Raw genomic sequence first — 57,671 nt, 5'->3', positions numbered from 1 at the left:
TCGAGCTTCTCGCGCTCCACCCGCTCCTGCGCGACCTTCAGCATGTCGGTGGACAGGTCGATGCCGACGACGCGGTTATCCTTGCGGTAGTCGGAAAGCGACAGGCCGGTGCCGACGCCGACCTCCAGGATCCGCAGGTTCCCGCGCCGGTTCAGCCACTCCACCGCCGCATGCCGGCCGGACGCCAGAAGCACCCCGAATACCTTGTCGTAGAAACCCGCATAGCGGCGGTAGGCGGCACGAATGGAATCGGCGTCCATGATCCTGTTTCCCCTCTCTCGATCCCGATGCCGGGTAATTTTCAAAGGTCAAGCCCAAGCCGGCAGGAGCGCACCATAGCCGTGTTTGGAGCTTCATGAAAGTGACGCAAACAACAAAACCAGCTCAATGTCGCCACGCGACGGCCCATTCATTTGGCCTATCCATTTGGTCGATTGCTCTTGCCGTTTTTGATTGATCGTTCATTCAAGGAAAATCGCCCGATTGCTCGAAGGCAATTCTCCTGCTCCCAGTGTTCCTTCCCGACGGGAAACGGCACTGGATAGCATCGCCTCTGCAGTCCCCTAGACGGAGGATGGCCGCCACCGTCTCCACCTGTCCGCTGCGCCGCCGCAGGCTGGCGTTTCTCGTCGCGGCACTGGCTGCGGTCACGGCATTGGCTTGTTGGGGCGCTTACCGCCGGGGCGGCGGCGCTCCATGTGGTGGACCGCAAGGGGTTGGCGCCGGCGGCGAGCGGAAGGTCGCTTTTTCCCCCTCACCCCAACCCCTCTCCCTCGAGAGGAGAGGGGCTATTCTCAGCGGCAAGATGCGCAATCTCCGCCAGAGACCAAGGGTTGTGCCAACTTTCGCGACGGGCGAGCAGAAGCGAAAACCAGTGCAAGCACGAGCAGAGCATCTCTACAAATCGAATCAAATACCTGAAATTCGATGTTGCCTGCGTACCATATCCCTATGCGACACCGTATCGCGGCCCCTCGATAAGCATTCCGTTCAATATTCAGGCAACAATTTCCCGAACGACACTCTGCACGACAAGGCGACTGCAATACGCCGAAAGGTGGTGGTCAATGACCAAATCTTCTCTTTCCATCCGCGCGAAGCTGCTGATGCTGGTGGCAACTGCCAGCCTCGCCTGCATGGCGATCGCGGGCGCCGGACTTTATCTCAGCTACAACCGCATGTATCAGGACCGCGTGGAAGCCCTGCGTTTCATGGTCGAGGCGGGACACAGCATGGCGGCCCGCTTCGAAGGCGACGTCGTGGCCGGACGCCTGTCCCGCGACGAGGCGCAGGCCCGCTTCAAGGATGCCTTCCTCGCCATCCGCTACAGCGGGGAGGAGTATCTTTTCGCGCACAACTACGACAATGTCGGCTTCGCCCATGTCAACAAGGCCCTGATGGGCAAGGATGTCTCCGGCATCAAGGATGCGGCCGGGGTGCCGGTCATCCCGGCGCTGATCGGCATCGTCAAGACCAGGGGCGAAGGGACCTACGCCTATGATTGGCCGCGCACGGTCGGCGGCACCGAGACGGCGGTGAAGCTGGCCTATGTGAAGGGGTTCGAACCCTGGCGGATCTTCATCGGCACCGGCGTCTTCATCGACGATCTGTGGACCGCGTTCCTGTCGCAGCTCTGGACACTGCTCGGCGTCATCGCAGGCCTCGCCCTGCCGGCCATCGTGCTGCTGGCACTGGTCGGGCACAACATCAGCACCACCATCCGCTCGCTGGCCGACCGCATGCATGCCATGGCCGATGGCGACCTGACCGTCGCCTTCCCCGAAACCAGCCGCGGCGACGAGCTTGGCGACATGAGCCGCGCCACGCAGGTGTTCAAGGAGAATGCCCTGGCCAAGCAGCGGCTCGAATCCGAACAGGCCGAGCAGGCCCGCCGCGCAGAAGCCGACAAGCAGCGGGCCGTCGCCGAACTGGCCGACCGGTTCGAACAGGCGGTGGGCGGCGTCATCCATGCGGTGGTCGAGGAAGCCGCCGGGATGGAAAGCCGCGCCAGCGCCGTGACACAGGCGGCGGATCAGACCGGCCGGCTGGCCAGCGACGTCGCCGTGACGACGGAACAGACCTCCGCCAATGTCCAGACCGTCGCCGCCGCGACGGAGGAACTGACCAGTTCGATCGGCGAGATCAGCCGGCAGGTCGGCCAATCCTCGGAAATCGCCCGCGAGGCCGTCGGTATCGCGGAGCGCGCCAACGGCAAGGTCGATGGGCTGGCCCAGGCGGTGCAGCGAATCGGCGCAGTGGTGGAACTGATCAACTCCATCGCCAGCCAGACCAACCTGCTGGCACTCAACGCCACCATCGAAGCCGCGCGTGCCGGGGAGGCCGGCAAGGGCTTCGCCGTGGTCGCCAGCGAGGTGAAGGCGCTCGCCAACCAGACGGCGAAGGCGACCGACGACATCGCGGTCCAGGTCGCCGACATCCAGTCGATGACCGGCGAGGCGGTGGGAGAGTTGCAGGAGGTGGTCCGCGTCATCGGCCACATCAACGAGGTCGCCACCTCCATCGCGTCGGCGGTCGAGGAACAGGGGGCCGCGACCCGCGAGATCAGCCGCAACATCCAGCAGGCAGCCCAGGGCACGCAGACCGTTTCCGACAGCATCGGCGGCGTCAACCAGGCCGCCAGCCAGAGCGGCAAGGTCGCCTACGAAGTCCTGACCTCCGTCCGCCAGCTGTCCAGCCACACGGACACGCTGAGCCACGAGGTGGACCGCTTCCTGACCCAGGTCCGCGCCGGGTGACGATCCCGCTCGCCTAAAGCGCGCTTTAGTTCATTGACGTTGACTTCCCCCTGCGCCCGTGGCGAAATCCGCTGGCGCGGGGGATTGTCAATGTCCGAACGGGATCGGGTTTACGGCGTGACGGAACTGGCGGCGGAGTTCGATCTCACGCCGCAGGCGTTGCGCTTTTACGAGGAAAAGGGGCTGCTGACGCCGCAGCGGGCGGGGGGACGCCGTGTCTTCACCTACCGCGACCGCGCGCGGCTGATCCTGATCCTGAAGTTCCGGCGGGTGGGATTCTCGCTGGAGCAGATCGCCGATTATCTCGCCCATTACCGCTCGGGGCGGCCCAGTGCCGGGCAGTATCGCGACGGGTTGCGGAAGATCCGCACCCGGTTGGCCGAGCTTGAACGGATGCAGTCGGAAATCGCCGAGGTGATCGTCGAACTGAAGGCGATGGAGGCCGACGCCGAGGGGCGGCTCGCCACCTGCATGCCTGACGAAGACCCGATGCAGAATATGCCCACACAGAAGAGAAACGAACCGGGAGTGAAACGATGCTGCGTGGAATGATGATGAACGAGCCGCTGCTGGTGACCTCGATCCTGCGTCATGCGGCGCTCTACCACGCCGACACCGAGATCGTGTCGCGCACCACCGAGGGGCCGATCCACCGCTACACCTATGCCGACGCCTGGGTCCGCGCGCAGAAGCTGGCGAACGCCCTGGCGGCGCTGGGGATGAAGCCGGGCGACCGCATCGGCACGCTGGCCTGGAACGGCTACCGCCATCTGGAATGCTATTACGGCATCGGCGGCTCGGGCATGGTCTGCCACACCATCAACCCGCGCCTGTTCCCGGAGCAGATCGCCTACATCGTCAACCACGCCGAAGACCGGCTGCTTTTCACCGACCTGACCTTCGTGCCGCTGCTGGAGGGCATCGCCCATGAGTTGAGCGGGCTGAAGGGCATCGTCGTGATGACCGACCGGGCCAACATGCCGACCTCCAGCCTGCCCAACCTGCTGTGCTACGAGGATCTGCTGGCCGACCAGCCCGGCAGCTTCGACTGGCCGGAGCTGGACGAGAACACCGCCTGCGGCATGTGCTACACCTCCGGCACCACCGGCAACCCGAAGGGCGTGCTGTACAGCCACCGCTCCTCCTACCTTCACGCGATGGCCGCCTGCATGCCCGACGTGTTCGGCCTGTCGGCGGCGGACGTGGTGCTGCCGGTGGTGCCGATGTTCCACGTCAACGCCTGGGGCGTTCCATATGCCGCGCCGATGGTCGGCGCCAAGCTGGTCTTCCCCGGCGGCAAGCTGGACGGCGCCAGCCTGTACGAGTTGTTCGAGAGCGAGAAGGTCACCAACACCGCCGGCGTGCCGACGGTCTGGCTCGCCCTGCTGAACTGGCTGGACGCCAACAAGAAGAAATTGACGACCATGCGCCGCATCGCCATCGGCGGCTCCGCCTGCCCGCCGGTGATGATCCAGCGCTTCCGCGAGATGGGGGTCGAGGTTCTGCATGCCTGGGGCATGACGGAAACCAGCCCGCTCGGCCTCGCCAACATGCCCAAGGGCAAGCATGCGGGGCTGAGCGCCGACGATGCGCTGGCGCTGGCCTCCAAGCAGGGGCGGCCGATCTGCGGCGTGCAGTTCCGCGTCGTCGACGGCTCCGGCAACGACGTGGCCCGCGACGGGACCAGCTTCGGCCGGCTGCTGGTGCGCGGCTCCACCGTCTGCTCCGGCTATTTCGGCGTGACCGAAAGCCCGGCCCACCAGATGGTTCCGGGCTGGTTCGAGACCGGCGACGTGGTGACGATGGACGCCGACGGCTATGTCCAGATCGTCGATCGAACCAAGGACGTCATCAAGTCGGGCGGCGAGTGGATCAGCTCCATCGACCTGGAGAACATCGCCGTCGGCCATGCCGGCGTTCAGGAAGCCGCCGCCGTCGCCGTTCCTGACGAGAAGTGGGGCGAGCGCCCGGTCCTGGTGGTGGTGCGCAAGCCGGACTCCGCCGTCACCCGCGAAGAACTGCTGGCGGTCTTCGATGGCAAGGTCGCGAAATGGTGCATCCCCGACGACGTCCGCTTCGTCGACAGCCTGCCCCACACCGCCACCGGCAAGCTGCTGAAGAGCGAGATCCGCCACATGCTGACCGACCCTGAAGGGGTGTGAGCCGCGAAGAAAACGGGCCGGACGGCGTGAACCGTCCGGCCCAGTGCCCCGCCGGCAAGCGGGGGGACGCACCCGAGGGAGGAGTGTGCGTCTGTTCCGTCCTCAGCGGTCCGACCGCACCCGCGCCACGGCGTCGCGCCAGCCGCCATAGAGACGGTCGCGCTTGCCCTGCTCCATGCGGGGGTCGAAGCGGCGCTCGCTGCCCCAGGCGTCGGAGACCGAATTCAGCCCGTCGAACACGCCCACCCGCAAGGCCGCGAGGCAGGCGGCGCCCAGCGCCGTGGTCTCGATCACCTTCGGGCGTTCGACCGGCATGTTCAGCAGGTCGGCCAGGAACTGGCAAAGCCAGTCGTTGGCCGCCATGCCGCCGTCGACGCGGAGCGCGTTGATGGTGCCGCCCCAGTCGCCAGCCATCGCCTCCATCAGGTCGCGGGTCTGGAAGGCGACCGCTTCCAGTGCCGCGCGGGCGATGTGGGCCGGGCCGACATCCAGCGTCATGCCGAAGATCGCGGCACGGGCATCCGAATCCCAGTGCGGCGCGCCCAACCCGACGAAGGCGGGGACGAAATAGACGCCGTGGCTATCGGGCACGCGGGTGGCCATGTCGTCGGTCTGGCTGGCATGGGTGATGATGCCGATGCCGTCGCGCAGCCATTTGATCGCGGCGCCGGCAACGAAGATCGAGCCCTCCTGCGCATAAGCGGTCTTCCCGTTCAGCCGGTAGGCGACGGTGGTCAGCAGCCGGTTCTTGGACACCACCGGCGTCTGACCGGTGTTGATCAGCGCGAAGCAGCCAGTGCCGTAGGTCGATTTCGCCATGCCCGGCGTCAGGCAGGCCTGCCCGAAGGCTGCGGCCTGCTGATCGCCCGCCACGCCGGCGATCGGGATCGGCCGGCCGAACAGTTCAGGGTCGGTCTCGCCGAAATCGTCGGAGCTGTCGAGCACCCGCGGCAGCATGGCGCGCGGCACGCGGAACAGCGCCAGCAGTTCGTCGTCCCAATCCTGGGCGTGGATGTCGAACAGCATGGTGCGCGAGGCGTTGGTCGCATCGGTCGCATGCACGCGGCGGCCGGTCAGGTGGTAGATCAGGAAACTGTCGATGGTGCCGAAGCACAGTTCGCCACGCTCGGCCCGCGCACGGGCGCCCGGAACATGGTCGAGGATCCAGGCGATCTTGGTGGCGGAGAAATAGGCGTCGATCAGCAGGCCGGTCTTGGAGCGCACCAGTTCGGCATGGCCGGCGGCCACCAGATCGTGGCAGAGCGACGCGGTGCGGCGGTCCTGCCAGACGATGGCGCGGTGGATCGGTTCGCCGGTCGCGCGGTCCCACACCACGGCGGTCTCGCGCTGGTTGGTGATGCCGATGGCGGCGATGGACGCGACATCGACCCCCGCCTTCTCCACCGCCCCGCGCGCCACCGCGCGGACGTCGCGCAGGATGTCGGCCGGGTCATGCTCCACCCAACCATCGCCGGGGTAATGCTGCGGAAACTCGCGCCGCGCCTCGGCCAGCGGAGTCCCACGGCCGTCGAACAGGATCGCCCGCGACGAGGTGGTGCCCTGGTCGATGGCGAGGATATGGCCGGCCTTGCTCATGGATGCGTTCCCTCGTGATTTCTTGTGCTTGATAAGAAAGGGGCGGCGACAGCCTTTCGAAGGAATGCCGCCGCCCCAGGGTCACCTCCGGCTCAACCAGGACGAATGCCGGGGTGAGAACCCGTCGCCGCAGCCGCTATCAGCGGGCGCGGCCTTCCTTCCAGGCCTTCAGCAGGTCGTCATAGGCAATGGTCTCGCCCTTGGGCTTCTCGTTGTCCAGCTTGGCCTTCGGAGCGCCCGGCTTGTCGAACCAGACCTTGGCGTCCTCTTCCTTGTTCAGCTGTGGGGCGCACTCGCCGCCGATCTTGGCGCGCTCCATGCGGGACAGCACCTGCTCCATCTGGCTGGCGAGGTTGTCCATCGCCTGCTGCGGGGTACGCTCACCCGTGACCGCCTCGGCGATGTTCTGCCACCACAGCGGCGCCAGCTTCGGGTAGTCCGGCACGTTGGTGCCGGTCGGCGACCACGAAACACGGGCCGGGCTGCGGTAGAACTCGACCAGGCCGCCCAGCTTCGGGGCGGCGGCGGTCATCGGCTCCGAGTTGATGTCGCTCTCGCGGATCGGCGTCAGGCCGACCAGCGTCTTCTTCAGCGACGCGGTCTTCGACACGGTGAACTGGGCATAGAGCCAGGCGGCCTTGCGGCGTTCCAGCGGGGTGGACTTCAGCAGCGTCCAGGAGCCGACGTCCTGGTAGCCCAGCTTCATGCCCTCTTCCCAGTAAGGGCCGTGCGGCGAGGGGGCCATGCGCCACTTCGGCGTGCCGTCGGCGTTGACCACCGGCAGGCCCGGCTTGGTCATGTCGGCGGTGAAGGCGGTGTACCAGAAGATCTGCTGCGCGACGTTGCCCTGGGCCGGCACCGGGCCGGATTCGGAGAAGGTCATGCCCGAGGCTTGCGGCGGCGCGTATTTCTTCAGCCAGTCGATATACTTGGTCAGGGCGTAGACCGAGGCCGGGCCGTTGGTGTCGCCGCCGCGCTTGACGGAGGCGCCGGCCGGCCGGCAGCCCTCGACGCGGAGACCCCACTCGTCCACCGGCTTGCCGTTCGGCAGGCCCTTGTCGCCGGCGCCGGCCATCGACAGCCACGCGTCGGTGAAGCGCCAGCCGAGCGACGGGTCCTTCTTGCCGTAGTCCATGTGACCGTAGACGCGGACGCCGTCGATCTCCTTCACGTCGTTGGTGAAGAACTCGGCGATGTCCTCATAGGCCGACCAGTCCAGCGGGACGCCCAGTTCGTAGCCGTACTTGGCCTTGAACTTCTCCTTCAAGTCGGGGCGGGCGAACCAGTCGGCGCGGAACCAGTAGAGGTTGGCGAACTGCTGGTCGGGCAGCTGGTAGAGCTTGCCGTCCGGACCGGTGGTGAAGCTGGTGCCGATGAAGTCCTTGAGGTCCAGCGTCGGCAGGGTGACGTCCTTGCCCTCGCCCGCCATGAAGTCGGACAGGGCGACCGCCTGGCCGTAGCGGACATGGGTGCCGATCAGGTCGCTGTCGTTGACGTAGGCGTCGTAGACGTTGCGTCCCGACTGCATCTGCGTCTGCAGCTTCTCGATGACGTCGCCTTCCTGGATCAGGTCATGCTTCAGCCGGATGCCGGTCAGCTCGCTGAACAGGCGGGCCAGCGTCTTCGATTCATATTCGTGCGTGGTGATGGTTTCGGAGACGACGTTGATCTCCATGCCCTTGAAGGGCTCGGCCGCCTTCACGAACCATTCCAGCTCCTTCATCTGCTCGTCCTTGGACAGCGTGGAGGGCTGGAGTTCCTCGATGATGCGCTTGGCGACGGTTTCCTGTTCCGGCGTCATGGCGGCGGACGGCGCGGCCGATCCCATCGCCAGCAGAACGCCGATGCCGCCGGCCATCACCGCGCCGGTCAGACGGCGCCGCAGAGTCTGGTGCTGAAGCATGGTTCCTCCCACATGATCGACTTGATGTCGGGTTGACGTTTCGTTTTGCTCTTACCCTCGCGCCCCGGCCTCAGCAGGGACGGCGGATCCCTTGAAAACCCTGTTCCCTCAGCCGAAGCGGATCACGATTGCGATCCACGCGAGCGAGACGGCGAAGGCTCCCCACAGCGACACGTCGGTCGCGGCGAGCCATCCCAGATGGATGAAGGCGCTGCTGAGCAGGCCGATGAACAGGCGGTCGCCGCGGGTGGTGCGCATCGGCAGGAAGCCCTTGGCCTCCACCGTCGGCGACACCACCTCCCACACCGTCATGCCGGCCAGCATCAGGGCGATGCAGACGAAGAAGATTGCGGTCGGCGTGGTCCACGCCATCCATTCCATATCCATGACGCGGGGCCTCCCTCAGACGCGACCCAGGGCGAAGCCCTTGGCGATGTAGTTGCGGACGAACCAGATCACGAGCGCGCCCGGCAGGATGGTCAGCACGCCGGCGGCGGCCAGCAGGCCCCAGTCCATGCCCGACGCGCTGACGGTGCGGGTCATGGTGGCGGCGATCGGCTTGGCGTCGACCGAGGTCAGCGTGCGGGCCAGCAGAAGCTCGACCCAGCTGAACATGAAGCAGAAGAAGGCGGTGACGCCGACGCCGGCCCGGATCATCGGCAGGAACACCGTGCCGAAGAAACGCGGGAAGCTGTAGCCGTCGATGTAGGCCATCTCGTCGATCTCGCGCGGCACGCCTGACATGAAGCCTTCCAGGATCCAGACCGCCAGCGGCACGTTGAACAGGCAGTGGGCCAGCGCCACCGCGATGTGCGTGTCGAACAGCCCGACCGTCTGGTAGAGCTGGAAGAAGGGCAGCAGGAACACGGCCGGCGGCGCCATCTTGTTGGTCAGCAGCCAGAAGAAGACGTGCTTGTCGCCGATGAAGCGGTAGCGCGAGAAGGCATAGGCCGCCGGCAGGGCCACCGTCAGCGAGATGATGGTGTTCAGCGTCACATAGTAGATCGAGTTGATGTAGCCGCTGTACCAGCTGGGATCGGTGAAGATGACGGCGTAATTGCGCAGCGTCGGGTTGTGCGGGTACAGCGTCAGCCCCGACAGGATCTCCTCGTTCGTCTTGAAGGACATGTTGACCATCCAATAGATGGGCAGCATGAGAAAGACGATGTAGCAGACGAGAATGATCGTCCTGTTCGACACCCGTGCCGAGGATCGGCGGATGTTTGCCGGCGCACTCAGCGAACCGGGAGCGAGAACCGCGGCCTTGCTCATTTCTTCTCTCCCTCGCCGGTGCGGGTGATGATGGTGTAGAAGATGAAGCTGAACAGCAGCACGATCAGGAAGTAGACGATGGAGAAGGCCGCGGCCTTGCCGATGTCGAACTGACCCACCGCCATCTGCGTCAGATACTGGCTGAGGAAGGTGGTGGAGTTGCCGGGACCGCCGCCGGTCAGCACGAAGGGCTCCGTGTAGATCATGAAGCTGTCCATGAAGCGCAGCAGCACCGCGATGATCAGGACGCCGCGCATCTTCGGCAGCTGGATGTAGCGGAACACCGCCCATTTGGAGGCGCCGTCGATCTTGGCGGCCTGATAGAAGGCCGGCGGGATCGACTGCAGGCCGGCGTAGCACAGCAGCGCCACCAGGCTGGTCCAGTGCCAGACGTCCATGACCAGCACGGTCAGCCAGGCGTGGACCGAGTTGTTGGTGTAGTTGTAGTCGATGCCGATGGCGCGGAAGGTGGCGCCCAGGAGGCCGATGTCGCCGCGGCCGAAGATCTGCCAGATGGTGCCGACCACGTTGAACGGGATCAGCAGCGGTAGGGCCAGCAGCACCAGCGTCAACGACGTCTTGGCGCTGCGACCGCCGGGCATGCCGAGCGCGATCAGGATGCCCAGCGGGATCTCGATCGCCAGCACCGCCAGCGAATAGATGATCTGGCGGATCAGCGCGTCGTGCAGCCGCTCGTCGGCCAGCACCGCGGAGAACCATTCGGTGCCGACGAAGAAGGTCTGGCCGGGGCCGAAGATCTCCTGCACCGAATAATTGACCACCGTCATCAGCGGAATCACCGCGCTGAAGGCGACGATCAGAAAGACCGGGATGATGAGGAACCAAGCCCGGTTGTCCTGGACCTTATCCATGGCTCTTGGCTCCTTAACCGACCAGATGGCTGTCGCGGTAGAGCTTGGTCCACCGGGTGGGGAAACGGATGGCGGCGTCGAGCGCCGGGATTTCCTGCTCCTCGCTCAGCCGGGCCTTCAACGTGTGGCAGCCCAGACGCACCGTCGCCAGCTTGGAGGTGCCGAGGTCGTCCACTCCGGTGACCTGCACCGGAATGGCGCCGGCGCTGCCACTGCGCGTCAACTCCAGGAATTCCGGGCGGATGCCCAGCTCGAACTTGCCGCCGACCGCCGGAACGGCACGGTCCGGCAGCGGGATGGAGATTCCATCGACCAGCGCGTGATCGTTGCCCAGTGTGCAGGGCATCAGGTTGATGCCGGGACTGCCGATGAAATAGCCGACGAAGGTGTGCAGCGGGTTCTCGAACAGCTCCTGCGGGGTGCCGAGCTGGACCATGGCGCCTTCGTACATCACCGCGACCTTGTCGGCGAAGGTCAGCGCCTCCACCTGGTCGTGGGTCACGTAGATCATGGTCAGCCGGTATTCCTCATGGATCTGGCGCAGCTTGCGCCGCAGGATCCACTTGGTGTGCGGGTCGATGACGGTCAGCGGCTCGTCGAACAGGATCGCCGCAACGTCTGAGCGTACCAGACCGCGGCCCATGGAGATCTTCTGCTTGGCGTCCGGCGTCAGGCGCTGGGCGCGTTTCTTCAGGTCGGCGGTCAGGTCCAGCGCCTCCGCCACCTGCCGAACCCGGCGGTCGACATCCGCGGCCGGAACCTTGCGGTTGCGCAGGGGGAAGGCGAGATTCTCGTACACCGTCATGGTGTCGTAGATCACCGGGAACTGGAACACCTGGGCGATGTTGCGCTCTTCGGGGGTACAGCGGGTCACGTCCAGCCCGTCGAACAGCACCCGCCCCTCGCTGGGCACCAGCAGGCCGGAGATGATGTTCAGCAGCGTGGACTTGCCGCAGCCCGACGGCCCCAGCAGCGCATAGGCCTTGCCGTCCTCCCATTCCTGCGACAGCCGGCGCAGCGCGTAGTCCTCAGGCCGGGTGGGGTGCGGGTGGTAGGAGTGGCCGAGATTGTCGAATTGGATGGTCGCCATCGCTCCCGCCTCCCTTAAGCGATGTTGCGCAGCGCGCCGCGCCGCCAGTTGGGTGCCGCCACCAGTTGCCCGGCGGTGGAGAAGACGAAGATGCGGTCGGGATCGGCATAGACCTGAATCTCGCTGCCGATGGGATGGCTGTGCACCCCGTCCTCACGCGCGATCAGCGTGGTGCCGCCATGGTGCAGGTGGATGAAGGTCTCCGACCCGCTGATCTCCGACAGTTCCACCCGCCCCTTGATCGGCACCAGCCGCTCGTTCCGGCGCAGGACCGTCAGGTGGTTGGCGCGGATGCCGACCTTGCAGGGTCCGGCCGGCAGGTTGCGGTCATGGGCCGACAGCGGCAGGCTGGTGCCGTCGGACAGCGCAACCCGGTCGTTGGTCAGGATCGCGTCCACCACGTTCATCGGCGGGTCGCTGAACACCGCGGCGCATTCCAGCGAGACGGGGGCATGGAACACGGTGCCGGTCAGCCCGGTCTGCAGCATCCGCCCCTCATGCAGGACCGTGACGCTGCCACCGAGGATCAGCGCCTCCTGCGGTTCGGTGGTGGCGTAGACCACCGTGGTCTTGCCGTCGGCGAAGATGTCCCGCAACTCGGCGCGCAGCTCCTCGCGCAGCTTGTAGTCCAGGTTGACCAGCGGTTCGTCCAGCAGAAGCAGGCCGGCGCCCTTGACCAACGCGCGGGCGATGGCGCAGCGCTGTTGCTGGCCGCCCGACAGTTCGGCCGGAAGCCGATCAAGGTAAGGGTCGATCCGCAGCATGGCGGCGGTGCCGCGCACCTTGGCGTCGATCTCCGCCTTGTCCTTGCCCTGGCGGCGCAGCGGCGAGGCGATGTTCTCGTAGACCGTCATCGCCGGGTAGTTGATGAACTGCTGATAGACCATCGCCACGTCGCGATGGCGCACCGACGCGCCGGTCACGTCCTTGCCGTTCTCCAGCACGCGCCCGGCGGTCGGCTTGTCCAGCCCGGCCATCAGCCGCATCAGCGTCGTCTTGCCGGCCAGCGTCCGCCCCAGCAGGACGTTGAAGCTGCCGGGTTGCAGTTCCAGCGACAGGGGGTGGAGATGCTGCTCGGCGCCGACGCGCTTCGCCACGCCTTCCAGTGTGAGTGTCACCGCAATCCTCCCATCGACCGCAGGCCGGAGCTTTCCCCCGTGTCCCTGTTGGCCGTTGCTTCGCGGCGCCGGTCGAACCAGCCGCCGATGGCTTCCCGGACATTTGCGTCCAGGTGCAGCCCAAGTTTGGAGCGCCGCCACAGGAAGTCGTCGCCGGACATGGCGAATTCCTCCCGCATGGCGTAGTCGAGTTCGGCTTCAAAGACGCCGCCCCCGAAATCGATGCCCAGGCCGTCCAGCCCCTTGGCGTCGCCCAGCAGCCGGTCGACCCGCGTGCCGTAGGCCCGCGCCAGCCGGTTGGCCAGCGCCTCCGGTAGCCAGGGCCGGCGCCGCTTCAGACCGGCCAGGAAGCCGGCGAAATCGGCGTCGGCGATGTCGCCGCCCGGAAGCGGCGCGTCAGCCGTCCAAGTAACGCCCTCCTTGCCCAGCGCCCGGCCCAGCTTCTCCGTCGCCTCCTCCGCCAGCCGTCGGAAGGTGGTGATCTTGCCGCCGAAAATCGACAGCATCGGCGCCTCGCCGGCCGGCTCGTCCATCTCCAGCACATAATCGCGGGTGACCGCCGAGGCGTTGCCGCTGGCGTCGTCGAACAGCGGGCGGACACCGCTGTAGGTCCAAACCACATCGCTTTCGCGCACGGGATTCGCGAAATAGCGCGACACCGCCCGGCACATGTAGGTGATTTCCTCAGGGGCGATCGCCACCGCACCGGGATCGCCCGAATAATCGAGGTCCGTGGTGCCGATCAGGGTGAAATCACGTTCGTACGGGATGGCGAAGACGATGCGGCGGTCGTCGTTCTGGAAGATGTAGGCGTGTTCGCCTTCGAACATCTTGCGAACGACGATGTGGCTGCCCTTCACCAGTCGCACCGACTTGTCGACGGTGACGCCGGTGCGCTTGGCGATCATCTCCCGCACCCAGGGGCCGGCGGCATTGACCAGCGCGCGGGCGCGGACCACGCGGGCGGCGCCCGTGTTCACGTCGACCAACGTCGCTTCCCACAAGCCATTGCGGCGTTCGGCCTTGTCGCAGCGGGTGCGGGTCAGGATCTCCGCCCCACGGGTCTTCGCGTCCATCGCGTTCAGCACGACCAGCCGGCTGTCCTCCACCCAGCAGTCCGAATATTCGAACGCCTTGGTGAAGCCGCCCGACAGCGGCCTTCCGGCCGGCGAACTGGTCAGGTCGACACCGTGCGAGCCCGGCAGCAGCTTGCGCTTTCCCAAATGATCGTAAAGGAACAGGCCGATGCGCACCATCCAGGCCGGGCGCATGCTGCTGTCATGGGGCAGGACAAAGCGCATCGGCCAGATGATGTGCGGAGCGGCGCGCAAAAGCACCTCGCGCTCCTGCAGCGCTTCGCGCACCAGACGGAATTCGTAATATTCGAGATAGCGCAGGCCGCCATGGATCAGCTTGGTGCTGGCCGACGAGGTGGCGCCCGCAAGGTCGCCCTGTTCGCACAGCACCACCGACATCCCGCGCCCGACCGCGTCGCGGGCGATGCCCGCCCCGTTCACGCCGCCGCCGACGATCAGAAGGTCGGTAACTGCGGACTCGTTTGCCATGAGTTCCTCTCCGTACCGCGCCGGTTCCTCGCGAACCCGGCTGCTTTCGTTTCGGAACATATGATGTTCGTTCGCGGTTGAAAAGGAAAATGTTTGTTCAGCGGACCATGCTTTGACGCTACGCCGGTTTGCTCCCGCTGGCTACGGGGAAATGGAGGGGGGACGTGAGCGGGACGATGAGCGCGGCAGGTCGTCGGACTACCTTCGAATGGCGGTGCGCTTTCGTTACCGAATATGCTTGTCTAGCAAACAGTCTTGCCCTTACGGTGAGGCTCGCGCTCTGCGGCGGATCGACCGGCGGCGGCGCAGTCACCCGCTTTTCGCTTTGACCCATTCCGCACATCTGATTCACTGACGCCCCTTCAAAGACCGGAGACAGCCCCCCGATGGACGCGCGCCTGGACGCCGAACGCCGCCAGCAGGAGATCGTGACCCTGGTCCATGCCAAGGGCATGGTTCAGATTCAGTGGCTGGCCGAACATTTCGACGTTACGCCGCAGACCATCCGCCGCGATATCGAACATCTGGCCGGCCAGTCCGCCGTCCGGCGCTTCCGCGGCGGCGTCACCGTGCCGTCGAGCGTGGAGAACATCGCCTATTCCACCCGCCAGACCCTGATGGCGGAGGAAAAGCGCCGCATCGCCGAACTGGTCGCCCGCCATGTGCCGGAGGACGCCTCGCTGTTCCTCAACATCGGCACGACGACGGAGGCGGTGGCCCAGGCGCTGCTCGGCCACAAGCGGCTGCGGGTTCTGACCAACAACCTGAACGTCGCCACCATCCTGCACAAGAACACCAGCTTCGCCCTGTCGATCGCCGGCGGTCTCGTGCGCGAGCGCGACGGCGGCATCATCGGCGAGGCGACGGTGGAGTTCATCCGCCGCTACAAGGTCGACATCGGCATCATCGGCATCAGCGGCATCGATTCCGAAGGCGACCTGCTGGACTACGACGAGCAGGAGGTCCGCGTCGCCCGCGCCATCATCGAAAGCTCGCGCCGCGTCTTCCTGGTCACCGACCACACCAAGTTCGGCCGCAACGCCATGATCCGCATGGCCGACGTCAGCGTGCTCGACGCCCTGTTCACCGACCGCCTGCCGCCGCCGGAACTGATGGAAGTGCTGGGCAACGCCGACTGCCAGGTCCACGTCGCCGACGGCACCGAGGCGTCCAACGGGGACAGCGAAGACTCCGAGGACTGACGCGGAAGCCTCCGTTTCGTTGAAACAGCTTCAAAAGAATCAGACCGATCCTGGCCCCACAGCCATTGGATTGATGTTTGCCCGCTGACAAAGCCCCTCTCCCCTTGTGGGAGAGGGGTTGGGGTGAGGGGTAGCAAACCGTTGACTCCCTTTGACTTCCAGTCGCCTGCACCCCTCATCCCAACCCTTCTCCCACAAGGGGAGAAGGGCATCCGAAACGCAAAGCCGTCGCCCTGAACTCAAGCATCCATGCCCCGTCTGCGACCCCGATGCCGCTTGCCGAAGCGGGGCATCGCCTCCACTCTGTGATGTTGGGCCTTGTGCAAGCGGTTGGCCCGGCAAACAGAGATGAGTAGGTGTGCGGTGATCATCGAAAGCGACCTCAAGCTCGACTTCAAGGATGTGCTGATCCGGCCGAAACGCAGCACGCTGCAGAGCCGCAATGACGTGGACGTCAACCGGACCTTCACCTTCCTGCACACCCAGCGCGACTGGACCGGCTTCCCGCTGATCGCCGCAAACATGGACGTCACCGGCAGCATGGGCATGGCGCGTGCGCTGTCGCGCTTCGGCGCCATGACCGCCCTGCACAAGCACTACAAGGCTGACGAGTTGGCCGCCTTCTTCCGCGAGGAGGCGGAGTCCACCGTGCAGTCGAACGTCTTCTATTCGATGGGCATCGCCGACGCCGACCACGACAAGTTCCAGGCGGTGAAGGCCAAGGCGCCGGTGGGGAAGATCTGCCTGGACGTCGCCAACGGCTATACCGAGCGCTTCGTCGAGGTGATCGCCCGCCTGCGCGAGGAGAATCCGGACACTGTCATCATGGCCGGCAACGTCGTCACCGGCGACATGACGGAGGCGCTGCTGCTGGCCGGCGCCGACATCGTCAAGGTCGGCATCGGGCCGGGGTCGGTCTGCACCACCCGCAAGATGACCGGCGTCGGCTATCCCCAGCTGTCGGCCATCATCGAATGCGCCGACGCCGCGCACGGGCTGAAGGGACAGGTCTGCGGCGACGGCGGCTGCACGGTGCCGGGCGACATCTCCAAGGCCTATGGCGCCGGCGCCGACTTCGTCATGCTGGGCGGCATGCTGGCCGGCCATGACGAGTGCGAGGGCGAGGTCCGCTACGAGGACCGCGACGGCAACCGCGTGCCCGTCGCCATGACCTTCTACGGCATGTCGTCGGACACGGCGATGCACAAATATTCCGGCGGCGTCGCCTCCTACCGTGCCTCGGAAGGCAAGACGGTGGATGTCCCCTATCGCGGCCCGGTGGAGAACACGATGCAGGAGATCATGGGCGGCGTGCGCAGCATGATGACCTACATCGGCGCCACCCGGCTGAAGGAGGTGCCGAAACGCACCACCTTCGTCCGCGTCGGCGCCCAGTTGAACACCGTGTTCGGGGGCTGATCCGCGCCGGTGCCGCATGGCTGATCCCTGCCGGACACGTCGTCCGATTCTTGTCTCTTGGTCCCGTTCCGTTCTACTGATTGGGTGAGCGGCGAATCGGACTTTGCGGGAACGAGAGTGCTTATGGACGGGGTGCCCGGCAGCGGAGCGGACGTCATCCGCGCCCAATTGCCGACCCTGCCGGACACGCCCGGCGTCTATCGGATGCTGGCGGCCGACGGGTCGGTCCTTTATGTCGGCAAGGCGAAGAACCTGAAGCGGCGGGTGGCCAGCTACACCCGGACCGACGGGCTGCCCAACCGCACCCGGCGGATGGTGTCGCTGACCCGGTCCATGGAATTCGTCACCACCCACACCGAGGCCGAGGCGCTGCTGCTGGAAGCGAACCTGATCCGCAGCCTGCTGCCGCCCTTCAACATCCTGGTGAAGGACGACCGCTCCTTCTCCTATATCGTCATCGGAAAAGGACACGACTTCCCCCGCCTGATGCAACATCGCGGCAGCGCCGAGCGCCGCGGCACGACAGGCAAGGGCAACCGCCGGGACTCCGACCTGTTCGGCCCCTACGCCTCGCCGCATCTGGTCGGCATGACCATCGCCGCCCTGCAGCGCGCTTTCCTGCTGCGGACCTGCGACGACGGGGTATTCGCCTCGCGCACCCGCCCCTGCCTGCAACACCAGATCAAGCGCTGCTCCGCCCCCTGCGTCGGCCGCGTCAGCGAGGAGGAATACGCTGATCAGGTGCAGGGCGTGCGCGATGTGCTGTCCGGCCGCAGTGCGGAGGTGCAGGCGGAATTCGCCCGCCACATGACCGACTGTTCCGACCGGCTGGAATATGAGGACGCCGCCCGCTGGCGCGACCGCATCCGCGCCCTGACCGCGCTGCAGAGCCGCCAGGACATCAATCTGGAGGACACGCTGGGCGATGCCGACGTTCTGGCCCTGCACCGCGAAGGAGGCGCGGCCTGCGTCCAGGCCTTCTTCTTCCGCGGCGGGCGCAACCAGGGCACCCGTGCCTTCTTCCCCCGCATCGACGCGGAGGAGGAACCCGGCGACATCCTGGCCGCCTTCGCCGCCCAACTCTATGCCGACACCCCGCCGCCGGCCTTGCTGCTGCTGAGCGACCCGGTCGAGTCACCGGAGTTGCTGGAGGAAGCACTGAGCCTGTCAGCCGGCCACCGCGTCGCCGTGGAATGCCCGAAGCGCGGGGCGAAGCGCCGCGCGGTCGAACACGCGCAGACCAACGCCCGCGACGCTCTAGGCCGCCGGCTGGCCGAACGGTCCACCCAGGCAACGCTGCTGGAGGGGGTGGCGCGCGTCTTCGGCCTGCCCGCCGCCCCGCGCCGCATCGAGATCTACGACACCTCTCACATCCAGGGCTCGTTCCCGGTCGGCGCGATGGTGGTGGCCGGGCCGGAGGGGTTCCAGCGCAACGCCTACCGCCGCTTCCACATCCGCGATCCTGAGGCCGCCGGCGACGATTACGCCATGCTGCGCGAGACCTTCACCCGCCGTTTCCACCGCAGCAGCGAGGCCGGCCGCGATTCCGGGCAATGGCCCGACCTCGTCCTGATCGACGGCGGGCTGGGGCAGTTGAATGCGGTGAAGGACGAACTGGCGATGCTGCAGATCACCGATATCCCGCTGGTCGCCATCGCCAAGGGGCCGGACCGCAATGCCGGGCGCGAGCGATTCTTCCGCCCCGGCCAGCCGCCGCTGACCCTGGCGCCCAATGACCCGGTGCTGCATTTCCTGCAAAGGCTGCGCGACGAGGCCCACCGTACCGCCATCGACAGCCACCGCGCCCGCCGCATGAAGGCGATGTCGCACACGCGCATCGATGGCATTCCCGGCATCGGTCCGACCCGCAAGAAGGCGCTGCTCCACCATTTCGGCAGCGCCACCGCCGTGGCATCCGCCGGATTGAAGGATCTGGAAGCCGCCCCGGGCATCAGCGAGGCCATTGCGCGGAAGCTCTACGAGCATTTCCACGGATAGGAGTTACGGCACCGCCTTCCCCGTGAACGGGTTCCAGCCCAGCGCCGCCAGCGCCGCCCAGGCGGTGGCGCCCAGATGCGGGCGGCGGTAATAGAGGAAGTCGTCGGTCTTGCTGTCCGGTCCGATGGCAAGGCCGGTCGACAGCACCTGCGGCCGGGTGGCGTAGAGATAGCCGCCGGGGCTGATCTCCTTCAGCAATTCGCCGAACAGCCGGTCCGCATCGGCACGGCGGCCGACGACGCGGTAGGCGAGCGCCGCCTGCGCCGTGCCCTCCACCCACATGCCGTCGCGGTCGTCGTTGAAGTCAAAGCCGCCATCGGCGCCATGGGCGCGCTCGGCATAGGACAGCGCGGCACGCCAGGGCTCCGGCGCCTTCGGCAGCAGCAGCGGCCAGAGCTGGGCGTCGAGACCGGAGGTGGAGGTGCTGACCGTCACGCCGTCCGGCCCGGTGCCGATGGGGAAATGGTCGCCGCCGGCCGTCCACAGCGTGTCGAGGAAGGCGCGCGCCTCGCGCTCCGGACCGGCAAAATCGCCGCCGAGCCAGCCGAACAGGGCAACGAGGTCGGTGTTGTGCTCCGTCGATTTCCAGGTCAGCGGCTGCGGCGCGTCGTCGAACCCCTGCAGGCCGCCGTTGAAGCCGCCGGGGCCGCGCGGATCGCGGGTGTGCTCGACCACCCAGCGCGCCAGTTCGCCCGCACCGTCGCGGAACCGGGTTTGGCCGGTCGACTCCGCCAGCGTCAGCAGAGCCAGCCCGGCCCAGGCGACGTTGCCGGTCGCGGTGCCGACCTGATAGGGGTCCTCGCCCCAATGGTTGCCGACGGCATCCCACCAGCCGTTGGGCGGGATCGGCCGCTGTTTCTGCGCGCCCGCCCTGTAGGTATTGCGCAGCCGTCCCTTCCAGCCGGCGCGATCGAGCGACACCGCATCCAGCAGCGCCTCGCCGATGCGCAAGGCACGGTCCTGCCGGCCGCAGGCGGTCAGCGCCATGATCGCCAGCGCGTTGTCGTAGGTGAAGGCGGCGTTGGACAGCGCCGGCTCCGAAGTGGGGCCGGGGGCGTAGGAATTGTCGTAGCTGCGCAGAAACAGCGGCCCGCGCCCCGAGACCTCATCGACCCGCGACGCGAGCGTGGCGCAGGTCTTCTGAGCCAGGTCCTTCGCCGGAGGGACGGGAGCGGCAGAGGCGGGAAGGGTCATGACGGCGGAAATCCCGAAGACGACCGCCGCCAGTGCGGCGCTGCGAAACCGTCCGGCCCGCAACGGGAGCACTCGCTTGACGCAGATACGCTTTGACATCGACACCGCCGGCCAGTTCCAGAAAGGTCCAGATATGGCCCTTTTACCGACCGGCGGCAACCGAACGGGAGTGGAAGCCCGCCTTTACAGCGGCGCCAGCCCCGCCATCATGTGCTTCTTGCGGTCGGCGTAGACGCTGCCCAACTCTGCGGCGCGGGAGTCGTCGAGGACGTCCTTGGCCTCCTCGAACAGCTCCTCCTCCTCCTCGTCCAGGTGGTGGCGGACCAGTTCGCCCAGAACCTGGAGCTTTTCCTTCCAGCCGCTGTCGCTGGTCTTCATCGCGTTCAACTCGTCCAGCAGGCCGTTGATCAGGTGATGCTCGTTCAGCCCCTCGATGGTTTCAGACTTCGCCTCCTTGGCCTTCTTCAGCGAGGCGTAGAACACGCCTTCCTCGACCTTGGAGTGGGCCCACAGCTCGCGCTGCAGCTCCTCGAACACGGCGCGACCGCTGCCGTTGGCCTTCTCGGTCTGATCGAGAAGGCTGCGGATGGTGTCGTGATCGGTCTTGATGCGGGCGAAGATATCGGCCTGGGTACCGGTGGTCTTGCTGGCCATCGTCGGGGTCCTTGGCAATTGTCGGGGGCGGCCGCCTGAGAGCGGTCGCGAAAAAGCTTGCCAATAGAACCCCGCCGCGGCCGGACTGTTCCCGGCGACCGGCGCCGCCCTTTCAGCCCTGCGGCCCTTTCAGCCCTGCGGATGCGTTTCCACGAATTCCCGCAGTGTGTGCATCAGCTCTACCGCATGGGCGACCTGCCCGTGGGCACAGGCCTCCGCGATGTCGTCGGCGATGATATGGGCGATGCGGTCGGGCCCGCCGGGGCAGTGGGCAAGGCAATGGCCCATCTCCACCGCAACCATTTCCGGCAGATGTTCGTGTTCGGCAATCGCGTCGATCTCGGCTTCGGTGAGATCGCTCAGCGCGATGCAGTCCTTGATCGTCAACATGGCGCGTTCCTCCCAGGAACGGCCGGGCCTCCCTGCGGACAGGGGCGGATCGGTTCGGCTGGAACGCCCGCCTTGAAACGGCCGTCGCCGCAGGGCATCCCCGCCCGATTGGGCGGCGGGGATGCCGCGCGGCCGAAGACCGGCAAAGATCAGTGAGCCATCAGAACCGGCAGCCCGGCGTGGTTCAGCACGTAGCGCGTGACACCGCCCAGGATCATTTCCCGCATCCGGCTGTGGCCATAGCCGCCCATAACAAGCAGGTCGGCGCCCAGCTCCACGGCTTTCTTGGTGACCGTCTCCCCAACGGGTTCCGATCCCGGATGCAATATAGTTAACTCAGGGTTAACGCCTTGCCAAGCGAGATAATCGGTAATGCGGCGTCCTGTCGCGGCCTCCGTCACCGAGGTCTCGGCGGTCAGCACCACCGCGCGCTCGGCGCTGCGCAGGAAGGGCAGTGCCGCGGCGACGGCGCGGGTCGCCTCCGCCTTGCCGTTCCAGGCGACGGCGACGGTGCGGCCGATCTCCGCCGGCAGATCCTTCGGCACCAGCAACACCGGCCGGGCGGAGCCCAGCAGCGCCGTTTCCATGGTGGTGTAGCCCTGGGTATCGGCCTCGATGGAGGTGTGGGCGCAGACGATCAGGTCGGACAGGCGGCCTTCCGCCGGCACCAAATCCTCAACCCGCCCGACGACCTCGCGCCAGGCGGCGGACGGCGCCTCCACCCCGCCGGGGACGTCGCGCAGCTCGATCCCGGCTTCGGCGATCACCGTGTCGAAATGCCGGCGCGCGGCGGCGCGATGGTTGTTCGACTCCGACTCCGCCGCGCGCATGATCTCGTCCACCATGGCGCCGGACATGCCCTCGCCCAGCATCGGCACGGCATCGCGCGGGTCGAGGCGCACGAACAGGGCGACGATATGCGCGTCGAAATCCTTCGCAACCGCGACCGCGCCTTTGAGGGCCACCGGATCGTTGTCACTGCCGCACAGCGGCACAAGGATGGTCTTGTAGGTCATGGACTCCTCCCGGACCGGTTCGAGCGGCCCTTCCCGGACGGCTCCGGTCCGCCCGCCGGTGCGGCGGGGCATTCACCGTGCCGTCGTTCGCCCCATCATCATACCGGTATGGTCGTAACGGTCCACGGCCCGGGGCGGAGCCGTCGACTTTCGACATTCGGCCCTTAACATGTTGTCCGTCCTGGAATTAGGCCAAGCTTGCGCGGGCGTCGTCCAGCACATCCGCTGCAACCCTGCCAGCATCCAGGCGCGTCCAATCGATTGTGCCCAAATCATAGCTTTCCTGCCGTTCCACCACGTCGGCGGTGGCGTCTGACGCGTCGTTGCGACGATTGGCCACACGCTCCACCCGTGCGGTCAACGGCGCCTCCAGCCAAATCCCGTCGAATCGCACGCCGGCATCCGCGGCGACCGAGGCGAGGCGGCAGCGCTCCTCCGGCCGGGCGCTGACCGCATCGACCAGCACCGCATGCCCGGCGGCCAACACGGCGGCGGCCCGCCGGTACAGTTCGGCATAGACCCGCTCCGTCACGGCCGGGGCATAGCCGCCCTCCGGCAGCCGGTCGGTGTCGGACACGCCGCACAGCCGCTTGCGCAGCACGTCCGTGCGCAGGACCACCGCACCGGGCGCCGGTCCCAGGCCGGGGGCGAGCCCTTCGGCAAGGCGCGTCTTGCCGGTGCCGGACAGGCCGCCGACAGCGACCAGCCGCGCCGGTGCCGGGTCGAGCGCCGCAAGCGCATGATCCAGATACCGCCGCGCCACCTCCGCCAGACCGGAAGCGGTGCCACCCAGCCGCAGTGCGGCGGCCAGCACCTTGGCCCGCACAGCTGCGCGAAGCGACAGGAACAGCGGCAGCGCCGCCAGCCCACCATAATCCCCCGTCTCCTCCAGATATCGGTTCAGCACCACGTTGCCGAGCGGCCGCAACCCCCGGTGGTCGAGATCCATCAAGAGAAAGGCGAGGTCGTAGAAGACGTCGGCGACCGCCAGCGCCTCGTCGAACTCGATGGCGTCGAACAGGGTCGGCTCGCCGTCCAGCAGGACGATGTTGCGCAGATGCAGGTCGCCATGCCCGTGCCGGACGAAGCCGGTCCGCCGCCGCTCCTCCAGCAGCGGCGCCAGCCGGTCGAGCGCCGCGGCGGTGTGCCCCGCCAGCCGTGCCACCAGGGCTTCGGGGAACAGGTCGGGGGAGGCGCGCAGATCCTCCAGATTGCCGTCGGCGACCGCCCGCATCGCCTCCGCGCCGCCGCCATCCGGCCTGGGGGCGGCCTCGCGATGGAAGGCGGCGATCCGTTCGGCCAGCCGGCGCATCAGGTCGGGGGTCAGCAGGTGCCGCTCCGCCATGCGGTCGAGCAGCGCGTCGTCCGGGAAACGCGTCATCGACACCAGCCAATCGACCGCCTCGCCTGCGCCGTCGCCGGCATCCAGGAACAGCCGCCCGTCGGCGCCGCGGCGGAGTGCCACCACGTCCCGATAGAGCGCAGGCGCGGTGCGGCGGTTGATCGCCAGTTCAGCAAGACAGGCGGCGTGGCGCTTCTCCACCGTCGAGTAATCGAGATAGGGATAGCGCACCGCGCGCTTCAGCTTCAACGCGCGGTCACCGGCCAGGAAAACCAGGGCGGCATGGGTGTCGATCCGCTCCACCGCCTGACCGCCATGGCTGTGCGGATCGCCCAGGAAGGCGATCGCCTCTTCCTGCTGGCCATGGCCCTGCCGCGGGCTCGGGCGCCGATCGACGGGATGTGCGGTCATGACGTGATGGTAACAGAGCCGCGCCCCGCCCCGCTCCTGCTTTCATGGTTGAAACGCCGATGCCAGTCACGACATCCTAGGGGTAGCGCCGATACACCATGGGACGAGGGCCACGCCCCATCGTTATAGTGGCCGGACCGCATGGTCGGGACTGCTTATTTGAGCCGACGCGTCACCGGAGGGTGCCCGTGAACCGCCTGTTCAGCCGCCTGACGCACAGCATGCCCGCCGCGGCCCGGACCGGCGCGGTCGCCGGTGCGCTCGTCTGCATCCTTGCGGGACCAGTTGCCGCGGAGATCATCGACGCCGACGGGCGATTCGGCAATTGGGCGCTGGGCGGCCTCGCCTACAGCCTGCAGCCGCCGGCAGACAGCAGCCTCACCGTCCTCAACAGCAAGATGAGGATCGGCACCTCGCTGATCCCGCAGATCGAGGGCTACGCCAGCGTGCAGCCCTGGATCGGGCCGGGCACTGGAAGCAGCCTGACCCCGCGTGGCGCCGTGACCGGGCTGGCCGGCGGGCTGCCCGGCACGGGAAGCGCAGGTGTTTCCGGCGGGCTGGCCGGCATCATGGGCGGCGTGCTGATCGACATCCCGCTCGGCTCCTTCGTCTTCACGCCCAGTGTCGGCGCCGGCACCCTGCCCACCGTGCGGCGGGACGGCGCGCCCACCACCGAATTCCGCTCGCAGCTGGAACTGGGATATCAATTCGACAACAACTCCCGCTTCAGCCTGGGCTACAGCCGCATCGTCAATGATGCCGCCGCAGGGGATCCGGCGGCGGGAACCAACAACGTCTTTGGCTTTTATTACCGTTTGCCTTTCGGCGGCCCCTGACCCCGCCGGCGCGACAGGACATCGTGTCGCGGCGTCTGGCGGTGGGAAAACGCGCGCGGCAGTAGCGTCTTAACTGCATTTTAAACATGGTTGGCTCAAGTGGGTTCGGACCGAACGCTCCCCGGGGAACCCACCATGGCCACCAAGCGCAAGACCGCCGCCTCCGCTGCTCCCGCAACCGCTCCTTCCGCTGCCGCACCCGTGTTCGAAGCGCCGGTGGAAAGCTGGGCCGACACCATTCTGCGGACCAACTTCGCGTCGGTGGAACAGGACAGCATCGTCCTGCTGCAGGCGGCCAGCAGCCTTCTGGAATCGGATTCGCCGGATCCGGACAAGGTCAACATCGCGCTGGACCAGAACCTGAAGCTGTGGATCGCGATCAAGACCGTCCTGCTGAACGACGACTGCCCGGTCGAGCCTGAGGTGAAGGCCAACCTGCGCAATCTGGCGCAGTATGTCGTCTCCACCACCATGCTGGCGACCCAGGGCGCCATCGAGACGAGCAAGCTGGTCTCGCTGGCCCGCCTGAACATGAACATCGCCGAGGGCCTGCTGAGCGGCCAGCGCAACCGGATGATCCAGGAACGCGCCTATCAGATCTGGGAAGAGGACGGCCGCCCGGAAGGATGCGAGCAGGAGCACTGGCTGCGCGCCGAGGCCGAGATCACCGGCCTGTTCAAAGTTTAAGCTCCTCAGCCAGTTAGACGGCGGGTCGGGCGGGTTTTCGCAACGCCGCCATACCCCGCGGACATGACCGCCCGCGTCGCGACACCGTGACGCGGGCGGTTTCGCTTGGTAGGCTCGGGGCACCGTGACAGTCCCGCCGCAAACCCTCTCCAAACCGCACAAGCGCATCGACAACACCCCGCTCGGCATCGGTTCGATGCTGGCGTCGGTGCTGTTCTTCTCGCTGATGAACGTCCTGGCGAAGCTCCTGATGGATCGCTTCCCGGTGACCGAAGTGATGTTCTTCCGCAGCCTGTTCGCGCTGATCCCGGTCTGCCTGTCGATCCATCTGGGCAAGGGCTTCGCGTCCACGCTGTACACGCGCCACCCCTGGGGCCATATGGGACGGTCGCTGATCGGGCTGACCACCATGGTCGCCATGTTCTGGTCGTTCCACCTGCTGCCGCTGGGCGATGCCATCGCGCTGAACTTCGCCGCCCCGCTGTTCCTCACTGCGCTCTCCGTCCCACTGCTCAGCGAGAAGGTCGGCATCCACCGCTGGAGCGCGGTGCTGGTCGGCTTCGCCGGCGTGCTGATCATCGTGCAGCCCAGCGGCGACGTGCTGAACCTGGGGGCCATCATCGCGCTAGCCGGCGCGCTGACCAACGCGCTGGCGATGATCGCCATCCGCCAGTTGAGCCGGACGGAGCCGCCGGACACCATCGTCTTCTATTTCACACTGCTGACCACCGTCCTGCTGGGGTTGACCCTCCCCTTTTCCTGGGTCACGCCGGAGCCGATGGACTGGCTTCTGCTGGTGGCGACCGGCCTGCTGGGCGGCTGCGGGCAGCTGGCGCTGACGCGAGCCTATTCGCTGGCGCCGGCCGCGGTGGTGGCGCCGCTGAACTACACCTCGCTTCTGCTGGCGGTCGGCTTCGGCTGGCTGATGTGGGGGGAAGTGCCGACCGGCACCATGGTGATCGGGGCCGCGGTGGTGATGGCGAGCGGCCTGTACATCCTGCATCGCGAGACCCGGCGCCGCGCCACCCCGACGCAGCCGCTGCCGCCCGGCGACGGCGACTGACCACCCAAGCGCCTGTTCCGGCAACGGATTTTCGCGCCATAGTTTCGCCATTGCGCAATGATGGGCTGTACCATCGCGCCGGTGGGCAAAATCCATCGGCGGCGCCTATATGATTGGCGTGCGCAGCAGTATCGGTGGGCGGCGGCGGACCGGCTGCATTTCGGCGCGGAGGGGGCGGCATGAAGCAGAACGAGCGACGCGGCGACTCCGGACCCGGCGACAGCCGGCCTGCCGACGGCATTCGGCAGGGCGATGGCGTGCGGGAACCGCGCTTCCGACTGGCCCAGGCGCGCGCGGCGCTGTTATGGGAACGGCTTGGGCCGGCGCTGTGGGCGCCGCTGTCCGTGCTGGGCGCCTTCCTGGCACTGGCCCTGCTGAATCTGCTGATCCTGTTGCCGGGGTGGCTGCATGCGCTGGCGCTGCTGGCGCTCGCCGCGGCCTTCCTGCTGTCGCTCGTCATCGGGGTCCGGCGTTTCCACGCCCCGGCGGAGGATGAGGCGCGACGGCGGCTGGAGCGCGACAGCGGACTGGACCACCGTCCGCTGCACACCCTGCGCGACCGTCCTGCCGGCAACGACCCGATGGCCCAGGCCCTGTGGCGCCTGCACCAGGAGCGCGCCCGCGCCGCGATGCGCAGCCTCCGCGTCGCATGGCCGGGGACCGAGGTGCCGTCGCATGACCGCTACGCCCTGCGCGCCCTTGTGATCCTGGCGCTGGTGGTGGCGGGGGCCGCCGCCTGGGGCGATTGGCGCCCGCGGGTGGCCGCCGCCCTGACCCCGCGGCTGGACGGCGGCACCGCCATCGCCACGGCGACGCTCGATCTCTGGATCAACCCGCCCGAGTACACTGGGTTGCCGCCGGTCTTCCTGAAATCCGGCTCAACTGCGACCCCCGCAAACGCGAACGCCAGCCAGCAGGGAGCCAACAGGCAGGCGCCCGGCCAGCAGCCGACTGATCAGCCGGTCCAGGTTCCGCAGGGCAGCCTCGTGCTGGCCCGCGTCACCGGCGGCAACGGAACTCCCAGCCTGGAGGCCGGCGACCAGACCGGCCCGTTCGAGGCGGTGGATTCCGCCAATTTCCAGGTGCAACGGCCGGTGACCGGCGGCACCCGCATCTCCGTCACCCAGGGTGGCCGCACGCTCGGTTCCTGGCCGATCCAGGTGGTGCCGGACCGTGCGCCCATCGTCGCCCATGCCAGCCCGCCTTCGGCGGCGGAGCGCGGCGCCCTGAAGCTCGATTATGCCGCCCGCGACGATTACGGCTTGACCGAGGTGAAGGCGCAAATCCGCCTCGCCCCCGCCGTTCCGCCGGCGACCGCCATCGCACCGGACGGGACCGGGAAGAACGCGGACACGAAAAAGGCCGAGGACGCGAAGGCGGACAGCGCCGGGATGCTGGAGCTTGCGCTGTCGCTGCCCGGCATCCGCCCGAAGGAGGCGCACAGCACCGCCTTCCAGGACCTGACCGCCCACCCCTGGGCCGGCATGCCGGTGACCGTGCGCCTGACCGCCACCGACGGCGCCGGCCAGACCGGCCGGTCGGAGGACGCGGCCATCACCCTGCCGGAACGGACCTTCAACCACCCGGTCGCCCGCGCCATCGTGAACCAGCGCAAGATCCTCACCCGCAATCCGCAGGGTTCGCGGGTGCAGGTCGCCCGCGCGCTGGCCGAGATCTCCGCCCGGCCCGGCACCTATGGCGACGACATCGTCGCCTTCCTGTCGATGCGCACCGCCATCGCCCGGCTGATGCTGGATGAGAGCGCCGAGGCCATCCCCCCGCTACAGCAACTGATGTGGGAAACCGCGCTGCGCATCGAGGACGGCGGCCTGTCTCTCGCCGAAAAGGACCTGCGCGACGCCGAGAAGCGGCTGTCCGAAGCGCTGGACAAGAACGCGTCGGACGAGGAGTTGAACCGCCTGATGGACGAGTTGCAGGCGGCGCTCGACAAGTTCCTGGACGCCATGGAACAGCGGATGATGGAAGCGCTGCAGCGCGGCGAGCAGCTGCCCATGGTTCCGCCAGAGATGGCCGACCAGATGACGGACCGCAACGACCTGCAGCAGATGCTCGACCAGATGCGCGAGATGGCGCAGACGGGATCGCGCGACGCCGCGCGCCAGATGCTGTCCCAACTGCAGCAGATGCTGGAGAACATGCGCTCAGGCGCCATGGCCCAGATGAACCAGCAGAACGGCCAGCAGCAGAACCAGAACTGGGAGATGATGCAGCAGTTGCAGAAGCTGGCGCAGCAGCAGCAGCAGCTTCTGGACCAGAGCTTCCGCCAGTCGCAGGAATCGATGGACCAGCAGCAGCAGGGCCAGCAGGGCGAACAACCGCGCAACCGCCAGCCCAACCAGCGCCGCAATCAGAACGGCCAGCAGAATGGCCAACAGAACAACCAACAAAACCCTGGCAGCCCGACCCTGCAGAAGCAGGCCGAACAGCAGGAGGCCCTGCGCCGCCAGCTTGGCGAACTGATGCGCCGCATGGGCGAGCAGCAGGGCGGCGAGATCCCCCAGCCGCTGGGCCGCGCCGAACGCGCCATGCGTGACGCCGCCCAGGCCCTGCAGCGGGGCGCCCCCGGCGCCGCCGTGCCGTCGCAGACCGAGGCGATGGAACAGCTTCAGCAGGGCATGCAGGGCATGGCCGAACAGATGGCCCAGCAGATGATGATGGGCCAGGGTCCGGCCATGATGGGCCAGCAAGGCCAGATGCCGCGCCAGAACGGCCGCGGCCGCGACCCGCTGGGCCGCCGCCCGTCCGGTTACGGCATGCAGGATTCCAACGACGTGAAGATCCCGGAACAGTCGGAATTGCAGCGCGCCCGCGAAATCCTCGACGAACTCCGCCGCCGCTCCGGCCAGTACGGCCGCCCGCAGGAGGAACGCAACTACATCGACCGCCTGCTGAAGCAGTTCTGACCGGGACCTGCGGCCGAACGACGTCTCCTACCCGCGGAAATGGTCCTTGCGGTGGCGGAGTTCGGTGAAGACCTCCACCGCCGGGGCGCCGGACAGGCCGATGGCGGACTGGACGCCGGGGTCGTCGGCGCGCAGGAAGGGGTTGGTCCGGCGTTCCAGGCCGATGGTGGTCGGAATTGTCGGCTGGTTGCGCTCGCGCAATGCCGCGACCTCCTCCATGCGCTGCCGCAGGGCTGAATTGTCCGGGTCGACGGTCAGGGCGAAGCGACCGTTGGACTGGGTGTATTCGTGGCCGCAATAGACGCGGGTCGAATCGGTCAGCGACCGCAGGCCTTGCAGCGACTCCCACATCTGGGCGGGCGTGCCCTCGAACAGGCGTCCGCAGCCGAGCGAGAACAGGGTATCGCCGCTGAACAGCGTCTCCGCCGCCTCGAACCAGAAGGCGATGTGGCCGCTGGTGTGGCCGGGAACGGCGATGACGCGGGCCGTCTGCTCCCCGAACACCGTGCGGTCGCCGTCGCTCAGCGCCACGTCGAGGTCGGGAATGCGGTGGGCGTCGGCACGGGCGCCGATCACCGTGGCGCGGTGTCGGGCCTTCAACTCCGCCACGCCGCCGATATGGTCGTTGTGGTGGTGGGTCAGGAAGATGTGGCTCAGGGTCCAGCCGCGGCGCTCCAGCTCGGCCTGCACCGGGGCGGCGTCGCCGGGATCGACAACGCCGACCTTGCCGGATGCCGCGTCGCGCAGCACATAGATGTAATTGTCGGCGAAAGCCGGAACGAGAATGACCTCCACGGCAGCGGACTCCCTGCTGTTGCGATACGAAACCCGTGTTACGCTTGGGATACCATGTACACAGATATCGTCGATCTGAGGGAGTTCTACGAGTCCGGATTGGGCAGGACGGCCCAGCGGATGATCCGCCGCCGCATCCGCACCATCTGGCCGGACGTGCGCGACCAGATCGTGCTGGGCGTCGGCTATACCACTCCGTACTTGCGTCCCTTCATGGGCGAGGCGGACCGGGTGGTCGCCGTGATGCCGGCCAGCCAGGGCGTCAGCTTCTGGCCGGCGGAAGGGCCGGGCATGGTGGCGCTGGGCGACGAGGCCGACCTGCCCTTCGGCGACAACACCATCGACCGCGTCCTGCTGGTCCATGGGCTGGAGGGCACGGAACAGCTGCGGCCGATGATGCGCGAGATCTGGCGCGTGCTGGCCGGCGGCGGCCGGGTTCTGGCCGTGGTGCCGAACCGCCGCGGCCTGTGGGCGCGCGCCGACTGGACGCCCTTCGGCCACGGCTTCCCCTATTCGGCCTCGCAGCTGAAGCAGGTGCTGCGCGACACCATGTTCGTGCCGGAACGCACCCGCCACGCCCTGTTCATCCCGCCGCTGCGCTCGCATTTCCTGCAAAAGACGGCGCCGGCCTGGGAAGAGGTCGGCGTGCGCTGGTTCAAGGCCTTCGCCGGGGTGACGATGATCGAGGCGTCGAAGCAGATCTTCGCCGGCGTGTCGCGCCGGGCGGCGCAGCAGCCGGTGAAGCGCCGGCTGATCGTGCCCCTGCCGGGCGGTGCGGCCCCCGCCGCGCGAAGCGGCAGCGCCCGCATCATCACCGGCCCCGGCGGCGACCCGGCGGACGGGCAGCCCTACTCGCGGACCTGACGCAGGGCGTCGGACAACCGGCTGCCCAGCCCGCTGCCCAGGCTTCCCGCCCGCGCCGCGATGGTCTGGCTCAGCGTCGCCAGTTCGTCCAGCGTGCGCGTCACCCCGCCCAGCGTCTGTTCGGCGTCGCCGATCCGCTGTTCCGCCGCCATGGCATCCTGGCGGGAGCGGTCGAGCGAGCGGGCCACCTCGGCGGTCAGCGACGCCTGTTCGTCGATGGCGGCGGCGACGGTGCCGTTGATCGCTTGGATCGAGCCGATGGTGGAATGGATGCGGCCCAGCGCCTCGTCCACCGCAGCAGTCTCCTTCTGCAGGTTGGCGACCTGATCGGCAATCTGCTTGGTGGCGTCGGCGGTCTGGCGCGACAGGGCCTTCACCTCGTTGGCGACGACGGCGAAACCACGCCCGGCCTCGCCCGCGCGGGCCGCCTCAATGGTGGCGTTGAGCGCCAGCAGGTTGGTCTGGCTTGCGATGGCGTTGATCAGCTTCACCACGCTGGCGATCTGCTCCGCCGCGGAACGCAGGGAGTTCATGACGGTGGTGGCGCGGTCGCTGTCGGACGCCGCCTCCAGGCTGATCTCCCGCGCCTTGCTGGTGTCGCCGGAGATCTGGTCGGAGGTGGAGGCCAGCCGGTCGAGCATGCCGGCGATGGCGCCGACCGACCCGTCGACGGCCCGCGCGGCACCGGCGGCATCGGCGGTCTGGCGCAGCCCCTCGGTCCCGGCGGTGCGGACGGAGGCGACCGCCGCGTCCAGCCGGCGCCCGGCATCCGCCAAATCGGCGGCCAGCCCGCCGACCTCCCGCTCCACCCGGTCGGACAGGTCGCGCATCAGGGCGACGCGCCGGGTCTCCGCCGTCTCGGCCCGCAGGGTCGCCACCGCCCAATGACGGGCGAGGCGGGCGAAGCGGCGGGCCTGGTCGGCCGGCCCGGCGACGGCCAGCGCCCCCACCCGCTCGCCGTCCAGGTCGATGGCGATGGCGTATCCCTCGCGCATCGTGCCGCCCGACTTGGCCGCCTCCTCCCGGCTGACGGCACGCTCGTCCAACCGCCGCGCGACGATGTCGGCCGCGGCCGGGTGGCCGGTGCCGATCCGCTCCCGCGCGGTGGAGGCGGCGACGGTGCCGCCCTTGCCGATGAAGGACACGACGGCGTCCAGCTCACGGCCGATGGCATCGCAGAGATCCTGTGCGATGGTAGCGCTGATGTCCAAGGCGCTTCTCCCCTATCTTCGGTTGGTGCTTCCCGGCCCTGCCCCGCCCACCGGACGGAGAGCATCTGCCATGTTTTTGGTTATCTTCCGACACTACACGCAACATTTACAAACGCAGAGTTGAAAGAATGACGCAGCCGACCGTTCTGGTTCTTCCCGGCCTGGGCAATTCCGGACCGGGGCATTGGCAGACATGGCTGGAAAGCAGGCTGCCGGCGCTGAACCGCGTCGACCTCGGCCACTGGGACGCGCCGGAGCCGGAGCGGTGGGTGGAGCGGCTCGACGCGGCGGTCCGCGCCGCAGCCCTCGCAGCACCGGGACCGGTGGTTCTGGTGGCGCACAGTCTGGCCTGCATCCTGGTCGCGCGCTGGGCAGCGACATCCGACGCCGCCGACAAGGTGGCGGCGGCCCTGCTCGTCGCCCCACCCGACGTCGAGTCGCCGGATCGCGTGCCGGCGGTGGTCCGCCGCTTCGCGCCGGTGCCGACCGACCCGCTGCCCTTCACCGCGGTCATGGTCGGCAGCCGCAACGATCCCTACTGCGCCGCCGCCCGCGCCTGCGGCTTTGCCGCCCTGTGGGGCGCCGACTTCATCGATGCGGGCGAGGTCGGCCACATCAACGACGACAGCGGCCACGGCCCCTGGCCGATGGGCGAGACTCTGCTGAAGGACCTGCTGGCGCAGCTGTGAAGCAACCCCTTGCCGCTGCGGGGGCAAGGGTGCGACACAGGGCGCGTCGTCGCGCGCCCGCCAGCGGATTGGAGCTTATGACCGGCATTCCCATCGTCGAGGCCGCCCCGGCCAAGCTGAACCTGTACCTGCACGTCACCGGCCGGCTCGCCGACGGCTATCACGAGCTGGACAGCCTCGTTGCCTTCGCCGAGTTCGGCGACGTCATCACCCTGACCGCGGGTGCCGCGCGGGTGGCGCTGCGTGGCGCCGACCTGCCGCCGGCAGGGCCGCGGCTGGCCATCGCCGGCCCCTTCGGCCCGGTGCTGATGGGCGAGAACCCGGCCGATAATCTGGTGATCCGCGCCGCCCATGCGCTGGCTGCCCGGCTAAGACGCCAGGCCGACGTGATGATCGCGCTGACCAAGGCGCTACCGGTGGCGTCCGGCATCGGCGGCGGGTCGGCCGACGCCGCCGCCTGCCTGCGGGCGTTGGCTCGCCTGTGGGGGGTGGCGGCCGACGATCCGGCGCTGTTCGCGGTGGCCGCCGGGCTGGGCGCCGACGTGCCGGTCTGCGTCGCCGGGCGCAGCTGCTATTTCGGCGGCATCGGCGACGTGCTGGACGAGGCGCCGGAGTTGCCGGAAACCCATGTGGTGCTGGTCAACCCGAACGTGCCGGTGCCGACGCCGGCGGTGTTCAAGGCGATGGCCGCCGCAAGGGCGGCGAATGGCGCCGGATTCTCCGCGCCTGCCCGCTTCACCCGCAAGCCGGCGGACGCCCGTGATCTGGCAGCGCTGCTGCTGGAGCGGACCAACGACCTCACCGCCCCGGCCCTGACGGTCGCCCCGGTGATCGCCGACGTGCTGGCGGCGCTGGAGCGCAGCGCCGGCTGCCTGCTCCCCCGCCTGTCGGGCAGCGGCGCCACCTGCTTCGGCCTCTATGCCACGGCGCAGCAGGCGGAGGCCGCGGCGAAGGCCATCGCCGCGGCGGAGCAGGGCTGGTGGGTCAAACCGACACGTCTGCGCCCCACCCCGCCCGACGCCCCGGCCCTGCCGCGCGACATCGTCGCCGATCCCGTTGCCGCCGTCCCGCCGCCGACCGCTCCCTTCCCCGACACCGGCGGCTGGGGAGTCGGCTGACCGGGGGCGATGCGGCTCAGGCCCGCATGTAGCCCCAGCCCTCCGCCTGCGCCTCGGCGATGTCGAGGACGCCGGCGGGGACCACCGTCAGCCCCTCCGCCGACCGGCCGGTCTTCGCCAGCGTGTTGCCGCAGACGCGCAGAAGCCGGTCGGTCTCCGCATCCGGGGCATCCAGCGCCGCTGCCACCGCACCGGCATTCACCGCGATCCGCACCTCGGCGTCCGCCCGCGCCTTCAGCAGGTTGCGGGCATTGTTCCGTGCCCGCTCCAGCGCCGCCGGGGTGGGAGCATGGATGACCAGACGCAGGGGGCCGTTCGGGTGCGGGGTCATGGCGGTCATTTCCCCATGGCGGCGTCGTGGAAGGACAGGTCGAACAGCGCGTCCACGTCGACCGGCTCGGTGATCTGGCCCAACGTCTGCTGAAACGCCTGCATCCGCTTGGTGGAGTCCAGGATCACCCTGGGGTCGTCGACGAAGGTCGTCGCGTCGGAGGTCAGCGCCGCCCGCATCACGTCGCGCTCGACCAGCCCCTTGCCGATGATCTCCGTCACCAGCTCCGCCGTGCGGTCGGGGTTGGACTTGGCGAAGGCGGTGGCGCGGATGTGCAGCTTGACCAGATCGGCGACGGCGGCGCGGTTGTTGGCGATGGCATCCTCCGTCACCGCCAGGACGGCGCCCGGCTGCTTGGGGAACATGGTGCCGGCCTTGGCGATGATGGCGGCATCCTGCAGGCGCGACTGCACCAGCGTCAGGATCGGCTCCAGGATCGAGGCGCCGTCGATCGCGCCGGTCAGCAGCGCCTGCTGCAGAGGCTGCTCGCCCATGCCGACGATCTCGACATCGTCCGCACCGATCCGGGCGACTTCCGCCATCCAATAGCGCAGCACCGTGTCGGGCACCGAACCGGCCGGCAGCGAGCCGATCTTGGGCCGCCGGCCGTTGGCCGCGCGGAAGGCCTTGATCCCCTCCGCCGGGCTGGCGGCACCGGCCATCGCCTTGGCCAGCGGACCGCCGCCGATCAGCGCCACCTGATCGATGACGTTGGCGGCGACGACCTTCAGCTTAACGCCCTTCGACCGGGCGATCATCGCCGGGCCGATTCCGACATAGGCGACGTCCAGCGTCCCCGACGCCAGCGCCTGGATCATCGCCGGACCCGACTGGAAGCCGGTGGTCTGCAGGGTCAGTCCGGCATCCTTCGCCCATCCCTCCCCCGTCAGCACATAGAGCTGGGTCATGGGGATGATCGGGATATAGCCGACGCGCAAGCTGGTCGCGGCGAAGGCCGGAAGCGGCAGCGACGCGGCGGCACCGGCGGCGAACGCGCCCAATGCGGCGGCACCGGCCAGCAGCCGGCGGCGGGCGATGGGAAGGGTGGTGTTGGAACGGCTGGTCGTCGGCATTGCTGTCTCCCTTTGCCGGGCAAAGCTAGCCCGCCCGGCCGGGAAACTCAATTCACAACATCCCCAGATGACACATTCCGGCATTCAACAACGATATCTTGTTTTACTGTTCGCCATGCTGCCGGCGACGGACGGGCCGGATCAGCCACAGGTTCAGCGCAAGGCTGACCAAGGCCGCGCCGCCGATCACCGCTGCCATCGGCAAGGCGGTGCCGTTGGCCATCAGCCCGACCGCCCAGCCCGATGCCGCGCCGATGCTGAACTGCAGCATGCCCGCGAGCGCCGATGCGGTACCGGCCATCTGCGGGAAGGACTGCAGCGCCCCGGCCATGGAGTTGGCGAAACAGAACCCGGTCAGCGACATGAACAGGAACAGGCAGCCGACCAGCCCCCACAAGCCCCCCCAGCCGCTCGCCACGACAGCGACCAGCAGAATGCCGCTCGCCGCCGACAGCCAGACGCCGGTCCGCAGCATGACGTCAGACCCGAAGCGCATCACGGCGCGGCTGTTCAGCGTGTTGACGATGATCATGCCGACGATGTTCAGTCCGAACAGGAAACCGTAATTCTCCGGCTGCACGCCGAACAGCTCGATGTAGACGAAGGGCGAGCCGGAGATGAAGGCGAACATCCCCGCATAGATGAAGGACGATCCCACGGCATAGCCGAGGTAGCGGCGGTTGGTCAGCAGCGTGCGATAGGACTCCGCCAGCACCATCGGGCGCAGGCTGGTACGCCGCGTCTCGGGGTGGGTTTCCGGCAGGGTGGCGAGCGCCAGCATGGCGATGATGCCGAAGGCCGCCTGCGCCCAGAAGATCCAGCGCCAGTTCGCCCAGATCAGGATCTGCCCGCCGATCAGCGGGGCGATGATCGGGGCGGCGCCCATCACCAGCATCATCATCGACAGCACGCTGGCGGCGCGGTCGCGTTCGAACACGTCGCGGATCATCGCACGGACCAGCACCGGCCCGGCGCAGGCCCCCACCGCCTGCACGAACCGCCAGGCCGCCAGATGGCCGACATCGGTCGTCAGCGAACAGCCGACGCAGCCCACGGCATAAAGCAGGATGCCGGTCGCCACCGGGATCCGCCGGCCGAACCGGTCGCTCAATGCCCCCCACAGCAGCTGCCCGACGCCGAAGCCCAGGAAGAAGGCCGACAGCGTCCATTGCACCTGATCCTGCGGCGCATGCAGATCGCGCCCGATTTGCGGCATGCCGGGCAGATACATGTCGGTGCCCATCGGGCCGAACGACATCAGCACGCCAAGCGCCGCGATGAAGAAGGGGCTTTCGGCAGGCAAACGGGAACGGACGGCGGCAAGGCGCGCGAGCATCAGGAAATCCGAATAAGAAGGGGTGGGGAATCGGCCGGACGGAGTCCGCAGCCTTTAAGCTGATCCGTCACCCGCCTTGCGCAAAGTCCCGTCTCGTCATGGCTGCCCTGATGGGCGTGCGATGAGCCTGACCCGCGACAATCCAGGCTTTCGCCGGTTTGTCGCCCGATCCAGGGATCCGACCATTCAGCCGCGGCTTGCGGCGCAACAAAATTCTGGTTCCGTCAACGGAGCCATGGCTAGAATTGAGGTCGAGTACCGGGTTTTCCACCCAGTCGGAGGCTGTGCCATGCAGCACCCCAACCGCCGGTCGGTCCTGTCCCGCGTCGCCGCCGGGGCCACCCTGGTCCTGCTGCCGCAGCAATCGCAGGCGGCCGCCATCCGGCCGGGGCTGGTCTATGCGGCGGGCCAGAAGTTCGACAAGAGCTTCAACGAGGGCGCCTTCGCCGGCGCGGAACGGTTCAAGGCGGCCAGCGGCATTCCGGTGGTCGAATACCTGCCGTCCAATCCGGCGCAGTTCGACCAGGGTGTGGCTTCGCTGTTGCGGCGGGGCGTGACCGATCTTGTCGCCATCGGCTTCTACTATGCGACGCCGCTGGCCCGGCTGGCCCCGGCACACCCGGCGGTGCGCTTCACCCTGGTCGATGCGGTGGCGGAGGCGCCGAACCTCCGCTGCGTCACCTTCAAGGAGCAGGAGGGCGCCTTCTTGGTCGGCGTGCTGGCGGCGCTGGCGTCCAAGACCGGGACCGTCGGCTTCGTCGGCGCGCTGGACATCCCGCTGATCCGCAAATTCATCGCCGGCTTCGAACAAGGGGCGCGCCATGCCCGCGGCGACATCCGGGTGGTGGTGAACTTCGTCGGCACCACGCCCGCCGCCTTCAACGACCCCACCGCCGGCGCGGAAGTGGCGCGCAGCCAGTTCCAGCGCGGGGCCGACGTGGTCTTCGCCGGGGCGGGCGTGTCGAACTTCGGCATCTTCGCCGCGGCGAACGAGGCGCGCCGGCTGGCCATCGGCGTCGACAGCAACCAGAACTACCTGTATCCCGGCTCCATCCTCACCTCCATGCTGAAGCGGGTGGATCTGGCGGTGGACTCGACCTTCCAGGCGGCGCTCCAGGGGCGATGGAGCGCCGGCACGGTGGCGCTGGGGCTGGCGGAGGGAGCGGTCGATTACACGCTGGACGAAAACAACCGGGAGCTTCTGACCCCCGCCATGCTGGACGCGGCCGAGGCGGCCCGCCGGGCCATCGTCGCCGGCTGGATTCCCGTGGCGGACGGCAGTTGAACCCGCGGTCGATCCGAAGTCGGGGCAGGCTCAGGCCGGCGCCTCGCAAGGCTGCCAACCGAGGGCGGCGGACAGGTCGGCCCCCTTCAGCGTGGCGAAACTGGTCTTGATCGCGGTCAGGTCGGTGCCGCGCAGCACCACCCCGGCAAGGCTGGCGTCGCGCAGGTCGGCGCCGGTCAGCCGCGCCTTGGCGAAGCTGGTCGGCCACAGGCGGCTGCCGTCGCCGCTGAGGTCGACCTTGCGGAACTTGGCCCGCCACAGCTTGGCGCCGGCCAGATTGGCGCCTTCCAGGTTGCAGCCGGACAGGTCGGCGCTGGTGAAATCCGCATCGCGCAGGTCGCTGTAGGACAGGTCGGCCATCATCAGCTTTGCGCCGGAGAAGTCCGCCCCGCGCAGCCCGGAGAAACGCATCACCGCCCCGCACAGCAGCTGGTTGGCGAAATTGTAGCCGCGCAGGTCGATGCGCTGCAGTTGGATGCGCTCGCCGCCCTTGCCCAGCTTCTCCACCCAGATCTGATGCTCGGCGATCAGGTCGGTCATCCGCGCCGCGGTGGTGGTCAGGCCGGTTCCGTCCACATCGACGCCGTGCCGCTCCAGCGCCACCCGCAACTCCTCATGCAGGCGGGCGCCGCACATCAGCACGCCGTCCAGCGTCGCCTTGCGCATGGTGGCCCCGGTGAGATCCGCCCCGATCAGGATGGCGCCGCTGAGGTCGCTGCCGCTGAAATCGGCACCGGACAGGTCGCTGCCGCTGAAATCGCACTGCGCCATCCGGCAATCGGTCAGGATCGCCTTGGTCAGGCTGCAGCCGACGAAGGTCGTGGTGCCGTCGCTGTTGCCGGCCGCCCGGAACTCGCCCGCGTCCAGCACCATGCCGCGGCGCAGGTCGGCGCCCTGGAGGTTGGCGTTCTGCAGCTTCGCGCCATCGACCCTGGCCCCGCGCAGATCGGCGCCCTGCAGCTGCGCGCCGGTCAAATCGGCCTTCGACAGGTCGGCGCCGTAGAGATCGGCCTTCGACAGCACGGTGCCGACCATCCGCGCCCGCGCCAGGCTGGCACCCGTCAGCTTGGCGCCCGACAGGTTGACGCGGTTGAGGCCCAGCCCGGCCAGATCGTAAAAGCTGAGATTGGCGCGGCGCCCCCGTCCGGCCGGGTCGCGCAGCAGCCATTGCTGGTGCCGCACCAACGCGTCGCGAACCGCCCGAAGGTAGCGTTCATCCGTCATGCGGCGCGTCGATGCCCCGGCATTGCCGTCCCGGACACGCTGTCCCGAACTGTTGGCAACCGGGATGTTACCGAAACCGATTTAGTTTCGGAAGGCATGTCCCCTCGAACCTTCGCCAGACCGGCAAGAATCTTTTGTCGCAGCCTCAGATCCGGTCCGATATAGAACCGCCGCCGTCACAGCCGCGTGATCGCTCTTCCGACCCGCTTGGGCCGGCGGCAAATCCGACCAATATAGTGGGTCTCGAACACCGACCACCACCAGCGGAGACCGGCGGCATGCCCGAATCGGACAAGGCCAACACGGCCAAAAGCGAACAGGACTGGAAGCAGGAGCTGTCGCCCAATCAGTTCAAGGTTCTGCGCGAACACGCGACCGAGTATCCCGGCACCAGCCCGCTCAACGACGAGAAGCGCCGGGGCGTCTACCGCTGCGCCGGCTGCGGGCAACCCCTTTATGCCAGCGACACCAAATACGAGAGCGGGTCCGGCTGGCCCAGCTTCTGGGAGCCGATTCCCGGAGCGGTGGAGACCTCCACCGACTACAAGCTGGCCTATCCGCGGACCGAGGTTCATTGCGCCAGCTGCAAAGGCCATCTCGGCCATGTCTTCGATGACGGGCCGCAGCCGACAGGGAAGCGCTACTGCATGAACGGTGTCGCCATGACTTTCGTGCCCTCGGAAAAGTCCGGCTGACCCACGGAACTATGACCGGGCGCCGGAGTCCTTTGCCTGATCGGCGTCTGGTCATAAACCCTCCCAAAAAAGGCGGGTTTACCCCTAATTGAGTTAAAAATGACAACCTTGGCACAGAGCGCGATGGTATGATCAGCCCCCGTGCGGCGGGTTGTCGCGAGGGCATCGCGACCCTCCGCCGTCCATGGCACCATGCGTCGTCGAAGCGGCGCGGGCATTCGGTGCAGCTGGCGGAGGGCGAATGGTCATTTCGGCCGAGTTCCTGGGGATGCTGCTTCTGATCACCAGCGCCGCCGCGCTTGGTCTGTCGATCGTGGTCGATGTCGGCCGCGTCAGCGCCGAAAAGGCGCGCGAGGCGATGAACCAGAGACAATACGACAAGAAGCGCGCCGCGCTGGCCGAATGGCGCCAGAAGACGGAGCGCAAGCGCGTCGACGTCACCACCCTGCAAGCCCGCCTGACCGAATTCAACGGCCGCCGCCAGAAGGCGCTGACGGAGTTGCGGGCGCTGGAATTCTCCAAGATCGAACTGGTGCACGAACTGGGCGACCAGGACTCCGACGGCGACGTCTACTGGGCGCAGTTGGCGGTCGGCCCCAATTTCAACGAGCTGGATCGCAAGGACATCGTCTTCTCGCGCCAGATCTGGGAATACCGCAACGTCGCGCACATCACGGCGCCGTCGGCCGAACAGGCGCACGGCACCGTGCGGACCAGCTTTTCCCAGCGCAACGGCCTGATCAGTTCGCCGGTGGTGCCGCTGGCGCTGGCCCCCGATCCCGAGGCCGAGGCGACCGCAGCATGATGGGAACGGCTTGATGACCGGCATGATGCTGTATTTCGCGCTTGGCCTGATGGTGCTGACCGTCCTGTCCAACCGCTACTGGCGCCGCCAGCTGACCCTGACCCGGGTCGCCATGTCCAAGCTGAAGGAGAAGGTGGACGACGTGACCAGGGAGGTCGCGGACGTCGCCTCCGACTATGCCCAACTGGCCCACCACCATGCGGACATGGAAAAGCGCGTCCAGAAGGCGGAAATCGACATGCAGGCCGCCATCCTGGAACTGGACCAGAAGAAGGGTGCCGCCATGCAGCGCTACTTCGTGTTCGACCGGAACGAGCCCCGCTCCGGCCGCTTCTGGGAGGTCGCGGTGCGCTTCCACCCGACCGCGGTCAGCTTTGCCGACCAGCGCGGTCATCGCGGCTGGTCCGGCATCCGCCGTTTCCTGCTGATCGCCGACGGCGAACGTGACGCGCGCGAGCGGGTGGCCGCCCGTTATCCCCGGAAGGCCGGCTTCGAGATCCTGGAGGTCGCCGGCTGCCGCCTGAACGGGCTGACGGTCAACCGAATTTCCGAACTCAGCACCTTCCGCAAGCCCGGCAAGCCGGAGGAGGAAACCGCAGCCGCCCGTCCGCAGCGCCGGACCTCGCCCGCCCAATCCTGACTTGAGCGCGATGGACGCAATCAGTCGACCACAGCCTGGAACATGTACCCCATGCCGTGGACGGTGACGATGCGCGTCGGGTCGGCGGGGTCGGGCTCCACCACCCGGCGCAGGCGGCGGACCAGCCGGTCGATGGAGCGGTCGTAGGGCACCGAGTCGCCACGCAGCGTCAGGTCCAGCAGATCGTCGCGGCTCAGCACCCGCCCCGGATTCTCGACGAAGGCGGTCAGCAGTTCGAATTCGGCCGAGGTCAGCCGCGCATCTTCGCCGCCGGGATCGCGCAGTCGGCGCTTGTCGAGATGCAGCTCCCACCCGTCGAACCGCTTCACCCGTCCGCCCGCCGGCCGGGTCGGCTTGGCGATGCGGCGCAGGAGGCTGCGGGTGCGGGCCAGGATTTCCCGCGGTTCGAACGGCTTGGTGATGTAGTCGTCGGCACCCAGCTCCAGCCCGATCAGCCGGTCCATCCGGTCGGAACGGCCGGTGATCAGGATGATGCCGATGTTGGAGGTGGCCCGCAGCTCCCGCGTCACCGCCAGCCCGTCCTTGCCGGGAAGCCGGATGTCCAGCAGCAGCAGGTCGATCCGCCCGCGCGCCAGCAGCGCCGACAGCTGATCGCCGTCGCGCGCCAGCATCACCCGATACCCTTCGCCTTCCAGATAGGCCTTCAGGGTCTCGCGGGTGATGGGATCGTCGTCGACCACCGCGATGGTGTTCATTGTCCCCCGTGACGGAGTCCGATGGCCGGCGGATTGTCTGCCGGCCCCTCATACCAAAGCTATCGGTTCCGCCAACCGGATACAAGGTGGAGCACACGGGTCCTCCCAAGCGGCATCCGCCGATTGTGCGGCGCACCGAGGGTCCGCAAATGGGGACAATCGCGCCGAACTTGCCAGATCGAGGGGACAATGCCACATTTGTACTCATGACAAATTGGACCCCGAACCTGGAGGGCCGCGCCGGCCCGCTCTACCGCGTCATCGCCGACGCGCTGGCCGACGACATCGCGGAGGGCGCGCTGGCGGTCGGCACCCGCCTGCCCACCCACCGCGACCTCGCCTTCCGCCTCGGCGTTACGGTGGGCACGGTGACGCGCGCCTATACGGAGGCGGAAAAGCGCGGCCTGATCGGCGGCGAAGTCGGACGCGGGACCTTCGTGCAGGGCCAGCGCCCGCCGGCGACACCCCTGCCGCTCGGCTGGCCGCCGGCCGGGGAAGCGTCCGTGGGTGAGACAGGGGCCGGCTCCGCCATCGTCAACATGACGACGGTCCATCCCGAACATGCCGTCGCGGTGCAGGCCTTCGGCCAGACGCTTGCGGCCATCGGCAGTTCCGGTCGCGCGGCGACGCTGATCGGCTACGGCCCGCATGCCGGGCTGCCCGACCACCGCACCGCCGCCGCCGCCTGGCTGGAGCGCCAGCACCGGGTGCAGGCGACGGCCGATTCGGTGCTGCTGACGACCGGGGCGCAGAACGCGCTGGCGGTGGCGCTGGCCGCCGTCGCCCGCCCCGGCGACGTCATCCTGGCGGAACGGCTGACCAACATCGGCACTAAGGCGCTGGCGGCCACCCAGGGCTATCACCTGGAAGGGGTTGCCATCGACGAGCATGGGCTGGTGCCCGACGCCTTCGACAGCGCCTGCCGCCGGCTGGGGCCGAAGGCGGTCTATCTGGTGCCGACCCTGCAGAACCCGACAGCGGTGGTGATGCCCGCCGCCCGCCGCCGCGAAATCGCCGAGATCGCCCGGCGTTATGGCGTGATCCTGATCGAGGACGACGTGTTCGGCTTCATGGTGCCGGATGCCCGGCCGATCCAGACCATGGCCCCCGACATCACCCTGTATGTGTCGAGCGTGTCCAAGAGCCTTGCCGCCGGGCTGCGGCTGGGCTTCGTCGTCGCGCCGGCGGAGTTGCGGTCCCGCGTCGAGACGGCCATCCGCGCCCTGCAGTATTCCGCCCCAGCCCTGCCGGCGGAGGTGGTGGCGCGCTGGATTCAGGACGGCACCGCCGACCGCATCGTCGCCACCCAGCGGGAGGAGGATCTGGCGCGCCAGCGGCTTGCCCGCTCCATCCTGCCGGCCGGGACCGTCTACGGCAGTTCGGCGGCACAGCATCTGTGGCTGGTGCTGCCGGAGCCCTGGCGGCGCGAGGATTTCGTCGGCGAGGCGCGCCGCCGCGGCGTGATCGTCACCGGCGCCGACGCCTTCGCCGTGGGCCGCGCCAGCGCGCCCCATGCGGTGCGCGTGGGGCTGTGCATGCCGCGCAGCCGCGACGAGGCAGCCCGCGGCTTGCGCGCGCTGGCCGATACGCTGGACGCACCGGCGGCGGCGATGCTGTCGATCGTCTAGGGACCGGCTGTTTACGCCCCTTGCAGCATCCCCTGCACCGCATCCATTGCCGCAAGCCCGCGGCCGAACACCGATTCCGCGGTCGCGGCAAGCTCCTGCGCCTCGACACGGCGGCCTTCGCGCATGCCGTCCTCGACCGCCCGCATCAGCCCGACGAAGCGGGTCAGGCCGAAATGGCTGGCGGCCCCGGCCAGACGATGGGCGATGTCTTCGATCTCGTCGTCGGGTGTATTGGCGGCGGTCAGGCGGGGCAGCCCCTCCTGCGCCGAGTCCAGCAGCAGCCCGCGGATGGTGGCGAAGCGCGCCGGACCGAGGGAGCGGATATAGCGTTCCAGGATTTCGTCGCTCACGTCCTCCTCCACGACCAGCGGGCGGGAAGGGATCGCGACGGCGGCCTCGTCGCCGCCTGTATCCTCACCATCGCCATCCCCGCGCGGGGCGACGGCGTTGGACAGCAGATGCATCAACCGTTCCGGGAAGATCGGCTTTTCGATCACCGCGTCGATGCCGGCGGTGATGTAGCGGGCGCGGTCGGCGGCGAAGACGTTGGCGGTCACCGCGACGATCGGCACCGCCGCCCGTTCGGCATCCGCGAAGGCCCGGATGCGGCGCGCCACCTCCGGTCCGTCGATGTCGGGCAGCCGGATGTCCAGCAGTACGGCGTCGAAACGCCGCCGGGCCGCCAGTTCCAGCGCCTTCTCCCCCGTCTCGGCGATGGTGATGCGGTGGCCGGCGTCGGACAGCAGGCCCAGCGCCACCTCCCGGTTGATTGCGTCATCCTCCACCAGCAGCAGGGCCAGCGACCGCACCCGGCTGATCGGCAGGAGCCGGCCGGGCCGCCGCGCCGGCAGGGCGGTTTCCTCCACCAGCTGCAGGGGGATGGTGACGGTGAAGACGCTGCCCAGCCCGACCGCGCTGTCGACCCGGATGCTGCCCTGCATGGCGTCCAGCAGGTGCCGCACGATGGCGAGCCCAAGGCCGCTGCCGCCGAAGCGCCGGGCGATGGTGGGATCGGCCTGTTCCAGCTTCTCGAAGATGGCGGCCCGGCGTTCCGGCGGCACGCCGATGCCGGTGTCGCGCACGGCCAGCCGCAGCATTTCGCCGGTCTCTCCGCTCCCGGAACGTTCCGGTGCCGGTTCGATATCGACGCGCAAGTCCACCCCGCCGCGTTCCGTGAACTTCACCGCATTGCCGACGAGGTTCACCAGGATCTGGCGCAGCCGCTGGCGGTCCACCACCACCAGTTCCGGCACCTCCGGCGCGATGTCGAGGTCGAGATCGATCCCCTTCTCGTTCGCCAATCCTTCCACGGTCGCAACGACCTCTTCCAGCACCGGCAGCAGGGCGCAGGGCGCAGGATCGAGGTCGAGCTTGCCGTCTTCGATCTTGCGCAGATCGAGGATGTCGTTGACCTGATCGAGCAGCCCGTGGCCGCAGCGCATGATCGACATGGCATAGCGCCGCTCGCCCGCATGCAGCTGCCCGGTCAGCAGAAGCCGGCACAGGCCGAGGATGCCGTTCAGCGGCGTACGCATCTCGTGGCTGACGGTGGCGAGGAATTCGGTCTTGGCGGCGTCTGCCCGCTCCGCCCGCTCCTTGGCCTGCCGCAGCTCCTCCCGCGCCCGGCGCGAGGCGGTGACGTCGTTGGCGACGCAGATGATGCGGCAGCGGCCGTCGCCCGACCATTCGAAGGGGTGGCGCTGCAGGGCGAAGACCGCAGTTTCACCGTTGCGGGCCAACGCCAGCTCTTCAACGCCCAGCGACCGCATGGAGCCGGGATCGCCGCCGGCCAACGCCCGCCCGGTCTCCGGACCCAGCACCTCGGCCAGGGTGCGGTCCTCGATGTCGGCGCGGCGGGTGCCGAAGCAATCCTCCGCCGCCCGGTTCCACAGCACGACCCGCCCGGTATCACCCTCCAGCACGTAGAGCACGCTCGGCACATTGTCGATCACGGCGTCCAGGAAGGCTTGGGTCCGGCGCAGCAGCTCCTCCGCCTCGCGGCGGCGGGTGATGTCGACGACCGAACTCAGCAACACCTCCTCCCCCTGGAATTCGAAGGCGATGCCGGACAGCAGGCCCCACAGCCGGCGGCCGGTCCGGGTCACCAGCTCCGTCTCCACGTCCAGCGCCAGCCCGCTGGCGAAGACGTCGCGGACAAATTCCTCCCGCACCGCCGGCACATACCAGACGGTGGCGGCCGGCCGGCCCAGCAGTTCGCCGGCATCGGCGGCCTCGAACAGGTCGGCGGCGCGGCGGTTGACGAAGCGGATCTGGCCGTCGGCGCGGCCGGAGATCACCAGCGGGACCGGCGCCGCCTCCAGCACCGTGCGCAGCCATTGCTCGTTTCGGCGCAGGGCCTCGCTCTTGTCCTCGGTCTCCTGGATGTAGAAGCGCAGCGCGCGGGCCAGCTCGCCGATCTCGTCGGCGCCGGTCGCCGGCACCTCCGCCCTGCCGCCCCCGGTGCGGTCGCGGATCGCCTCGCTGACCGCCCAGAGACGGGCCAGCACCTTGCGCCGGACATACAGCACCGACAGCACCATACCCAGCACCACCACGCCGACCGAAGCGAAGAACAGGCGGGTGTAGGTGGTCGATACCTCGATCACCTGCTGGCGGCTTTCCTCCGCCGCCTTGGTCTGCTCGACGAAGATGCCGGTGTTGAGGCCGGTGTTGACCAGCGACACCTGATTGGCGCGGTCGACCAGCCCGTTCAGCGCCTCCGACGCCTGCAACTCGGCCTGCCGCTGGCGAAAGACGGAACGGTCGCCCTCCACCACCGCGCGCATGCCCTCGGCCAGCCGGGCCAACCGGTCCGATACGCCATCGACAGGCACTCCCGGTACGGATGCGGCGAGACTCTCCAGTTGCGCCGCCGCGCCGTCGGCCAGACGGGCCAGGGCGAAGCTGTTCTCCGCCTGATGGACCGACGCGATCAGGAACAGAAGCCGCTCGGCCATCGCCAGCCAGCGCTGAACGCCCACGTCCTCGACCCCGCGCAGTCCCGGTTCCGCCAGGGCATCGGCCATCCGCCGCACGTCGCGCGTCCGGTCGGCCAAGGCGCGGCGGGCGGCGACGCGGGCGGTCACGCCGCGGTCGATAGCGTCGCGCAGCCGCAGGATCTCGTCGCGTTGCTGCTTCAGCCCGGCGATCCGCCTTGCCTGGGGGGCATCGGACGAGTCCATCTCCGCCAGCAGCCGGTCATAGCCGTCCAGCTGGTCCGCCAACCCCTGCTTGATGGTTTCGCGGCCGAAATTGTCGTCCGACAGGGCCAGTTGTTCCAGGGTCCGCATGATCCGCTGGTGCTGGCGCTCCAGCTTGGCGGAGGCGACCACGGCCGGAAACTGCTCCGACGTCACCTTGGTGATTCCGGCATGCAGGCCGTCGAAGGCGATATAGGCGCCAAGCCCGATCAGGAAGGCGACCAAACCATTGAAGGCGAGCGCGCCGAACAGACGCGCGCCGACGCCGATCCTCACCACGCCCGCCTTGCCGGCTTCGGACCTGCCGGCCTCCGACTTGCTGCCGCCCGCCATTCCCAATCCCGCCAGTCCCGTCCAGACGCCCAGCCCCGACACCCCCAATCGTTTGCGCGGTGCCGTGGGCAGCGTATCATAGCGGCGCCGTAGGATAAGGGGAGAAGGATGGGGCCGAAGCCTGTTGCCGTCGCGCTGGGACTGATTCTGGCGCTCGTCCCGGCGGTTGGCGGAACCGCCGCCGGGGCGCAGCCGGACGCGCAGCCCGTGCCGAACGGCGACCGCCCGGTCCTGGCGGAGATCGAGAGGCGGGGGGTGGTTCGCTGCGGCGTGTCCTTCAATCCCGGCTTCGCTGCCAACGACGACAACGGGCGGCCGGTCGGCTTCATGGTCGATCTGTGCCGGGCGCTGGCCGCCGCCGTCCTGGGCAAGGCCGACGCCGTGGAGATCCGCCGCCTGTCCAAGCCGCAGGAGTTCGACGCAGTCGCCGCCGGTGAGGTCGACGTCTCCTTCGCCCAGACCTCCTGGACGCTGACCCGCGACGCGACCTACGCCGTCGATTTCGGTCCGCCGGTCTTCCACGACGTGCAGGGGATCGCCGCATGGCGCCTGCCCGACGGCCGGTCGGCGTTGGACGGAACGGAGCTGACGGTCTGCGTCCCGGCCGGAACCACCACCCAGGCCGAACTGGAGGCGCTCGTGGCCGGCGGAAAACGATCCTGGAAGCTGCGGAGCTTTCCCGGCTGGCCCGATGCGCTGGAGGCCTTCCTCAGCCGCGACTGCACGGCACTCAGCGCCGATCGGGCCCTGCTGACCACCGCGCTGCACATGCTGGAGTCGCCGAAGGAGGCGCTGGAGATCGCCGACGCCCCTCTCCCGTCACGCGAACCGCTGGCTCCGCTGACGCCGAACGCCGACCGCATGTGGATGGCGGCGGTGCGCTGGACCATCTATGCGCTGTTCCTGGCCGAGGATGCTGGCGTTACCGGCGCCAACGCCAATTTCCAGCGGATCACCGGCGGCAGTGAGATGCGGCGCCTGCTGTCCGGCCTGCCGGAGGTCGCGGCGAAGGCGGGCCTGCGCCCGGACTGGGCCTATCAGGCGGTGGTGCAGGTCGGGAATTACGGCGAGATCTTCGAACGCAATCTGGGCAGCCGGTCGCCATACAAACTGGACCGCGGACCGAACCGGCCCTGGACACAGGGCGGACTGCTCTACGCGCCGGTATTCCAGTAGGCGTGACCGTTCGGGCGGACACATCGCACCTGTCCAAAGGACTAACGTAACCCAATACCGCAACACCTGATACCCCCGACCATGGTCGGGGGTGACGCGGATAATTTGCTAGGCACACTATCGGTCGGAAAACCAAGGAGCGGGCTCGGTTATCGGTCCATATGACCGGAATGCGCCGCCCACTAAAAACCAACCGATATGCATGACTATTCACTTGGGAGGGTGAAGACCATGGCCTATGCGGCTTCGTCGGGCGATGCCGTCCGACCGATGACGGGCGAGGAGAAGAAAGTCATCTTCGCGTCCTCGCTCGGGACCGTTTTCGAATGGTACGACTTCTATCTCTACGGTTCGCTCAGCGCGGTCATCGCCGCGCAGTTCTTTTCCGGGGTCAACCCGACCGCGGCCTTCATCTTCGCGCTGATGGCCTTTGCCGCCGGCTTCGCCGTCCGGCCCTTCGGCGCCCTGGTCTTCGGCCGTCTCGGCGACATGATCGGCCGCAAATACACCTTCCTGGTCACCATCCTGATCATGGGCGTGTCGACCTTCATCGTCGGCATCCTGCCCAACTACGCATCCATCGGCATCGCCGCCCCGATCATCCTGATCATCCTGCGCCTGCTGCAGGGCTTGGCGCTGGGCGGTGAATATGGCGGTGCCGCGACCTACGTCGCCGAACATGCGCCGCACGGCCGCCGCGGCAACTACACCTCCTGGATCCAGACCACCGCGACGCTGGGCCTGTTCCTGTCGCTGCTGGTCATCCTGGGCTGCCGCGTGTCGATGTCGCCGGAGGATTTCAACGCCTGGGGCTGGCGCATCCCGTTCCTGATCTCCATCGTGCTGCTCGGCATCTCGGTGTGGATCCGCCTGATGCTGAACGAATCGCCCGCCTTCAAGAAGATGAAGGACGAGGGCAAGCACTCCAAGGCGCCGCTGACCGAGTCCTTCGGTGAATGGAAGAACCTGAAGATCGTGCTGCTCGCCCTGTTCGGCCTCGTCGCCGGCCAGGCGGTGGTGTGGTACACGGGCCAGTTCTACGCCCTGTTCTTCCTGACCCAAACGCTGAAGGTCGATGCCCAGGCTGCCAACCTGATGATCGCGGCGGCGCTGCTGATCGGCACGCCCTTCTTCGTGATCTTCGGCACGCTGGCCGACAGGATCGGCCGCAAGCCGATCATTATGGCCGGTCTGCTGCTGGCCTGCCTGACCTACTTCCCGCTGTTCAAGGGCATCACCCACTATGCCAACCCGGCGCTGGAGGAAGCCATCGCGACCTCGCCGGTCGTCGTGGTCGCCGATCCGAACGAATGCTCGTTCCAGTTCAACCCGGTCGGCACCAGCCAGTTCACCAGCTCCTGCGACATCGCCAAGAGCGCGCTGGTCCGGCGCGGCATCCCCTACACCAACGAAGCGGCCCCGGCGGGCACCGTCGCGTCGATCAAGGTCGGCAGCACGGTCATCCCCAGCTACACCGCAGCCCCGCAGGCCAGCACGACCGTATCGCTCAGCCACGGCCCGACCGCCTCGCACGCGCCGACCGACGCCAAGGCCGCCGGCGCCGCCTTCGACAAGGGGCTGGGCGATGCGCTGAAGACCGCCAACTATCCGCCGAAGGCCGATCCGGCCCGCATCGACACGGTGATGGTCGTCGCCCTGCTGACGGTCCTGGTCATCTACGTGACGATGGTCTACGGCCCGATCGCCGCGATGCTGGTGGAGATGTTCCCGACCCGCATCCGCTACACCTCGATGTCGCTGCCCTACCACATCGGCAACGGCTGGTTCGGCGGCTTCCTGCCGACCACCTCCTTCGCCATCGTGGCGGCGACCGGCGACATCTACTCCGGCCTCTGGTACCCGATCATCATCGCCGCCGCGACCCTGGTGATCGGCCTGCTGTTCGTCCGCGAAACCAAGGACGTGGACATCTACCAGCATGATTGAGCAGGGTTCCGCCTGAGCAGGTCATAGTCAGGCAAAAGGGCCAGGCAAAAGGAAACGGGCGGAGGGGATGACCCTCCGCCCGTTTGCCGTCCGCAATCCGCCGTCAGGCGATCGACAGCGTCGCCTGCTGCTGCAGGGTATCGGCCGATGCGAAGGCCGTGCCGGTGCTGGTGCCGAGCGGTGCGGCGCTGCGGCCCTCCTCATAGCCCTGGGCGACATAATGGGCGGTCGCCGCCTGCAGGTCGCCGCCGAAGGCGGCCTGCAGGTCCGGATAGCGCGCCAGATAGGCGGAGGCGTCGAAGTCCAGGCTCCGCCCCTCGTTCCGGCCATAGGTGGCGTAATGCAGCGCCGCCGCCGTCGGATCGTTGCCGAAGGCCTGGATCAGGTCCGGATTGGCCGCCAGATAGCTGGTGGCGTCGAAGTCGGCCTGACGGTTCTCGTTGCGGCCGACCTCGATGTAGTGGCGGGTCGCCTCGGCCGTGTCGGTGCCGAAGGCCACGGCAAGGTCGGGGTTGTCGGCCAGGTAGCCGGCGGCGTTGAAGGTCAGGGCGCGCCCTTCGCTCCAGCCGAAGGACCGGTAATGGTCGAAAGCGGAGTCGCTTTCGGTGTTGTAGACGGCGGCGAGATCCGGGTTGGCCGCGAGGTAGGACAGCGCGTCGAACACCGGGGCGGTGGCGCTGGCGACCGTCTGGTCGGTGTACTGGATGAACTCGACATTGGTCAGCCGGTCGTAGCCGCCGGCGTCGATCACATAGATCTCGCCGTTGTGCTTGACGGCGCCACTGTCGGCGAGCGACGCGCTGCGGGCGACCGTGTCGATCCCGTCGCTGCCGTCGATGATGTTCACACCGCTGCCGCCATCAAGCAGATCGTCGCCCATGCCGCCGTTGATGGTGTCGTCGCCGGCATAGGCGCGGATCGTGTCGTTGACGTCCGACCCGGTGAGGCTGTCGTTGCCGCCCAGCAGCGCGGCGCGGATCGCTTCGGGATCGGTGCCGGCGGCCTCCCAGCCAAGCGCCGTCGCGACCGGCAGGTTCAGCTGCGACACCGACAGGCCGGGAACGCCGTTCGTGGAGTTGGTGACGCTGGAGATGGTGCCTCCGGTCAAGGTCTGGCCGGCGGCGTCATAGGTGAAATTGCCGCGGAAATCGGTGGAGCGGCCGTCGGCATAGTTGATGACGAGTTGGTTGGGTGTGGCCACGGCAACTGTGCCGCCCCGGATGCCCGTAACCCCGAGATCGTCGGTGTTGATGCTGGTCTGGGAACCGGCGCTGACCGATACCATTCGGACTCTCCTTAACCTTGCGTGTTCGACCAATGGCTTTGCAGCCCGCCACGGAGAACAGCGTAAGGCCGCTTGTGTCCCGGCATCTCCGGGCGTGCGGTCGGACGGCCCCCTTTGCCCCCTCCGTCGGCGATGCCACTCTTTTTCGCCCGGCCAAAGGTGGGCGCTGAACGGGGACGCGGCGTCGGCACGAGCACTGTGATAGGCTGCCGCCCCAAGGGAGAGAAAATCAAAAGCGGGATGCGAAAAGCCCCATGGAAAGCTGGTTCATTCTGGCCGCGTCGATGGCCTATCTGCTGTCGCTGTTCGCCATCGCGTGGTACGGCGACCGGACCGGCGATCAAGGCACCGAGCGGCGCACGCCCTGGCTCTATGCGCTGAGCTTCGGCGTCTACTGCACGTCCTGGACCTTTTACGGCGCGGTGGGGCGGGCGGCGACCGGAGGCTTCTACTTCCTGCCGATCTACATCGGGCCGATCCTGATGATCGGACTGGGCTGGCCGGTGCTGGCCCGCATCGTGCGGGTGGCGAAATCGGAGAACGTCGTCTCCATCTCCGACTTCCTGTCGGCCCGCTATGGCAAGAGCCGCAGCCTGGCGGCACTCGTCACCGTCGCCGCGGTGATCGGGCTGCTGCCCTACATCGCCCTGCAATTGAAGGCGATCAGCGTCAGCTTCGAGATTCTGGCCGGGGCGTCGCTGGGGACCGACCTGAACCAGATGCCGGGCGGGACCGCGCTGATGGCGGCGCTGCTGATGGCAGCCTTCGCCATCCTGTTCGGCGTGCGCAGCGTGTCGGCCAACGAACACCACCGCGGCCTGATGATGGCCATCGCCGCGGAATCGGTGGTGAAGCTGGCGGCGGCGCTGGCGGTGGGCGGCGCCATCGCCTATTCGGTCTTCGGCGATCCGGCCACCTTCTTCGAAGCGGCGGCGAACCATCCCGGCTTCCTCGACCTGATCCGGCTGGACAGCATCGGCGCGGACTGGTGGGTGGCCTGCCTGCTGTCGGCACTGGCGATCCTGTGCCTGCCGCGCCAGTTCCATGTCGCGGTGGTGGAGAACACCCATGGCGGCGACGTGCGGTCGTCGGCGAAGCTGTTTCCCGCCTATCTGGTCGCCATCAACCTGTTCGTGCTGCCGGTGGCGCTGGCCGGGCTGATGCTGTTCCCGGACGGCACGACCAATGCCGACACCTTCATGGTCTCCATCCCCTTGAGCCAGGGCTGGCCGTGGCTGGCGCTGGCCGCCTTCATCGGCGGCCTGTCGGCGGCCACCAGCATGATCCTGGTGGAGATGGTGGCGCTCAGCACCATGATCTGCAACGACGTCGCCGTGCCGCTGCTGATGGCTTTGCGCCCCGACGACCGGCGGCTGCGCGACGACCCGGCGGGGATCCTGCTGCTGATCCGCCGGTCGGCGGTGATCGTGCTGGTTCTGCTGTCCTACGGCTGCTACCGGCTGATCGGCCCGGCCTTCCCGCTGGCGACCATCGGCATGATGAGCTTCACCGCGGTGGCGCAGTTCGCCCCCGCCCTGCTCGGCGGCCTGATCTGGAGCCGCGCCAGCCGCGCCGGCGCCTTCGCCGGCATCTGCGCCGGCTTCCTCGGCTGGGCCTACACCATGCTGCTGCCGTCCTTCGCCGACGCGGGATGGCTCGCCTCCAGCGCCTTGCGGGAGGGACCGTTCGGCCTGACCGGCCTCAGCCCGGTGGCGCTGGCCGGCATCGCCGGCATCGATCCGCTGACCAATGCCGCGCTGTGGAGCCTGGGGCCGAACATCCTGCTGTTCGTGCTGGTCTCGCTGCTGACCCGGCCGTCGACGCTGGAGCGCCAGCAGGCCGCGCGCTTCATCAGCCTGCGCCGCTCCGCCGACGGAGAGGCCACCGGGCCGCGCGGCGCCACGCTGGCCGACCTGCACGATCTCGCGGTGCGCTATGTCGGGCAGGCCCGCGCCGACGCCGCTTTCTGCCGCTTCACCGGGGTGGAGGACGGCGACCTGCGCACCGCGCTGCTGACCCGCACCGACGGCGAGGCGATCCAGCTGACCGAGCGGCTGCTCGCCGGCGCCGTCGGCTCCGCCTCCGCCCGCGTGGTGGTGGCCGGGCTGCTGTCCGACCGCCGGCTGTCGCGCACCGACGCGCGGTCCATCATCGACGAGGCGTCGCGCGCCATCCTGAAACAGCATGAGCTGCTGCGCGCCACGGTGGAGAATGTGCCGCAGGGCATCGCCGTGTTCGACGAGGATTGGCGCGTCGCCACCTGGAACAACCAGTTCCTGGTGCTGCTGGACCTGCCCGACGGCTTCGTGCAGGTCGGCACCTCGCTGCAGGAGATCGTCGGGCTGATCGCGCGGCGCGGCGAATATGGCCGCAACGGCGAGATCGAAACCCTGCTGGAGCGCCGTTCCGACCCGCGCCGACGCAACAAGCCCGACGTCTACGAGCGGGTGCGTCCCGACGGCACGGTGCTGGAGATCGCGACCAACCCGATGCCGGGTCCGAAGCCCGGCGGCGGCGGCTTCGTCGCCGTCTATACCGACGTCACCGAGCGCCACCGCGCCGCCGCCGCCCTGCGCGAAGCCAATGAGACGCTGGAGCGCCGCATCGAGGAGCGCACCCACGCCCTGTCCGAAGCGAAGGCGGAGGCCGAGCGCGCCAATCGCGGCAAGACCCGCTTCCTCGCCGCCGCCAGCCACGACCTGCTGCAACCGCTGCACGCCGCCCGCCTGTTCCTGTCCGCCCTGGCCGAACGCAACGGCGACAGCGCCATCCGCCAGATCGACGCCTCGCTGCGGTCGGTGGAGCAGATCCTGGGCGACCTGCTGGACGTGTCCAAGATCGACAGTGGCGTGGTGAAGCCGAACCCGGTGCCGATGCGGATCGAGGAGCTGCTGAAGCCGCTGGGCGAGGAGTTCACCGTCCTGGCGAGCCGCCATGGTCTGGGACTGCGGGTGGTCGACTGCTCCGCCATCGTGCACAGCGACCCGACGCTGCTGCGGCGCATCCTGCAGAACTACCTCGCCAACGCCGTACGCTACACCCGCACCGGCCGCATCCTGCTGGGTTGCCGCCGCCGCGGGAGTTTCCTGTCCATCGAGGTGTGGGACACCGGCCCCGGCATCCCCGAGCACAAGGTGCCGGAAATCTTCATGGAGTTCCGCCAGCTCGACAACGATGCCGACGACCGCGGCAAGGGGCTTGGCCTCGGCCTCGCCATCGTCGAGCGTCTGGCCGGCATCCTCGGCCACACGGTGCAGGTGCGCTCCAGGGTCGGGCGCGGCAGCGCCTTTTCCGTCCTGGTTCCGCTGACCGATGAGCCGGTCGCCGCCCGTGCCGTGGTGGTCCGCCCGCGCGGCCGCGACCTGAGCGGCGTCCTGGTGCTCTGCCTGGAGAACGAGCCCGCCATCGCCCGCGCCACCGAGGATCTGCTGTCGAGCTGGTCCTGCCGCGTCGTCACCGCGGCGGCCCCCGACCTCGCCCTGGCGAAGCTGGGAGGACGCACGCCCGACGTGATCCTGACCGACTATCACCTCGACCGCAGCCTGACGGGGGTGGAGGCCTTGGCAACCCTGCGGGCCGCGCTGGGCAGCGATCTCCCCGCCGCCGTCGTCACCGCCGACCGCGACGCCGCCGTCCGCGAGGACATCGAAGCGGCGGGCTGCCGCCTGCTCTACAAGCCGGTGCGTCCGGGCGCACTACGGGCGCTGCTGGGGCAGTTGCTGGCGGAGGGGCAGCGGATGGCGGGCGATTGACGCACTGTGCCCCCTCCCTGTCCCTCCCCCGCTCACGCGGGAGAGGGACAGGGAGGGGGCAGGGGTTGCCTACTCCACCGGCGGCGGCGGTGCCGAGGACAGCGCCAACTGGCTCGCCAGCACCGCGGCCTGGGTGCGGGTCAGCACGCCCAGTTTGCGCAGAATCGTGGTGACGTGGGCCTTCACCGTCGTTTCGGCGACGTTCATCTCATAGGCGATCTGCTTGTTCAGCTTGCCCTCGGCGATGCCGGCCAGGACGCGGAGCTGCTGGGGGGTCAGGGTGGCGGCGCGCTGGGCGGGATCGGGGGCGTCGGTCTCGGGGCCGCCGTTGATCTCCGGCAGCCACAGCTCACCATCGAGAACGGCGTGGATCGCCTCGACGATCTGGGTGTTGGGGGCGGATTTCGGGACGAAGCCGGAGGCGCCATAATCGATGGCGCGCTGGATCGTCACCGGATCCTCCGACGCAGACACCACGATCACCGGAATCGCCGGATGTTCGGAGCGCAGCATCATCAGCCCGATCAGGCCGCTCATGCCGGGCATGTGCAGGTCGAGCAGGATGATGTCCGGCGGCTCCCCGGTGTCCAGCAGCGGCTTGATCTGCTCGAATCGCGACGCCTCCAGGATCACGGCGCCGGGGATCGCCTGCCCGATGGTCTGGGTCAGGGCGGTTCGCATCAGCGGGTGGTCGTCGGCGATCAGAATGCGGTGCGACATCGGCCTACTTGGACTTTCCGGGTATGGACATTCCGGGTTTAAAACCGTTCCAGCAGTATCCGCTTGCAGCCGTCCGTTGACAACTGCGCCCAATGCCGCGCGTCGACGTTTCCGAGAGATTTTACCCTTATCCGTCCGCGGACGGAATGGCCCCGGCGCTGGTGCGTTCGTGGATGGCCTGTCGCCGGAAGCGGTACAACTCCGCCGGCCGGCCGCCGGTCTGGCTTTCATAGCGCCCGGTGGGCTCGACGAAGCCGCCGGAGATCATCAGGCGTCGGAAATTCTGCTTGTGCACCCGCTCGCCTGACAGCGCCTCCACCACCAGCTGCAGCTGGTGCAGGGTGAAGGTCGGCGGCAGCAGTTCGAAAACGATGGGGCGATAGCGCAGCTTGCCGCGCAGCCGTTCCAGCGCGGTGGCCAGGATGCGCCGGCCGTCGCGCGCCATCGGCCGGCCGAGCGCCCGCGGCATCGGACCGCCGACACCGACCGACGAATCGACCCGCGCGGCGAGATCGCGGTCGCGGAAGGACTCCACCACCAGCCCGGCCTCGTAGAGAAGTTCGAACCGTTCCAGAACCCGTTCCATGTCCCAGTCCGCGCCGTCCAGCCCGAAGGCCATCTGGGCGCGCTCAGCCCGGCGCAGGCGGGTCTCCTCGTCGGGGGCCGAAGCTATCCAGCCGCCGAGCGCCGGGACGATCACGCCGTCCAGCAGCGGCGGGCGCTGGTCGCGCCAGTCCTCCCACGGGAAATGGTCGTAGAGGTCGCGCCATTCGGCCGAGGCGTCGCCGCCCAGCGGGCCGTCGCGGACCAGGGCGAGATAGCCGACCACGACCGACCGCGGGCCGCCGAACAGCTCGTGCGGGTCGCGGTAGCGGTCGCCGAAGGTGTAGAGCTGCTCGACATAGCGCAACGCGAGGCCCGACAGCCCCTCCGCCACCGCGCGCACGCCCTCCTGCAGGGTGCGGAAACGGTCGGGTTCGAAGGGCGCGCCGGGCAGCGCGTCGCGATGCGGCAACGGCTCGTCGCCGCGCCGGCGGTCTTCCGGCACGGCGAAGCCGCTGCGCACCGTCACGACGCGCGGCGTCCCGCCGGTCACCGCAACGATGGCGACCGACAGGCCAAGCTGGAGGGGCTGGGTCACGGCGCGCGCACGATTCCCCCTCTCCCCCCCGGGGAGAGGGTCGGGGTGAGGGGGAGGCGCGGCGGGACCGTTGCATAAATTCCGAAGCGGGGGGGCCCCCCCCCCCCCCCCCCCCCCCGGGGGGGGGGGGGGGGGGGGGGGGGGGGGGGGGGGGGGGGGGCGCCCGCCCCCCCCCCCCCCCCCGGGGCCGCGCCCGCCCCCCCCCCCCGGGCTCCCCGGCTGGACGAAGACGGTGAA

Annotated in this window: 46 protein-coding genes (1 of these 46 running past the window's edge); 21 read left to right on the top strand and 25 right to left on the bottom strand. The window is 68.3% G+C overall.

The window, feature by feature from the left end; translation table 11 throughout:
• On the bottom strand, positions 1 to 260 hold the 5' portion of the coding sequence (locus tag J2Y49_RS29925; RefSeq protein WP_310119233.1) for a class I SAM-dependent methyltransferase. It extends 361 nt beyond the left edge of the window; only the first 260 of its 621 coding nucleotides appear in the window; it begins with the start codon at positions 258 to 260; its stop codon lies off the left edge, out of view.
• Between the two features lie 807 nt (positions 261 to 1,067).
• Here J2Y49_RS29925 and J2Y49_RS29920 point away from each other — a divergent pair.
• From J2Y49_RS29920 to J2Y49_RS29910, 3 genes are all read left to right on the top strand, one after another.
• Positions 1,068 to 2,756, top strand: coding sequence for a methyl-accepting chemotaxis protein (locus J2Y49_RS29920; RefSeq protein ID WP_310119230.1), 1,689 nt, complete (start codon positions 1,068 to 1,070; stop codon positions 2,754 to 2,756).
• Positions 2,757 to 2,846: 90 nt separating this feature from the next.
• Positions 2,847 to 3,308 (top strand): MerR family DNA-binding transcriptional regulator, encoded by a 462-nt coding sequence (locus J2Y49_RS29915; RefSeq protein ID WP_310119229.1) that lies wholly within the window; start codon positions 2,847 to 2,849, stop codon positions 3,306 to 3,308.
• Positions 3,293 to 4,918 carry a 3-(methylthio)propionyl-CoA ligase gene (locus tag J2Y49_RS29910; RefSeq protein WP_310119228.1) on the top strand — a complete coding sequence of 542 codons (1,626 nt, stop codon included), beginning with the start codon at positions 3,293 to 3,295 and terminating at the stop codon, positions 4,916 to 4,918. Before J2Y49_RS29915 ends, J2Y49_RS29910 begins: the two co-directional genes overlap by 16 nt.
• Positions 4,919 to 5,020: 102 nt before the next feature.
• Here J2Y49_RS29910 and glpK read toward each other — a convergent pair whose 3' ends face one another.
• From glpK to glpD, 8 genes are all read right to left on the bottom strand, one after another.
• Complete coding sequence (glpK, locus tag J2Y49_RS29905; RefSeq protein WP_310119225.1) at positions 5,021 to 6,514, bottom strand: glycerol kinase GlpK; 1,494 nt, start codon at positions 6,512 to 6,514, stop codon at positions 5,021 to 5,023.
• 139 nt (positions 6,515 to 6,653) lie between these two features.
• Positions 6,654 to 8,417 carry an ABC transporter substrate-binding protein gene (locus J2Y49_RS29900; protein WP_310119224.1) on the bottom strand — a complete coding sequence of 588 codons (1,764 nt, stop codon included), beginning with the start codon at positions 8,415 to 8,417 and terminating at the stop codon, positions 6,654 to 6,656.
• 108 nt (positions 8,418 to 8,525) lie between these two features.
• A complete protein-coding gene (locus tag J2Y49_RS29895) occupies positions 8,526 to 8,804 on the bottom strand; it encodes a DUF2160 domain-containing protein (RefSeq protein WP_310119223.1) in 279 nt (92 codons plus the stop codon).
• 15 nt (positions 8,805 to 8,819) lie between these two features.
• Complete coding sequence (locus J2Y49_RS29890) at positions 8,820 to 9,617, bottom strand: carbohydrate ABC transporter permease (protein ID WP_149223055.1); 798 nt, start codon at positions 9,615 to 9,617, stop codon at positions 8,820 to 8,822.
• Positions 9,618 to 9,685: 68 nt separating this feature from the next.
• Positions 9,686 to 10,561 carry a sugar ABC transporter permease gene (locus J2Y49_RS29885; RefSeq protein WP_310119221.1) on the bottom strand — a complete coding sequence of 292 codons (876 nt, stop codon included), beginning with the start codon at positions 10,559 to 10,561 and terminating at the stop codon, positions 9,686 to 9,688.
• Positions 10,562 to 10,574: 13 nt separating this feature from the next.
• Positions 10,575 to 11,651, bottom strand: coding sequence for an ABC transporter ATP-binding protein (locus J2Y49_RS29880; RefSeq protein WP_310119220.1), 1,077 nt, complete (start codon positions 11,649 to 11,651; stop codon positions 10,575 to 10,577).
• A 14-nt stretch (positions 11,652 to 11,665) separates the two neighbouring features.
• The gene (locus J2Y49_RS29875; protein ID WP_310119219.1) at positions 11,666 to 12,769 is read right to left on the bottom strand and encodes an ABC transporter ATP-binding protein; all 1,104 of its coding nucleotides are present in this window, start codon (positions 12,767 to 12,769) and stop codon (positions 11,666 to 11,668) included.
• Positions 12,766 to 14,334, bottom strand: coding sequence for a glycerol-3-phosphate dehydrogenase (gene glpD / locus J2Y49_RS29870; protein WP_310119218.1), 1,569 nt, complete (start codon positions 14,332 to 14,334; stop codon positions 12,766 to 12,768). Before glpD ends, J2Y49_RS29875 begins: the two co-directional genes overlap by 4 nt.
• A gap of 398 nt (positions 14,335 to 14,732) precedes the next feature.
• On the opposite strand from glpD, the gene J2Y49_RS29865 reads away from it, so the two are divergent.
• The 3 genes from J2Y49_RS29865 to uvrC all read left to right on the top strand — a co-directional run bounded on the left by J2Y49_RS29865 (position 14,733) and on the right by uvrC (position 18,953).
• The gene (locus tag J2Y49_RS29865) at positions 14,733 to 15,536 is read left to right on the top strand and encodes a DeoR family transcriptional regulator (protein ID WP_409017935.1); all 804 of its coding nucleotides are present in this window, start codon (positions 14,733 to 14,735) and stop codon (positions 15,534 to 15,536) included.
• A gap of 363 nt (positions 15,537 to 15,899) precedes the next feature.
• Positions 15,900 to 16,955, top strand: coding sequence for a GMP reductase (locus J2Y49_RS29860; protein WP_310119214.1), 1,056 nt, complete (start codon positions 15,900 to 15,902; stop codon positions 16,953 to 16,955).
• 123 nt (positions 16,956 to 17,078) lie between these two features.
• Positions 17,079 to 18,953: an excinuclease ABC subunit UvrC gene (gene uvrC, locus J2Y49_RS29855; protein ID WP_310119212.1), complete on the top strand. Its 1,875-nt coding sequence runs from the start codon at positions 17,079 to 17,081 to the stop codon at positions 18,951 to 18,953.
• Between the two features lie 3 nt (positions 18,954 to 18,956).
• Here the strand turns inward: uvrC and J2Y49_RS29850 are convergent, their stop codons facing one another.
• The 5 genes from J2Y49_RS29850 to J2Y49_RS29830 form a co-directional block, all read right to left on the bottom strand.
• Complete coding sequence (locus J2Y49_RS29850) at positions 18,957 to 20,147, bottom strand: hypothetical protein (protein ID WP_310119210.1); 1,191 nt, start codon at positions 20,145 to 20,147, stop codon at positions 18,957 to 18,959.
• Between the two features lie 183 nt (positions 20,148 to 20,330).
• Positions 20,331 to 20,801: a hemerythrin domain-containing protein gene (locus J2Y49_RS29845; RefSeq protein ID WP_149222669.1), complete on the bottom strand. Its 471-nt coding sequence runs from the start codon at positions 20,799 to 20,801 to the stop codon at positions 20,331 to 20,333.
• A gap of 129 nt (positions 20,802 to 20,930) precedes the next feature.
• Positions 20,931 to 21,191: a hypothetical protein gene (locus tag J2Y49_RS29840; RefSeq protein ID WP_149222668.1), complete on the bottom strand. Its 261-nt coding sequence runs from the start codon at positions 21,189 to 21,191 to the stop codon at positions 20,931 to 20,933.
• A 149-nt stretch (positions 21,192 to 21,340) separates the two neighbouring features.
• The gene (locus tag J2Y49_RS29835; RefSeq protein WP_310119209.1) at positions 21,341 to 22,207 is read right to left on the bottom strand and encodes a universal stress protein; all 867 of its coding nucleotides are present in this window, start codon (positions 22,205 to 22,207) and stop codon (positions 21,341 to 21,343) included.
• A 187-nt stretch (positions 22,208 to 22,394) separates the two neighbouring features.
• Positions 22,395 to 23,960 (bottom strand): AAA family ATPase, encoded by a 1,566-nt coding sequence (locus J2Y49_RS29830; protein ID WP_310119208.1) that lies wholly within the window; start codon positions 23,958 to 23,960, stop codon positions 22,395 to 22,397.
• Between the two features lie 188 nt (positions 23,961 to 24,148).
• Here J2Y49_RS29830 and J2Y49_RS29825 point away from each other — a divergent pair, with 188 nt between their 5' ends.
• The 4 genes from J2Y49_RS29825 (at position 24,149) to J2Y49_RS29810 (ending at position 29,470) form a co-directional block, all read left to right on the top strand.
• Entirely contained in the window at positions 24,149 to 24,796 is a 648-nt protein-coding gene (locus J2Y49_RS29825; protein ID WP_310119207.1) for a hypothetical protein, read from the top strand.
• 135 nt (positions 24,797 to 24,931) lie between these two features.
• Positions 24,932 to 25,483 (top strand): DUF2934 domain-containing protein, encoded by a 552-nt coding sequence (locus tag J2Y49_RS29820; RefSeq protein ID WP_310119206.1) that lies wholly within the window; start codon positions 24,932 to 24,934, stop codon positions 25,481 to 25,483.
• A gap of 124 nt (positions 25,484 to 25,607) precedes the next feature.
• Positions 25,608 to 26,546 (top strand): DMT family transporter, encoded by a 939-nt coding sequence (locus tag J2Y49_RS29815; protein ID WP_310119204.1) that lies wholly within the window; start codon positions 25,608 to 25,610, stop codon positions 26,544 to 26,546.
• A 179-nt stretch (positions 26,547 to 26,725) separates the two neighbouring features.
• Positions 26,726 to 29,470, top strand: coding sequence for a TIGR02302 family protein (locus J2Y49_RS29810; protein ID WP_310119202.1), 2,745 nt, complete (start codon positions 26,726 to 26,728; stop codon positions 29,468 to 29,470).
• 27 nt (positions 29,471 to 29,497) lie between these two features.
• On the opposite strand, the gene gloB is transcribed toward J2Y49_RS29810, so the two are convergent.
• Positions 29,498 to 30,265 (bottom strand): hydroxyacylglutathione hydrolase, encoded by a 768-nt coding sequence (gene gloB / locus J2Y49_RS29805; protein WP_310119200.1) that lies wholly within the window; start codon positions 30,263 to 30,265, stop codon positions 29,498 to 29,500.
• Positions 30,266 to 30,319: 54 nt separating this feature from the next.
• On the opposite strand from gloB, the gene J2Y49_RS29800 reads away from it, so the two are divergent.
• Complete coding sequence (locus J2Y49_RS29800) at positions 30,320 to 31,129, top strand: methyltransferase domain-containing protein (protein WP_310119199.1); 810 nt, start codon at positions 30,320 to 30,322, stop codon at positions 31,127 to 31,129.
• Here J2Y49_RS29800 and J2Y49_RS29795 read toward each other — a convergent pair.
• Positions 31,114 to 32,340 (bottom strand): methyl-accepting chemotaxis protein, encoded by a 1,227-nt coding sequence (locus tag J2Y49_RS29795; protein WP_310119197.1) that lies wholly within the window; start codon positions 32,338 to 32,340, stop codon positions 31,114 to 31,116. The genes J2Y49_RS29800 and J2Y49_RS29795 overlap by 16 nt on opposite strands.
• Before the next feature lie 128 nt (positions 32,341 to 32,468).
• Between J2Y49_RS29795 and J2Y49_RS29790 the strand changes: the two genes are divergently transcribed.
• Together J2Y49_RS29790 and J2Y49_RS29785 are read left to right on the top strand one after the other, a co-directional pair.
• On the top strand, positions 32,469 to 33,029 hold the full coding sequence (locus J2Y49_RS29790; protein WP_310119195.1) for an alpha/beta fold hydrolase: 561 nt from the start codon (positions 32,469 to 32,471) through the stop codon (positions 33,027 to 33,029).
• Between the two features lie 77 nt (positions 33,030 to 33,106).
• Positions 33,107 to 34,147 carry a 4-(cytidine 5'-diphospho)-2-C-methyl-D-erythritol kinase gene (locus J2Y49_RS29785; RefSeq protein ID WP_310119194.1) on the top strand — a complete coding sequence of 347 codons (1,041 nt, stop codon included), beginning with the start codon at positions 33,107 to 33,109 and terminating at the stop codon, positions 34,145 to 34,147.
• Positions 34,148 to 34,163: 16 nt separating this feature from the next.
• Here J2Y49_RS29785 and J2Y49_RS29780 read toward each other — a convergent pair whose 3' ends face one another.
• From J2Y49_RS29780 to J2Y49_RS29770, 3 genes are all read right to left on the bottom strand, one after another.
• Positions 34,164 to 34,478 carry a hypothetical protein gene (locus J2Y49_RS29780; protein ID WP_310119192.1) on the bottom strand — a complete coding sequence of 105 codons (315 nt, stop codon included), beginning with the start codon at positions 34,476 to 34,478 and terminating at the stop codon, positions 34,164 to 34,166.
• 5 nt (positions 34,479 to 34,483) lie between these two features.
• Positions 34,484 to 35,551 carry an ABC transporter substrate-binding protein gene (locus J2Y49_RS29775; RefSeq protein WP_310119191.1) on the bottom strand — a complete coding sequence of 356 codons (1,068 nt, stop codon included), beginning with the start codon at positions 35,549 to 35,551 and terminating at the stop codon, positions 34,484 to 34,486.
• A gap of 103 nt (positions 35,552 to 35,654) precedes the next feature.
• Entirely contained in the window at positions 35,655 to 36,887 is a 1,233-nt protein-coding gene (locus J2Y49_RS29770) for a Bcr/CflA family multidrug efflux MFS transporter (RefSeq protein ID WP_310119189.1), read from the bottom strand.
• A 289-nt stretch (positions 36,888 to 37,176) separates the two neighbouring features.
• Here J2Y49_RS29770 and J2Y49_RS29765 point away from each other — a divergent pair, with 289 nt between their 5' ends.
• Positions 37,177 to 38,172, top strand: a complete 996-nt coding sequence (locus J2Y49_RS29765; protein WP_310119187.1) for a BMP family ABC transporter substrate-binding protein — start codon at positions 37,177 to 37,179, stop codon at positions 38,170 to 38,172.
• A 30-nt stretch (positions 38,173 to 38,202) separates the two neighbouring features.
• On the opposite strand, the gene J2Y49_RS29760 is transcribed toward J2Y49_RS29765, so the two are convergent.
• The gene (locus tag J2Y49_RS29760; RefSeq protein ID WP_310119185.1) at positions 38,203 to 39,396 is read right to left on the bottom strand and encodes a pentapeptide repeat-containing protein; all 1,194 of its coding nucleotides are present in this window, start codon (positions 39,394 to 39,396) and stop codon (positions 38,203 to 38,205) included.
• 278 nt (positions 39,397 to 39,674) lie between these two features.
• On the opposite strand from J2Y49_RS29760, the gene msrB reads away from it, so the two are divergent.
• The 3 genes from msrB (at position 39,675) to J2Y49_RS29745 (ending at position 41,536) form a co-directional block, all read left to right on the top strand.
• Positions 39,675 to 40,091, top strand: coding sequence for a peptide-methionine (R)-S-oxide reductase MsrB (msrB, locus tag J2Y49_RS29755; RefSeq protein ID WP_310119183.1), 417 nt, complete (start codon positions 39,675 to 39,677; stop codon positions 40,089 to 40,091).
• Between the two features lie 241 nt (positions 40,092 to 40,332).
• Entirely contained in the window at positions 40,333 to 40,896 is a 564-nt protein-coding gene (locus J2Y49_RS29750) for a hypothetical protein (RefSeq protein ID WP_310119181.1), read from the top strand.
• A 13-nt stretch (positions 40,897 to 40,909) separates the two neighbouring features.
• Complete coding sequence (locus J2Y49_RS29745) at positions 40,910 to 41,536, top strand: hypothetical protein (protein WP_310119180.1); 627 nt, start codon at positions 40,910 to 40,912, stop codon at positions 41,534 to 41,536.
• Between the two features lie 20 nt (positions 41,537 to 41,556).
• Here J2Y49_RS29745 and J2Y49_RS29740 read toward each other — a convergent pair whose 3' ends face one another.
• Complete coding sequence (locus J2Y49_RS29740; protein WP_310119179.1) at positions 41,557 to 42,252, bottom strand: response regulator; 696 nt, start codon at positions 42,250 to 42,252, stop codon at positions 41,557 to 41,559.
• A gap of 206 nt (positions 42,253 to 42,458) precedes the next feature.
• On the opposite strand from J2Y49_RS29740, the gene J2Y49_RS29735 reads away from it, so the two are divergent.
• Complete coding sequence (locus J2Y49_RS29735) at positions 42,459 to 43,880, top strand: PLP-dependent aminotransferase family protein (protein ID WP_310119177.1); 1,422 nt, start codon at positions 42,459 to 42,461, stop codon at positions 43,878 to 43,880.
• 11 nt (positions 43,881 to 43,891) lie between these two features.
• Here the strand turns inward: J2Y49_RS29735 and J2Y49_RS29730 are convergent, their stop codons facing one another.
• Positions 43,892 to 47,413: an ATP-binding protein gene (locus J2Y49_RS29730; protein ID WP_310119176.1), complete on the bottom strand. Its 3,522-nt coding sequence runs from the start codon at positions 47,411 to 47,413 to the stop codon at positions 43,892 to 43,894.
• A 108-nt stretch (positions 47,414 to 47,521) separates the two neighbouring features.
• On the opposite strand from J2Y49_RS29730, the gene J2Y49_RS29725 reads away from it, so the two are divergent.
• Together J2Y49_RS29725 and J2Y49_RS29720 are read left to right on the top strand one after the other, a co-directional pair.
• A complete protein-coding gene (locus J2Y49_RS29725; RefSeq protein ID WP_310119174.1) occupies positions 47,522 to 48,589 on the top strand; it encodes an amino acid ABC transporter substrate-binding protein in 1,068 nt (355 codons plus the stop codon).
• 231 nt (positions 48,590 to 48,820) lie between these two features.
• Positions 48,821 to 50,536 carry an MFS transporter gene (locus tag J2Y49_RS29720; RefSeq protein WP_310119172.1) on the top strand — a complete coding sequence of 572 codons (1,716 nt, stop codon included), beginning with the start codon at positions 48,821 to 48,823 and terminating at the stop codon, positions 50,534 to 50,536.
• Positions 50,537 to 50,639: 103 nt separating this feature from the next.
• On the opposite strand, the gene J2Y49_RS29715 is transcribed toward J2Y49_RS29720, so the two are convergent.
• On the bottom strand, positions 50,640 to 51,821 hold the full coding sequence (locus J2Y49_RS29715; RefSeq protein WP_310119171.1) for a hypothetical protein: 1,182 nt from the start codon (positions 51,819 to 51,821) through the stop codon (positions 50,640 to 50,642).
• 254 nt (positions 51,822 to 52,075) lie between these two features.
• On the opposite strand from J2Y49_RS29715, the gene J2Y49_RS29710 reads away from it, so the two are divergent.
• Positions 52,076 to 55,573, top strand: coding sequence for a PAS domain-containing hybrid sensor histidine kinase/response regulator (locus J2Y49_RS29710; RefSeq protein WP_310119169.1), 3,498 nt, complete (start codon positions 52,076 to 52,078; stop codon positions 55,571 to 55,573).
• A 69-nt stretch (positions 55,574 to 55,642) separates the two neighbouring features.
• Here J2Y49_RS29710 and J2Y49_RS29705 read toward each other — a convergent pair whose 3' ends face one another.
• Positions 55,643 to 56,293: a response regulator transcription factor gene (locus tag J2Y49_RS29705; protein ID WP_149222643.1), complete on the bottom strand. Its 651-nt coding sequence runs from the start codon at positions 56,291 to 56,293 to the stop codon at positions 55,643 to 55,645.
• 127 nt (positions 56,294 to 56,420) lie between these two features.
• On the bottom strand, positions 56,421 to 57,434 hold the full coding sequence (locus J2Y49_RS29700) for an NrtR DNA-binding winged helix domain-containing protein (protein WP_310119168.1): 1,014 nt from the start codon (positions 57,432 to 57,434) through the stop codon (positions 56,421 to 56,423).
• Positions 57,435 to 57,671: the final 237 nt, after the last annotated feature.

It is taken from the genome of Azospirillum sp. BE72 (genome assembly GCF_031455875.1).
GTDB lineage: Bacteria > Pseudomonadota > Alphaproteobacteria > Azospirillales > Azospirillaceae > Azospirillum.
The sequence above is the reverse complement of the archived record's forward strand: the minus strand, read 5'-3'. Positions and strand labels throughout refer to the sequence as shown.

Excerpts from the sequence above, each read along its gene's own strand:
- J2Y49_RS29800 (WP_310119199.1), top strand. The coding sequence starts at position 30,320 with ATGTACACAGATATCGTCGATCTGAGGGAGTTCTACGAGTCCGGATTG.
- J2Y49_RS29710 (WP_310119169.1), top strand. The coding sequence starts at position 52,076 with ATGGAAAGCTGGTTCATTCTGGCCGCGTCGATGGCCTATCTGCTGTCG.
- J2Y49_RS29765 (WP_310119187.1), top strand. The coding sequence starts at position 37,177 with ATGCAGCACCCCAACCGCCGGTCGGTCCTGTCCCGCGTCGCCGCCGGG.
- J2Y49_RS29785 (WP_310119194.1), top strand. The coding sequence starts at position 33,107 with ATGACCGGCATTCCCATCGTCGAGGCCGCCCCGGCCAAGCTGAACCTG.
- J2Y49_RS29895 (WP_310119223.1), bottom strand. The coding sequence starts at position 8,804 with ATGGATATGGAATGGATGGCGTGGACCACGCCGACCGCAATCTTCTTC.
- J2Y49_RS29915 (WP_310119229.1), top strand. The coding sequence starts at position 2,847 with ATGTCCGAACGGGATCGGGTTTACGGCGTGACGGAACTGGCGGCGGAG.
- J2Y49_RS29725 (WP_310119174.1), top strand. The coding sequence starts at position 47,522 with ATGGGGCCGAAGCCTGTTGCCGTCGCGCTGGGACTGATTCTGGCGCTC.
- J2Y49_RS29880 (WP_310119220.1), bottom strand. The coding sequence starts at position 11,651 with ATGGCGACCATCCAATTCGACAATCTCGGCCACTCCTACCACCCGCAC.
- J2Y49_RS29715 (WP_310119171.1), bottom strand. The coding sequence starts at position 51,821 with ATGGTATCGGTCAGCGCCGGTTCCCAGACCAGCATCAACACCGACGAT.
- J2Y49_RS29845 (WP_149222669.1), bottom strand. The coding sequence starts at position 20,801 with ATGGCCAGCAAGACCACCGGTACCCAGGCCGATATCTTCGCCCGCATC.
- uvrC (WP_310119212.1), top strand. The coding sequence starts at position 17,079 with ATGGACGGGGTGCCCGGCAGCGGAGCGGACGTCATCCGCGCCCAATTG.
- J2Y49_RS29780 (WP_310119192.1), bottom strand. The coding sequence starts at position 34,478 with ATGACCCCGCACCCGAACGGCCCCCTGCGTCTGGTCATCCATGCTCCC.
- J2Y49_RS29740 (WP_310119179.1), bottom strand. The coding sequence starts at position 42,252 with ATGAACACCATCGCGGTGGTCGACGACGATCCCATCACCCGCGAGACC.
- glpD (WP_310119218.1), bottom strand. The coding sequence starts at position 14,334 with ATGGCAAACGAGTCCGCAGTTACCGACCTTCTGATCGTCGGCGGCGGC.
- J2Y49_RS29750 (WP_310119181.1), top strand. The coding sequence starts at position 40,333 with ATGGTCATTTCGGCCGAGTTCCTGGGGATGCTGCTTCTGATCACCAGC.
- J2Y49_RS29900 (WP_310119224.1), bottom strand. The coding sequence starts at position 8,417 with ATGCTTCAGCACCAGACTCTGCGGCGCCGTCTGACCGGCGCGGTGATG.
- J2Y49_RS29885 (WP_310119221.1), bottom strand. The coding sequence starts at position 10,561 with ATGGATAAGGTCCAGGACAACCGGGCTTGGTTCCTCATCATCCCGGTC.
- glpK (WP_310119225.1), bottom strand. The coding sequence starts at position 6,514 with ATGAGCAAGGCCGGCCATATCCTCGCCATCGACCAGGGCACCACCTCG.
- J2Y49_RS29760 (WP_310119185.1), bottom strand. The coding sequence starts at position 39,396 with ATGACGGATGAACGCTACCTTCGGGCGGTTCGCGACGCGTTGGTGCGG.
- J2Y49_RS29920 (WP_310119230.1), top strand. The coding sequence starts at position 1,068 with ATGACCAAATCTTCTCTTTCCATCCGCGCGAAGCTGCTGATGCTGGTG.
- J2Y49_RS29790 (WP_310119195.1), top strand. The coding sequence starts at position 32,469 with ATGACGCAGCCGACCGTTCTGGTTCTTCCCGGCCTGGGCAATTCCGGA.
- J2Y49_RS29840 (WP_149222668.1), bottom strand. The coding sequence starts at position 21,191 with ATGTTGACGATCAAGGACTGCATCGCGCTGAGCGATCTCACCGAAGCC.
- J2Y49_RS29910 (WP_310119228.1), top strand. The coding sequence starts at position 3,293 with ATGCTGCGTGGAATGATGATGAACGAGCCGCTGCTGGTGACCTCGATC.
- J2Y49_RS29705 (WP_149222643.1), bottom strand. The coding sequence starts at position 56,293 with ATGTCGCACCGCATTCTGATCGCCGACGACCACCCGCTGATGCGAACC.
- J2Y49_RS29820 (WP_310119206.1), top strand. The coding sequence starts at position 24,932 with ATGGCCACCAAGCGCAAGACCGCCGCCTCCGCTGCTCCCGCAACCGCT.
- J2Y49_RS29775 (WP_310119191.1), bottom strand. The coding sequence starts at position 35,551 with ATGCCGACGACCAGCCGTTCCAACACCACCCTTCCCATCGCCCGCCGC.
- J2Y49_RS29730 (WP_310119176.1), bottom strand. The coding sequence starts at position 47,413 with ATGGCGGGCGGCAGCAAGTCGGAGGCCGGCAGGTCCGAAGCCGGCAAG.
- J2Y49_RS29810 (WP_310119202.1), top strand. The coding sequence starts at position 26,726 with ATGAAGCAGAACGAGCGACGCGGCGACTCCGGACCCGGCGACAGCCGG.
- J2Y49_RS29835 (WP_310119209.1), bottom strand. The coding sequence starts at position 22,207 with ATGACCTACAAGACCATCCTTGTGCCGCTGTGCGGCAGTGACAACGAT.
- J2Y49_RS29850 (WP_310119210.1), bottom strand. The coding sequence starts at position 20,147 with ATGACCCTTCCCGCCTCTGCCGCTCCCGTCCCTCCGGCGAAGGACCTG.
- J2Y49_RS29770 (WP_310119189.1), bottom strand. The coding sequence starts at position 36,887 with ATGCTCGCGCGCCTTGCCGCCGTCCGTTCCCGTTTGCCTGCCGAAAGC.
- J2Y49_RS29830 (WP_310119208.1), bottom strand. The coding sequence starts at position 23,960 with ATGACCGCACATCCCGTCGATCGGCGCCCGAGCCCGCGGCAGGGCCAT.
- J2Y49_RS29745 (WP_310119180.1), top strand. The coding sequence starts at position 40,910 with ATGACCGGCATGATGCTGTATTTCGCGCTTGGCCTGATGGTGCTGACC.
- J2Y49_RS29735 (WP_310119177.1), top strand. The coding sequence starts at position 42,459 with ATGACAAATTGGACCCCGAACCTGGAGGGCCGCGCCGGCCCGCTCTAC.
- msrB (WP_310119183.1), top strand. The coding sequence starts at position 39,675 with ATGCCCGAATCGGACAAGGCCAACACGGCCAAAAGCGAACAGGACTGG.
- J2Y49_RS29720 (WP_310119172.1), top strand. The coding sequence starts at position 48,821 with ATGGCCTATGCGGCTTCGTCGGGCGATGCCGTCCGACCGATGACGGGC.